This window comes from Kineococcus halophytocola (assembly GCF_041276425.1).
GTDB lineage: Bacteria > Actinomycetota > Actinomycetes > Actinomycetales > Kineococcaceae > Kineococcus > Kineococcus halophytocola.
This window is the reverse complement of sequence record NZ_JBGFTU010000009.1, coordinates 112422-170092: the sequence shown is the minus strand read 5'-3', so window position 1 is coordinate 170092 and position 57671 is coordinate 112422. Positions and strand designations below refer to the sequence as shown.

Below are 57671 nucleotides of genomic sequence, written 5' to 3'. Positions count from 1 at the left end.
CGAGCCCGTCATCCCCTGGACGACGACCTTGCTGTCGGAGTTGATGAAGATCGACATCGCTCAGGCCTTCCCCGCGGTGTTGGCGAGCTCGGCGGCCTTGTCGGCCGCACCGTCCATGGTGTCCACGACCGTGACGAGCGGGTGCGCGGCCTCGGCGAGGATGCGGCGTCCCTCCTCGACGTTGTTGCCGTCCAGGCGCACGACGAGCGGCTTGGTGGCCTCCTCGCCCAGGATGCCGAGCGCGGAGACGATGCCCTTGGCGACCTCGTCGCAGGCGGTGATGCCGCCGAAGACGTTGACGAACACGCTCTTGACCTGGGGGTCGTTGAGGATGACGTCGAGGCCGTTGGCCATGACCTGCGCCGACGCGCCGCCGCCGATGTCGAGGAAGTTCGCCGGCTTGGTGCCGCCGTGCTTCTCCCCCGCGTAGGCGACGACGTCGAGGGTCGACATGACCAGACCCGCGCCGTTGCCGATGATGCCGACCTCACCGTCGAGCTTGACGTAGTTGAGGTGCAGCTCCTTGGCCTTGGCCTCCAGCGGGTCCGCGGCCGCGGCGTCGGCGAGGTCGGCGTGCGCCGGGTGCCGGAAGTCGGCGTTCTCGTCGAGGGTCACCTTGCCGTCGAGGGCGACGACGTCACCGGACTCGGTGCGCACCAGCGGGTTCACCTCCACGAGGGTCGCGTCCTCGGCGGTGAACACCCCCCACAGCTTCACGAACACGTCGGCCACGGCCTCGCGCAGCTCGGGGGCGAACCCGGCCGCTTCGGCGATCTCGGCGGCCTTGGCGGCGTCGATCCCGGTCAGGGCGTCCACGGGGACGCGGGCCAGGGCCTCGGGCCGCTCGACGGCGAGCTGCTCGATCTCCACGCCGCCCTCGACGCTGGCCATCGCCAGGTAGGTGCGGTTGGAGCGGTCGAGCAGGACGGAGAAGTAGTACTCCTCGGCGATCTTGGCGCCCTGGGCAATCATCACCTGGTGGACGGTGTGGCCCTTGATGTCCATGCCCAGGATCTCGCCGGCGCGCTGCGCCGTCTCCTCCGGGGAGTGCGCGAGCTTGACGCCGCCGGCCTTGCCGCGGCCCCCCGTCTTGACCTGCGCCTTGACGACGACGGTCCCGCCACCCATGGCCTCGGCGGCCGCGCGGGCCTCCTCGGGGGTGGTCGCGACCCTGCCGTCCAGCACCGGTACGCCGTGCGCGGCGAACAGGTCGCGCGCCTGGTACTCGAAGAGGTCCACCAGTGTTCCTCGTCTTCCTCGTCCTCGGTCGGAAGTGCCTGTCCGCACCGCGACTGTCCGTGCCGGCTGCGGCACCAGTCCAACGGGCGTCCAGCACCCTAGTCCCGCTGCCGCGAGGACGTCCGGTCAGGTCGGGAGACGCCCGTCACACCCGCTCCGTCCCCGGCCACCGCCCGGCTCGCCGCCTCCACCGGGGCGGGTGAGGATGGGGCGACCATGGATGCGCACCGGGACGCCCACGCCGACACGACCCCCGACGAGACCACCCCCGAGACCACGCCCGAGGACCTCGAGCACGTCCTCGCCGCCGCCCGGGCCGCGGCCCGGCCGCTGGCCCGCAGCACCCCGGCCGCCCGGGCCGACGCCCTGGAGGCGGTGGCCGGGGCCCTGGAGGCGGCGCGCCCGGAGCTGGTGGCCCTGGCCGCCCACGAGACGCACCTGCCGCAGGCCCGGCTCGAGGGCGAGCTGACGCGGACGGTCTTCCAGGCCCGGTCGTTCGCGGCGGGACTGCGGGACGGGTCGCTGACCCCCACGCGCGTCGACCACGCCGACCCCGACTGGGGCACCGGCCCCCGCCCGGACCTGCGGCGCACCGTCGTCCCGATCGGGCCGGTGCTGGTATTCGCCGCCAGCAACTTCCCCTTCGCCTTCAGCGTCTTCGGCGGCGACTCGGTCTCGGCCCTGGCCGCGGGCTGCCCCGTGGTGGTCAAGGCCCACCCCGGCCACCCGCGGCTGTCGCTGACCACGGCGCAGCAGGTGACGGCCGCGCTGAGCGCGGTCGGGTTCCCCGACGGGGCCTTCGCGCTCATCGAGGGGGTCGAGGCGTCCCGGCGCGCGCTCACCGACCCCCGCATCCGCGCCGCCGGGTTCACCGGCTCGGTGCGCGGTGGCCGTGCGCTGTTCGACCTGGCGGTGTCCCGGCCGGACCCGATCTCCTTCCACGGCGAGCTCGGCAGCGTCAACCCCGTCGTCGTGACGCCGGCGGCGTGGGCCGAGCGCGGCGCGGCCGTCGCCGAGGGCTGGGTGGGGTCCCTCGTCCTGGGCGCGGGGCAGTTCTGCACCAACCCCGGGGTCGTCCTGGTCCCCGACGCCGAGGCCTTCACCGCCGCCGTGGACCTGCCCGCCCCCGGGCCGATGCTGAACCCGGGCATCGTCGAGGGGTTCGTCGCGGCGGCCTCCGACCTGGGGTCCCAGCCCGGGGTCCGCACCGCCGTCGAGGGCGAGGCCGGCCCCGACGGGGCCGCCGCACGGGTGTTCGCGGTGTCCGCCGCGGACGTCCTGGCGAACCCGCACCTGCTGGAGCTGGAGGCGTTCGGGCCGGCCGGTCTCGTCGCCGGCTACTCCTCCGAGGACGAGCTGCGCGCCGTCCTGGACGTGCTGCCGGGGCAGTTGACAGGCACCGTCCAGGCGGGGACGGACGACCCGCTGGCCGCCGAGGTGGGCGCGCTGCTGGCCGAGCACGTGGGCCGGGTCGTCTGGAACGACTGGCCCACCGGCGTGACCGTCTCGCCCGCCCAGCAGCACGGCGGCCCCTGGCCCGCCACGACGACACCCACGACGACCTCGGTGGGCACGGCCGCGATCACCCGGTGGCAGCGCCCGGTGGCGTTCCAGGGTTTCCCCGCCACCGCCCTGCCCGACGAGTTGAAGGACTGAACCCCGTGAGCGGACAGCAGCACGTCGTCGTCGTCGGTGCGACCGGCCACGTCGGCAGTTTCCTCGTCCCGCGCCTGGTGCGCGCGGGTCACCGCGTCACCGCCGTCAGCCGCGGGACCCGGGAGCCCTACCACGACGACCCCGCGTGGGAGCAGGTCGAACGGGTCGTCGCCGACCGCGAGGCCGAGGCCGCCGCCGGCACGTTCGGCGCCCGCGTCGCCGGCCTGCGCCCGGACGCCGTCGTGGACCTCGTCTGCTTCACCCTCGACCAGGCCCGCGAACTCGTCGAGGCGCTGCGCCCGACGGGAGCGTTCCACGCGCACTGCGGGACGATCTGGGTCCACGGCCCGGCGGCCGCCTCCCCGCTGCGCGAGGACGACCCGCGGGAACCGTTCGGGCCGTACGGCACGCAGAAGGCCGAGATCGAGGAGTTCCTGCACGCCGAGACGCGCTCGGGCGGGCTGCGCAGCACCGTCGTGCACCCCGGCCACATCAGCGGCCCCGGGTGGCCGGTCATCACCCCCCTCGGCAACCTCGACCCCGACGTCTGGGAGGCGTTGTCGAGCGGTCGGGAACTCCTCGTGCCGGGCCTGGGGCTGGAGACGGTGCACCACGTCCACGCCGACGACGTCGCTCAGCTCTTCGGGCTCGCGCTCGCCCGCCCCGACGTGGCGGCGGGCGAGAGCTTCCACGCCGTCTCCGACCGCGCCCTCACCGTCCGGGGTTTCGCCCGGGCGGCCGCGGCGTGGTGGGGCAAGGAGGCGAACCTGCGGTCGGTGACGTGGGCGGAGTTCCGCGCCGCCGCCGGCGAGCACGCCGAGGCGAGCTGGGACCACCTGTCCCGCAGCCACTCCGCGAGCACGCAGAAGGCGCGGGACCTCCTGGGCTACGCGCCGGGGACGTCGCTGGAGGCCGTGCGGGCGGCCGTGGAGGCGATGGGGTTGCTGCCGCGCGCGTGAGGGCCGCGGCCCGGACCGGGAACCACCCCCGGGCCCGGGAACTCCCGGGCCCGGGCGGTGCCGTACCGGCGAGGACTCAGGACCGGACCGGCACCGGAGCCAGTTCGAGCTCACCGAGGGTCTTCCCCCGCGCCTCGTTCCCGTGGACCCACCAGACGCCGCCGGCCGCCGCGCCGATCAGCCAGAACGCGGCGAGCAGGACGAACATCGACGTCACGGAGAACGCGACGGCGACCTCCGCCAGGAGCACCTGGCCCACGACGGCGCCCATGCGCCCGACGCCCACCGAGGCTCCGACCCCGGTCGCCCGCAGGTGGGTGGGGAACTGCTCGGAGAACGTCGGGTAGGCCGACACCCAGGCGCAGGTCGCGAAGAACGCCGCGACCGTGAAGGCCACGAGCACCAGCGGCCGGGAACCCGTCGACGCCGCCGCCGCGCACCCCAGCATGCTGAGGGAGGCTCCCGCGTAGGCGGCGACGACGGAGGGCCGGCGCCCGAGGAGGTCGAGCGACCAGGCGATGAGGACCCCGCCCGCCAGCGCCCCGACGTTGGCGACGAGGAAGTACCAGGGCAGGGCTGCGTCGGAGATGGGGACGGCTCCGGAGGCCGAGGAGAAGACGAACACGCTCATCGCCGTGAACAACCCGTAGTAGCCGGCGGCCTCGGAGAAGTCGAGGGCCATCCCGAAGAACAGCTTGCCCCGGTGGTGGGTCCACAGCTCACCCAGCGCGCCGCCGCCCCGCACCGGTGACGGCGGCAGGACGTACCCCTGCGGGCTCGCCTCGCCGGTGATCTCCTCGACCACCGCGTCCGCCTCCTCCAGGCGGCCCCGGGAGGCCAGCCAGCGCGGTGATTCGGGGACCAGTCGCCGGGCGAGCAGCCCGTAGGCCGCGCTGACCACCCCGAACAGCAGGGTGTAGCGCCAGCTCAGCCCGAAGGCCGAGATGACGAGGATGGAGACCAGCGAGGAGAGGATCCCGCCCAGCGCCCAGAAGGTCATGACCAGGCCGTTGCTCCGGCCGCGGTTCCTGGCCGGGGTGAACTCCGAGATGGCGGAGGTGATGGCGGAGTACTCACCGCCGACCCCGAGGGCGGTGATGAACCGGAAGACCATGAAGAACTCGTAGCTGGGGGCCGCGGAACTGGCCACCGCGGCCAGGGAGTAGACGAGCAGCGTCACGACGAACAGCCGCTTGCGTCCGACCTCGTCCGCCAGCCAGCCGAACCCCAGCGCCCCCAGGGCGATGCCGAGGAACCACACGACGTTGATGACGACGGCCTGCGCGGCCCCCAGGCCGAACTCGGCCTGGATCCCCGGGATGACCGATCCGATGATCTGCACCTCGAAGGCGTCGAGCATCCAGCCGATGCCGAGGGCGGTCGCGATGCGGGTGTGCGCGGGTTTCCAGCGCGAGTGGTCGAGTCGAGCAGCCATGGCGTGTCCTCAGGTCGCGGTCCACACGGCGTCGACGTCGCGCAGGACCCCCGGAGGTCGTCCTTACCCGTGCGTCGAGCACCAGGTCAGGTCGTCACCCGGGGCACCCCACGACGAGGAGGGTTGCCGTCCAGCGAGCCGGGGCTTCGCGCTGGAACTCGTGACCGGCACTGAACTTAGCCAGGGGTGTTTCCCGTGTCAACGGATCCTCGGTACCGCAAACCCCGCCGCACCCGTCGGCGGGGTTCCACCGCCCGTTCCCCGGCCGCGACGAGAGGACCACGGCCGGGGTGGGAAGCGCTGTCCCGCAGACGATCTGTCGTCAGCGGCGGGCGACCGCGGGGGAACTGGTGGGAGAACTCGTGGGGGAACTCGTCGGGGCGTCCTCGCCGCTCTCGACGCTGACCCGGGTCGCCGTGAACGAGGAGTCGGCGGCGCGGGTGACCTGGACGCTGACGTGGCCGCCGACGCGGAGGTCGCCCGCCACCACGACGGCGCCGTCCTGACGCAAGACCGTCGAGGGGGTCAGGGCCACGACGACGTCCTGGCCCCGCAGCGACTTGTCCCGGCCGCCGCGGACCGCGACGGTGAGGCGGCCGGCCGCGGGGTCGACGGCCGCGAGGGTCCCGGTGAGGACGAGTTTCGGCGCGCGCACCCGGCGGGTGAGCGTGGGACGGGCGGTGGGGTCGGTCCTCGGGCGCGCGGTGGCGGTGCCGGTGGGTGCGGCCGTGGGTGCACCGGTGGGTGCGACCGTGGCGGTCGCGGTCGGCCCGGGACCGGCGGGGCGGGCCGCGGACGCGCTGCCCGCGGTGGGCAGCGCGACCGCGGCGGCCAGGGCGAAGGTCGCGGCGAGGGTGGCGGCGAGGGTGGTCGTCCGGTGGTTCACACGAAGGGCTTCGGCGCCCCGGCCGCCCGGGCGGAGGGGTCCTCACCCGGGCGGCGGAGCGGACCTCAGACGCGGAACCCGGCGACGAGGTCGTTGAGCCGGCCCGCCGCCCGCGCGACCTCCTCGGCCGTGGCGGCCGTCTGCGAGGCGCTGTCGGTGGTCCGCCCGGCGGCGTGGGCGATGCCGGTGATGTTCGCCGCGATCTCCTGGGAGCCGGTGGAGACCTCGGTGACGTTGCGGACCATCTCGCTCGTGGTGGCCGACTGCTCCTCCACCGCGGCGGCGATGGTGGCCTGCAACCCGTCGATCTGGGCGATGACGTCGGCGATCTGGGCGATGACCCCGGTCGCCGCCCCCGCGTCGGCCTGGGTGGCGTTCACCTTCGTGACGATCTCCTCGGTCGCCCGGGCGGTCTGCTGGGCCAGTTCCTTGACCTCCCCGGCCACGACGGCGAACCCCTTGCCGGCGTCGCCGGCGCGGGCGGCCTCGATGGTGGCGTTGAGCGCGAGCAGGTTCGTCTGCTCGGCGATGGAGGTGATGAGCTTGACGACGTCGCCGATCTCGCGGCTGGAGGCGCCCAGGCGGGTGATCGTCGCCTCGGCGTCCTGGGCGGCGGTCACCGCGGTGGCGGCGGTCTGGGACGCGGTGGCGGTGGAGGTGGCGATCTCGCGGATGGCCGAGGTCATCTCCTCCCCCGCGGCGGCGACGGTCCCGATGTTCGCGCTGATCTCCTCGGTCGCCGCGGAGACGACCTGCGACTGCGAGGCGGACTCGGCCGCCCCGGCGGACAGGACGTCGGCGACGGAGGTGAGCTGCCGGGAGGAACCGGACAGGTCCGCGGCGTTGCGCGCGACCTCGCGCACGACCTCGGCCAGCTTGCCGGTGGAGGTGTTCAGGGCCGCGGCGAGCTGCCCCATCTCGTCCCGGGCGGAGTAGTCGACGCGCTGGTCGAGGCGGCCGTCGGCCAGCCCCTCCACGACGTGCAGCGTCAGGCTCAGCGGGCGGGAGATCGAGCGGGTGATCACCACGGTCGCCAGGGCGGCGACGGCGACGCTGACCACCCCCACGAGGACCAGGACGAGGACCGAGGAGCGGTAGGCCGCGGACCCGGTCGCGGCCAGCTCGTCGGCCGCGGCGTTCTCCGTCGTCAGCAGGGCGGTGGTGGCGTCCATGACCTGGGCGGCCGCCGGCGAGACCGTGGCCTCGCGGTAGGCCGAGAAGCTCGCCAGGTCACCCGCCATCGCGTGCTCGACGAGCTGGGCGCGCACCGACCGGTAGTTCGCGAGCGCCGTCGTGTAGGCGTCGCGCTCGGCGGCGGAGCTGTTCGGGTCGGTCGCCAGGTAGGCCGACCACGCGTCGTCGAGCGCCTGGTCGTCGGCGGTGAGCTTGTCCCGCTGGGCGGAACGCTTCTCCGGGGAGGCGACCGCGATGTTCTGCACGTCGGAGCGCACCTGCAGCAGGGCGGAGTTCGTCGCACCCGCCGCCCGCACCGAGGCGACGCCGGAGTGGCTCAGCTCCTGCAGGTCGTCCTGGGCCTGGCTCAGCCGCGCCAGGCCGATGACCGTGGACGCGACGAGCAGCAGGGTCACCAGCCCGAACCCGACGATCAACTTCGACGCGACCCGCAGGTTCCGCACGATGGACACGACGCAACACCCTCGCCTCTGCTCGACGTTCCAGGGGTGGACCCGAGGGCACCGTGCCCTCCCGTCCTCCATCGGCCGGTCGGGGGCCGACCCTGAGCCACGGCCCCGGGCCGCCGTCGGAGGGCCCGGCCGTCTGCGACCATGCGCCGGTGCCGGACGTTCCCGTCGAGACCCTGCTGGACGCCCCCGTGTGGGCCGCGCTGACCGGTGTGCACGCCGGTCTGGCCGTCGGTGCCGGTGCCGGCCGTCGCTACCCCGAGGACGTCTCGCCGTTCGGCGCCCTGGCCGACGCCGGGGACCGGGCCGCCTGGGCGGACCTCGCGGCGGCCACCGGGCCGGGCGCGGAGGTCGTCCTCCCGGCGTTGGCCGCCGCTCCCCCGCCGGGTTTCACCGTGGTCTCGGCCCTGCCCGGGGTGCAGCTCGTGGCGACCGGCGCGTTCGCCTCCCGCCCCGGCGGGGACGTCCCGGGCCTGGTCGAGCTCGGTGCCGACGACGTCGACGACGCGCTGGACCTCGTCGCCCGCACCCGGCCGGGGCCGTTCGCCCGGCGCACGCGGCTGATGGGCCGCTACCTGGGGGTCCGCGAGGACGGGCGGTTGCTGGCGATGGCCGGGGAGCGGTTGCGCCTGGGCGCGGCGACGGAGATCAGCGCCGTGTGCACCGACCCCTCCGCGCGGGGGCGGGGGCTGGCCACGACGCTCCTGCGGGCGGTCGCGCACGGGATCCGCGAGCGCGGCGAGCTGCCGTTCCTGCACGCCGCGGCGCACAACACGGGGGCGATCGGGCTCTACGAGCACCTGGGCTTCCGGCTGCGCCGCACCCTGGACTTCGTGACGGTGCGGACCCCCGATGCCCGAGACCTGACGGGTGACGCATCAGGACATCGGTGACAGTCGTAGAGCGGAGTCGGCATCGCTCGCCCGTCGTGGCAGCGCGCACTACGCGGGATGACCGTGAAGTCGGTGGCGTGGGACCAGCTGTCTGGCGATGCTCGATCTGTGGCCTACCGAGAAGACCTCGCCGTCTCGCCGAACGCGAAGGGGTGGAGCGACCTTCGTCCCTGGTCACAGGTGGAGCAGGCCACCACGACGGTGCTGGCCACGATGATCGCCCGGGATCCTGCGGGCTGCGGCTTCACCCTGGCCTACGTGCCCTACAGCCGGCTGGGTGAGGACCAGGGAGCCGACCTGTCCTGGGAGGTCAACTTCGGGCTTCCGCACTCCGGCGAAGACGCCTACGAGCTGGCCGGTCATCCCGCCGCAGTGATCGACGAGCTCACCAAGACCCTCTCCACTGCAGGTGAGGTCTCAGCCTCGAGTGAGGTGGATGACCTCGTCCAGGGGGCCTCCCGGTCGTGGCAAGGATGGTCGCAGCTGTTGGCGGACGCGGCCCGGCTGTGCTGCCACCTGCCCGATGAGGACGCGGGGATGGACGTGAGCGTCGGGTACTCCCCGGCCGAGCAGTCGGGGCCGTGGATTTGGACGGTGGCGATCCCGGTGCCGGGGACGGAGTACCCAGCCAGTGAGTGGGAAGGGAGCAGTCCCCTGGAGGTGCTGCGGGCAGCGCTAGAGGAGGCCGACAGCTGGCTGCAAGGCCTCCCGGCTGGGCACCTGCGCGTTCTTCTGGCGCAGGAGAGCAGTCAGCCGCTTACCTGACTGCTGCTCATCGGGCATGACCTGCCGCGCACAACGCGGGACGATCGAGCGGTTCGAGCTACTTGGGGGGCTGGAAGGCCCATCTCCAAAGCAGACCCACGATGACGACGGTGACCACGCCGCCCAGCACGCCGCGCTGCCACGCTGTCCAGCCTGCAAGGCTGAGGAACGCTGCCGTTGTGTTCCCGGCCAGCGTGGCAGCCAGGAGCGCCACCAACACTCGACTGACGGGACGACGACGTGGACCCGTGGGGTCGGCCTCGGGTGGCGTCATGCAGCCAGTATCTGACCGGCATCGACATGAACCGCGCCCACACGACTTTCGCCATGAGCGTGACGTCCGTGACCGTGACGTCGGGGCCGGCCCGGGTGGGCCGCGGCCTGGGTCCAGCGGTGCTGCTCGCATGGCCGGGTCCGCCCATCGACGCGCGCACCGCGTGCGGGTCGCCGGACGCAGGGGGGCCGCGCCGCGCGGTGGCCCGCTGAGGCAAGCCCAGCGGGCGCGGAAGACCGAGAGGTGTCACCACCACGAGCGCTGGACGTGTCACCGGTGTCTTGATGCAGAACTGTCACCGATGTCCTGATGCGTGGCAGCCCGAGCCCTGACCCCTGACGTCCGGCCGGGCGCCGGTGCGTGGCGTCAGAGGACCCCGGTGTGCTCCAGCACGATGTTCACGCCGATGCCGATGAGGACCAGGCCCCCCAGCACCTCGGCGGGCTTGCCGAGCCGGCTGCCCGCGCGGTGCCCGACCACGACGCCCACCGCCGTGATGAGGGCCGTCGTCACCCCGATCGCGAGCGCGGCCGGGACGATGGCGACGTCGAGGAAGGCGAAGCTGATGCCGACGGCGAGGGCGTCGATGCTCGTGGCCACCGCGAGCAGCAGCAGCTGGCGCAGCGGCACGCCGTCCCCGTCCTCGGCGTCGGCGTCGGCGTCGTCAGCGGCGTCGTCGGCGCTGCCGGTGAACGCCTCCCACAGCATCTTCCCGCCGATGAGGGCCAGCAGGCCGAACGCGACCCAGTGGTCGACGGCGGTGACGAACCCGCGGAACTGACGCCCCAGGGCCCAGCCGAGGACGGGCATGAGCGCCTGGGAGAGCCCGAAGGCCAGGGCGAGGGAGAGCGTGCCGCGGGCGGTGAGCCGGCGCAGGTGCAGACCCTTGCCGAGCGCGACGGCGAAGGCGTCGGCGGAGACGCCGACGGCGATGACGAACAGGGTCCACAGGGACACGGCGGGGCGGCCTTCCGGTCGGGAGCAGCGCCCAGGGAACCACGCTCGACCCGCCCGGGGGAACTCACGGTCACCCTCCGATCCGGCTGCAGGACAGCCGGATCGGAGCGTGCGGGCCACCGCAGGGGAGTCTTCGGCGCACCGGCGGCGCCGCACCGTCCCCGGTCCTACAGTGGCGGCATGGCCCGTTTCGTCGAGGTGCACCCGCAGGACCCGCAACCGCGGTCGGTCGCCCAGCTCGCGGCGATGCTGCGCGAGGACGCGCTCATTGCCTACCCGACGGACTCCTGCTACGCCCTGGGCTGCCGCCTCGACAGCCACACCGGCGCCGACCGCATCCGCCGCATCCGCCACCTCGACGAGCGGCACCACTTCACGCTCGTGTGCTCCGACTTCGCCCAGCTCGGGCAGTTCGTGCACCTGGACAACGTGCAGTTCCGGGCCGTGAAGGCGGCCACGCCCAACCCGTACACGTTCATCCTGCCCGCGACGAAGGAGGTGCCCCGACGTTTCGCGCATGCGAAGAAGAAGACCGTCGGGGTGCGCATCCCCGACCACCCCTTCGTCCGGGCGCTGCTGAGCGAGCTGGGGGAACCGCTGCTGTCGAGCACGCTGCTGCTGCCCGGCCACGACGAACCCCTCACCGACGGCTGGTCGGTGAAGGAGGAGCTGGACCACGTGGTCGAGGCCGTCGTGGACGCCGGGGAGTGCGGGACGGAACCGACGACGGTGGTCGACTGGTCGCAGGGGTACCCCGAGGTGGTGCGGGTCGGGGCCGGGGACCCCGCGCGCTTCGAGTGAGCGGCGCCGGGGTTGACGCGGCCGTGACCGGGTAGGGGCCGGACGACTCTGACGTCGAACTCGAGCAGGAGCACCCGTGTCCCAGCCCAGCCAGCAGCAGGAACCCCCCGGCACCACAGGCGCGATGCAGCCGGCCCCCGACCACGGGGAGACGTCCTACGTCGGCCACGGCAAGCTCGCGGGGAAGGCGGCGATCGTCACCGGCGCCGACTCCGGGATCGGTCGCGCGGTCGCCATCGCCTACGCCCGGGAGGGGGCCGACGTCGTCGTCAGCTACCTGTCCGAGCACGAGGACGCGCAGGAGACGGCCCGCTGGGTCGAGGAGGCCGGGCGGCGGGCGGTCCTCGTCGCCGGCGACATCTCCGGGGCCGAGCAGTGCCGCGCCGTGGTGGACACGTGCGTGCGCGAGTTCGGCAAGGTCGACGTCCTCGTCAGCAACGCCGCGTACCAGATGAGCCACGACACCCTCGAGGAGATCTCCGACGAGGAGTGGATGTTCACGGTCAACACCAACCTCAGCGCGTTCTTCTGGCTGACCAAAGCTGCCCTGCCGCACATGGGCCCGGGCTCGTCGATCATCGGTAGCAGCTCGGTGAACTCCGACAACCCCAAGCCGACGCTGGTCCCCTACTCGATGACCAAGGCGGGCATCGCGAACATGTGCGCCTCGATGGCGCAACTGCTCGGTGACCGCGGCATCCGCGTCAACAGCGTCGCCCCGGGGCCGGTGTGGACGCCGCTGATCCCGGCCACCCTGCCGGCCGAGCAGGTCGAGAGCTTCGGGCAGCAGGTGCCGCTGGCCCGTCCGGGCCAGCCGGCCGAACTCGCCCCCGTCTACGTCCTGCTCGCCTCCGACGACGGCAGCTACGTCTCGGGGGCGCGGGTCGCGGTGACGGGCGGCAACCCGATCCTGTGACCCCGCCGCGACGGCCGGCCGCACCGATCACACCACGCTGAGCCACTCCTCCAAGACGGCGCGTGATCGGTTGCGGCCATCCGTCCGACTCGGGCGATTCCAGCGAGCGGTGTCGGGAGAACCGTGGAAACCTTCGGGCGCACCGGGAACCGGAATCCCCGGTGCAGGCCCGCACAGATCCACGGGCCACGACGAACTGGAGGACATCGTGACCATCACCGGCATCATCACCGCCATCATCGTCGGGCTGATCATCGGCGCCCTCGCGCGTCTGGTACTGCCCGGGAAGCAGAACATCTCCATCATCCTGACGATCCTCATCGGCATCGTCGCGGCCTTCATCGGCACCGCCTTGGCGCGGGCGGTGGTGGACACCGACGGCTTCAGCTTCATCGAGCTGATCTTCCAGGTGGTCGTCGCCGTCGTCGGCGTCGGCATCGTCAGCGCCCTGCGCAGCGGCCGCGCCCGCTGACCCCGGCGTCGGGGGCGGCACCCGCCGCCCCCGACCAGGCCGTCTCACGTTCACCACCCCAGCGTGCCCGGCGCCCCCTTGAACGGCCCGGTCACCTCCGAACTGACCCACCCCCCGTAGAAGTCCCCCTCCTGCGCCCCGACCTCCTCGTCGTCGAGCAGGCAGCGCACCCCCGAGGGGTAGAACGCCAGGGCCCCGGCGAGCGCCGCGTACGCCGGCGTCGGGTCGCGGTAGGACCAGGCGGCGCGGGGCCGCAGCACCCGGCCGTCCCCGCCCACGAGGTCGACGTAGGACGCCTGCCCCTTCCACTCGCACCAGCTCCGCCCCGGCGCGGGCCGGACCGCACCGGGCAGCACCGCCTCGGCGGCCACGTAGTACGTCGGCGGGTGCGACGTCTCCAGCACGCGCCAGGCCCTCGTGGCCTGCTCGCCGGGCGGGACGTCGACGATCAGCCGGCCCTCGGGGTCGAGGACGCGCACGCGCCGTCGCGCGGGTTCGAGCCGCGGCGGGCGCGGGTAGTCCCAGCAGGATTCGCTCACGCAGGTCAGGGTCGTCCCGCGGGCGCGCCCGCGCGAGCCGGGCGCCAGGCTCCCAGGACCGCCTCGCTCAGCCGGTCCAGCGAGGGCGAGCCCACCTTCCACCGCTGCCAATGCAGGTCCACGTCCAGCCCGCCGCCGGGGTCGAGGTCGACGAGCCCGCCCCGCCGCCCGGCCACCTGCTCGGGCAGCAGCAGACACAGCCAGGTGTCCCGCAGGTCGACGTCGCGGTCGAAGACCACGAGCGGTGCGCGGGCCGGCGGTGGCGAAGGGCTGGTGGTGCACGGCCCCGAGCCGGGTGACCCGGCACCCCGGCACCGGCTCGGCCTCCGTCGTCACCGCGGCGACGACGCTGCCCGAGCGCGGCAGCTCGTGGGTCCGCTCCTGGCCCTCCCGGCGCAGGTCGCAGCAGAACTCCCCGGCCGGCGGCGGTCTCCAGGGCCCGCAGCCGCTGGCTGACGGCCGACGGCGTGACGTGCAGGGTCCGGGCGGCGGCCTCGAAGGAGCCCTCGGCGACCACGGCGGCCAGGGCCCGCAACTGCGCCAGGTCCCAGTCGACGCCCGTGCTCGTGAAGCGATGCTGATGCGGGGTCAGTTTCCTGAGCTGGAACCGCGTCACCCGGCTCCCTACCGTCGGGGGCGTGCTCACCCTCCTCACCGGGCTGGCCTTCGGGCTGTCCCTCATCGTCGCCATCGGCGCCCAGAACACCTTCGTCATCCAGCAGGGCGTGCGCGGGGAGCACGTGGGCGCCGTGGTCGCGGTCTGCATCGCCAGTGACGTCCTACTCATCGGCGTCGGGGTGGCGGGTGCGGGTGCGCTCGTGGCGGCGGCACCGGGCCTGCTGACCGTGCTGCGCCTGGCCGGGGCGGCCTTCCTCCTCGGCTACGGCGCGCTCGCGCTGCGGCGGGCTTGGCGCCCGGGGGCGCTGCGCGCCGACCCCTCCGGTGCCGCGGTTCCGCTGGCCTCGGTCGTCGCGACCGCGGCGGCGCTCACCTGGCTGAACCCGCACGTCTACCTCGACACCGTGGTCCTGCTCGGCTCGGTCGCGGCCGCCCACGGGGCCGACCGCTGGTGGTTCGGGGCGGGCGCGGCCCTGGGCAGCGTCGTGTGGTTCACCGTCCTGGGGCGCGGGGCGCGCCTGCTGCGGCCGGTCTTCGCCCGGCCCGGGGCGTGGCGGGTGCTCGACGGCCTCGTGGCGCTCGTCATGGTCGTGCTCGCCGTGCAGCTCGTGGTGCGACCCGTGGGAGGTGCCTGATCAGGCCGGCCGGCCGGTCCCGCGCAGCGCGCGCAGCGGCGCGGTCGGCAGACCCAGCGCGCGCAGGGCCAGGGACGCGGCGCCGAGCAGACCGTCCTCGGCGGGCAGCACGGTCCGGCCGGTCAGGGCCGCGCGCAGCCCCGGGGCGAGCGGGCCCTGCGCGCTGCGCCGCCACACCCCGCCCCCGACCACGAGCGGACCGGGTCCCTCGACGGCCCGCACGAGCACGGCCAGCTCCTCCTGCGCCGCGGCCACGATCGCCGTCGCCACCGAGTCGCCCGCGGCCGCGGCGGTGAAGCAGGCCGGGGCCAGCCGGGCCAGCCGCACGGGCTCCGCCGCGTGGACGAGGTCGACGATCTCCCCCAGCACGAACGCCCGGCCCTCCCGGGGACGGCGGTCGTCGCTCAGGCCGAACTCCGCCAGCAGCGCCGGGGTCAGGGCGGTGACCGCGCCGGTGCCGTCGAGGTCGTCGGTGACGGCGCGGGCGACCTCGCGGCCGATCCAGAACCCCGCCCCGGCGTCCCCCAGCAGCCAGCCGTTGCCACCGACGACCCGCTCCAGACCACCGCCGCGCACCCGCGCGGCGACCGACCCCGTGCCCGCCACGAGCGCCGCACCGGTGTCGGTGTCGGCGGCGGAGTGGAACATCGCCAGCAGGTCCGAGACCCGGCGGAACGGGGCACCGGGGTCCAGCCCGAGGTGGCCGATGAGGGTCTCCCGGGGGACGAGCCGGTCCGAGCCGGCGCTCGCCAGCACGGTGGAGCGCACGTCGGCGACGGCGGCCCCCGCCCCGGCGAGGGCCTGCGACACGGCCTCGCGCACCGAGACCAGGGCCGCCTCGACCCCCACGGCCGAGGGGTTCCCCGGCCCGGACGCGGCCCGGCCCAGCGGGTGGCCGGCCGGGTCCAGGACGAGCGCCCGGGTCGTGCTGCCGCCGGCGTCCAGGGCCAGCACCACCCCGGAGGGGACCGGCCTCACTTCAGCCCGCCGGCCGAGACCGCCCCCTGCAGGCGGCGCTGGAAGACCAGGTACACCACGAGGACGGGCACGACCGTCATCACCGAACCGGCGAACAACGCCCCGAAGTTGACGTCGTACCCCGCCTGGGACGCGAACGCCGCCAGGCCCTGGGTGAGGACGTAGTTGCTGCGGTCGGAGTTCAGGACCACCGGCAGCAGGAACTGGTTCCACAGGCCCACGAAGTTGAGGATGGCCACGGCCGCCATCCCCGGCCCGGCCATCGGCAGCATGACCTGGAAGAACGTCCGCCACTCGCTCGCCCCGTCGATCGCGGCGGCCTCGGCGATCTCCCCCGGGAGCTGCTCGAAGAAGCTGAGCAGGAAGAAGACGGTGAACGGGTAGGCGTAGGCGGCGTAGCTGAGGATCAGCCCCGGCAGGGTGTTGAGGACCCCGAGCTGCTGCAGGATGAAGAACAGCGGCACGACGGCGAGGAACACCGGGAACGTGAGCCCGGCCACGATGAGGTACCGCAGGACGGTCCGGCCGCGGAAGTCGAACCGGGCCAGCACGTAGGCCGACATCGCCCCCATGAGCATCGTCAGCATCAGCGCGCAGGCGACGACGACGACGGAGTTGACGAAGTAGGACCCGATGCCGGCCGTGTTCCAGGCGTCGACGTAGTTCTGGAACCGCCACTCCCGCGGCAGCGAGAACGGCGAGGCGAAGATCTCCCGGTTCGTCTTGAAGCTGGAGACGACCGTCCAGGCGAAGGGCAGCAGGACGAGCACCGCCCAGATCCCCAGGACGGTGTGCGAGCCGACCGCGACCGTCCGCTCCCCCGACGGCCCGCGCCGCTCGGGGCGGGCCGGGGCGCTGCGGGTGGGCTCGCTCGTCACGGCGCTCACGCGCGAGCCTCCTTCGCGCCGCGGCGGGCGAGCAGCTGGCCGATCCCGAGCACCAGCCCCGTGAAGACGAAGGTCAGCACCGCGAGCACCACGCCCATCGCGCAGGCCAGCCCGAACCGCCCCTGCGTGAACGCGGTCGAGAAGATCTGCTGGGTGATGACGAGCGTGGAGTTGCCCGGGCCCCCGTCGGGGTTCATCGCCGCCAGGAACACGAACGCGTCCAGGGCGAAGATGCCGAGGTAGACGTAGGCCGTGCGCAGCGACCCGGCGATGCCGGGGGCGGCGATGAACACCGCCGTCCGGAACCGGCCGGCCCCGTCGATGCGCGCCGCCTCGAAGATCTCCGCCGGGATGGCCCGGATCGAGGCGACGAACAGGACCATGTAGAAACCGACGAAGCTCCACACGATGACGACGATGACCGCCCACAGGGCCGTGGCCGGTTCCCCCAGCCAGGCGAAGTCCTGGAACCGGCCCAGGCCCAGACCGGTGAGGACGCCGTTGAGGAGCCCGGCGCTGGGGTCGTAGACGCGGCCGAAGATGATGCCGACGACGATGGCCGGCACGACGTAGGGGAAGAACGACACGACGCGGTAGAAGGACGAGCCCGACAGCCCGCGGACGGCGCCGGTCGAGGAGCCGCCGAAGGTCAGCAGGCAGGCCAGCGCGAAGCTCAGCACCAGCGTCACCGCCGGGACGACGACGAGCAGGCTCAGGCTGTTGCCGATGGCCTGGAGGAACAACCCGTCGCCCAGCAGCCGCCGGTAGTTCTCCAGCCCGATGAACTCCTGCGTCGCGGTGAACCCCGACCAGGAGGTGAGTGAGTACCAGGCCGCCTGGGTGAAGGGGTAGAGCACGAACACCAGGTAGAGCGCGAGCGGGACCCCGAGGAAGACGACCACGAGGCTGACCCGGTCGAACGTCCACCGCCTGCGGCTCGCCGCCGGGGGGCGCGCGGCCCCCCGGACGGCGGTGCGGCCGGGGGCACCGGGCAGCGCGCTCACGACACCTCGACCTTGGTGATGCCGCTGTCCTCCCGGGTCTGGTCGAACTGCTGCTGCAGACCGCTGGTGAGACCGGCGACGTCGAGCTGCCCGGACAGGAACCCGTTCCAGAGCACGTTGTTCTGGCTGGTGAACCCGTAGACGTCGTTGAAGTTGAACGTGTAGGTGTCCTCCCCGGCGGCGTCGAGCATGGCGATCTGGGAGGCCAGGGCGGTGGAGCCGAACGCGTCCTGCGGCACCGTGTCCCGCACGATCGTCGAGGACAGCTTGGTCCTGGCGAAGTTCGTCGCGGCCTCCTTGGAGAGCATGAGGCGCAGGACCTCCATGCCGCCGGCCGTGTTCGCGCCCCGGCTCGGCACGACGAACGGTTCCCCGGCGCTGGCGTGGAAGGCGGCGGCCGGCATGGCCGCGCCCGCGGTGACCGAGGGCGGCGGGGCGCAGGTCATCTGGAAGTCCGGGGCGGTCTGGGACTTCATCTCGTTCTCGATCCACGACCCCGAGGGGTAGAGGAGGGCCTCCTGGGCCTGGCTCCACTGCGCCTGCGCGGCGGTGAACTGGGTGCCGGCGCCGCCGGGCCGGAAGTACCCGGCCTGGACGGCCTCGGCCATCTTGCCCAGGACGGCCTGCACGGCCGGGTGGCTCCAGGCGTCCGCCTCCAGGTTTCCCATCGCGACGCGCACCTCGTCCCCGCCCTCCTTGACGGCGGAGTCGACGGCCAGCGTCAGGTAGTAGGACGCGGCCTCCTTGCCCCAGCAGAACAGGTACTTCCCCTGCTCCCTGGCCGCCGCGCCCAGGGCCAGCGCGTCGTCCCACGTGGCCGGCGCCGTCCAGCCGTTGGCGTCGAACAGCGTCTTGGAGTACCACAGGCCGTAGACGGTGAGGACGTAGTTCAACTGCACGAGGCGGCCGTCGTAGGTGCCGTCGTCGAGCATCCCCGGGTACAGGGTGTCGGCGATGACCTCCCCGTCGGTGTTCTTCGCCTCGGTCAGCGGGGTGAGGTCCTCCAGCTGGGCGGCGATGGTCGCCAGCCCGATGGCGTTGGCGCCGGAGTTGTCCACCAGGTCCGGCGGGTTGCCGCCGACGAAGCGCGGCTGCAGCTCCTGGGCGATCTGCGTGGAGGGCGAGACGGTCAGCGTCCCCCCGCCGTGCAGGTCGGCGTACTGCGCCGCCACGAAGGAGACGTAGTCGGTGCCGTAGCCGCCGTCGAAGATCACGGCGTCGACGGCGGCCCCCTCGGCCACGCCGAAGGGGTTCTGGTCGCTGACCTCCCCGGTGGGGCCGGACCCGCCGCCGGGCTCCTCACCCCCGCCGGAGGCGGCGCAGGCCGCGGTGGCGGCCGGCAGGAGGGTCCCGGCCAGGGCCAGTCCCAGGAAACGTCGACGCTGGAGGGGGGTGGACTCGCTCACGGTGGTTCCTTCCGGGGTGGGCTGGCGGACGGGGTGTGCTGGGGGGCTCAGGCGCTGCGGCGCAGGCGGTCGCCGTAGCGGGCCTCGATGCTCTTGTTCCGGTCGTGGCCGCCGGGGACGTTGGCCGAGACGTACAGCGGGGCCTCCTCGCCCCGCCCGGCCAGGGCCGTGACCGTGCCGATGGTCAGCAGCTGGGCGATGTAGGCGGACGTCAGGGACGAGACCGACCCGACGGCGACGTCGGACACGCCGGTCAGGGTCGCGTCGCCGTAGGGGGCGAGGTTGTCGATGACGACGTCGGCGATCTCGCACAGCCGCTTCCCGCTGGGGTGCTGGGACTCGACCGCCCGGGTGTGCTCCAGGCTCGTCACCGCCACGACCCGGTGGCCGTGCTCCCTGGCCAGCAGGGCCAGGCCGACGACGGACCCGTTGACGCCGGAGTTGGAGGCGATGACGAACACGTCGCGGGGGTCGCGGACGACGGTGTCGAACACGTCGCGGGCGATGTTCGGGTCCCGCTCCAGCGGGGGTTCGCCGGTGAGTTCGGCGATCTCGTGCCCGCCGAGGAGGGCGGCGTCGCGCAGGGCGACCTTGTTCGTGGGGATGAGGCCCCCGGCGCGGCCGGCGACCTCCATGGCGAAGGCCTCGGAGTGCCCGGTGCCGAACGCCTGGACGACCCCGCCGGCGGCGATGCAGTCCGCGAGCAGCCCCACGGCGTCGTCGAGACCCCCGGCGCGGGCCAGGGCCGAGAGCCGGTCGAGGCGGTCCTGCACCTCGTGGCCGAACCGGGCGACGTGGTCGGCGAAGGGGGGCACGGCATCTCTCCTTGAGTCGTCGATTCACCGCGTCATTGCTGGATGGTTGGATGTTTCACGCGGTGGTGCGGAACTGTCAAGGGTTCGCCGTGTTGCGTTCGTGTTGCGTTCTCGTTGCCCTCCGGGACATCCCGTCGACGCTCAGAACCGGGGCGTGAGACCCGGCGGGACCCCGGCGCGGTGTTAGCCTTCTCCGGCTGGATCAGTCATCCACTCTGACGGAGGAGTCCGGGATGAGCCTCGACACCCTCGACCCGGCGCAGCGCATCGAGGCGGTCCGGGCCGACCTGCCCCCCTCCCTGCGCAAGGTGGCCGACTTCGTGCTGACCTCGCCCGAGAGCGTCGAGGAGTGCTCGGCCACCGAACTGGCCCGCCGGGCCGGCACCTCGCAGGCCGCCGTGACGCGGTTCTGCCAGACCATCGGCCTCGACGGCTACCAGGGCCTCGTGCGCTGGATGGCCCGCGAGCAGGGTCGTCGGGCCGGCGGGGGGTCCGTGTGGGGCTCGGCCGAGATCGGCCCGGAGATCACCCCCGACGACGACCTCGAACGCGTCGCCGCCGTGGTGGCCGCCGCGGACGTCCGCAGCCTGCAGGACACCGCCCGGCGCCTGGACCTGGACGCCGTCGAACGCGCCGCGCAGGCCGTCGCCCGGGCCCACCGCGTCGACGTCTACGGCGTGGGCGGCAGCGCCGCGATGGCGGCCGAGACCGACGCGCGCCTGTTCGGCATCGGCGTCCCGGTGCGCAACTGGACGGAGGTGCACGCGGCCAGCACGTCCGCGGCGCTGCTCACCCCCGCCGACGTGGCCATCGCGATCTCGTTCTCCGGGGCCACCCGCGAGGTCGTCGACCCCACCGAGCTGGCCGCCCGCCGCGGCGCCACGACCGTCGCCGTGACCGGTGACCCGGCCTCGGCGCTGGCCCAGCTCGCCGACGTCGTGCTCACCGTCGCCCCCGGCGGAACGACCTACCGCGAGGGGCCGTTCGCGGCCCGGCACGCCCAGCTCCTCGTCGTGGACTGCCTCTACGTGCGGGTGGCCCAGCTCACGTTCACCCGCGCCAGCGCCGCCCGGGCGCTGACCGACCACATCCCCGCCCAGCACGCCGTCCGCCCGGCCCGGCGGCGGCCGCGGTGAGCCGGACCCCGCGCGGTGCGGACGGGCGGCGGTGGGCCGGACCGGCGACGATGCCTGCGTGAGGACCCCTGGAACGCCCCCCGAGACGACCCCCGCGACGACCCCCGAGACGACCCTCGTCTGCTTGCACGCCCTGGGGATGAGCGCGCGGTCCTTCGGGCCGCTGGCGCGCGAGCTCGCACCGGAGTTCGACCTGCTCGCCCTGGACCTGCCGGGCTTCGGCGGGGCGCCGCTGGACCCGGGGACGTCGGTGCCGGACATGACGGCGTGGGTGCGGGAGCAGGTCACCGGTCACCTGGACGGGCGGGGCCGTCGGGACGACCGGCGCTGGCTGCTGCTCGGGCACAGCATGGGCGGGAAGGTCGCGACCGTCCTGGCCGCGGGGCTGGACCCGGCCGAGCGCCCCGCCGGGGTCGTGCTGCTCGCCGCCTCGCCGCCGTCGCCGGAACCGATGGACGAGGAGCGCCGGCGCAGGATGCTCGGCTGGGCCGCCGACGGGCCCCTGGACGAGGCCGCGGCCGGGGAGTTCCTCGCGGCGAACACCGGCGGCCCGCTGGACCCCGCCCTGGACGCCCTGGCCCGGGAGGACCTGCACCGCACCGACCCGGCCGCGTGGCGGGCGTGGCTGGAGCACGGCAGCCGCGAGGACCTCTCGGCGCGGGTGGGCCGGCTCGACGTCCCCGCCCTCGTCGTGGCCGGGGGCGCCGACGGCGACCTCGGCCCGCAGGCCCAGCGCGAGCTCAACGGGGCCGTGTACCCCGCGGCGCGGTTCCGCACCCTCGACGGCGCCGGTCACCTGCTGCCGCTGGAACGCCCCGCCGAGGTGGCCGCGGCGATCCGTCAGAGCTTCTCGACGGGGGCGTAGCGCAGCAGCAACCGCTTGGTGCCCTCGGTGCGGAAGTCGACGTGGGCGACGGTCTTGTCCCCCTCGCCCTCGATCCGCACGACGGTGCCCAGGCCGAAGGAGTCGTGCGTGACCCGGTCCCCCGGGTTCAGCGCGACGACGGGCCGGCTGCCCGCCGACCGCACCCCCGGCCGCTGGGAGACGCGCGAGGCCGCCGACGGCGAGGTGGTGCCCTGGTACGTCGACTCCCCCCGTTTCCAGTCCAGCAGCGTGGCGGGCACCTCGTCGAGGAACCGCGACGGCGGGTACTGCTGCGGGGCGCCCCACGCGCTGCGCACCGCCGAGCGCGACAGGTACAGCCGCTCGCGGGCCCGGGTCAGGCCGACGTAGGCCAGCCGGCGTTCTTCGGCGAGCTGGTCGGGGTCGCCCAGGGACCGCTGGTGCGGGAACGTCCCGTCCTCCATCCCGGTGAGGAACACGACGGGGAACTCCAGGCCCTTGGCCGTGTGCAGCGTCATGAGCGTCACGACACCCTCGTCCTCGGCACCTGCCGGGATCTGGTCGGCGTCGGCGACGAGGGACACCCGTTCGAGGAAGTCCGACAACGTCCCCTCGGGGTTGTCCTCGGTGAACTCCTCGGCCACGGCGACCAGTTCGGAGAGGTTCTCCACGCGCGACTCGTCCTGCGGGTCGGCGCTGGCGCGCAGCTCGGCGAGGTACCCCGTCTGCTCCAGGACGGCCTCCAGGACGACGGCCGGGGAGGCCCCCGACTCGGCCAGGGTGCGCAGGTCGGCGATGAGCTGGGCGAAACCCTTGATGGCGTTGAGGGAGCGGGACACCAGCCCGACCGCCTCGTCGGCGCGGTCGAGGGCGGCGCCGAACCCGATGCGCTCGCGCTCGGCCAGGACGACGATGCTCGCCTCGGCCCGTTCGCCGATGCCGCGCTTGGGCGTGTTGAGCACCCGGCGCAGGTTGACGGTGTCGTCGGGGTTGTCCAGGACGCGCAGGTAGGCGACGGCGTCCTTGATCTCACGGCGCTCGTAGAAGCGCGTCCCGCCCACCACCTTGTAGGGCAGGCCGGTGCGGATGAACACCTCCTCCAGCGACCGGGACTGCGCGTTCGTCCGGTAGAACACCGCGACGTCCTTGTACGTCACGCCCTCGTGGTCGTGGAGGCGGTCGACCTCCTCGGCCACGAACGCGGCTTCGTCGTGCTCGTCGTCGGCGACGTAGCCGACGATCTGCTCCCCCGCCCCCGAGGCCGTCCACAGGTTCTTCGGCCGGCGGTCCTCGTTGACCTTGATGACCTCGTTGGCCGCGGTGAGGATGTTCTGCGTGGAGCGGTAGTTCTGCTCCAGCAGGATCGTCGTGGCGTCGGGGTAGTCCTGCTCGAACTCGACGATGTTGCGGATCGTCGCACCGCGGAAGGCGTAGATCGACTGGTCGGCGTCCCCCACGACCGTCAGCTCACCGCGCGGGACGTTGCCCTCGCCCGTGCCGACGAGCTCCTTCACCAGGACGTACTGGGCGTGGTTGGTGTCCTGGTACTCGTCGACCAGCACGTGCCGGAACCGGCGGCGGTAGTGCTCGGCCACGTCGGGGAACGCCTGCAGCAGGTGGACCGTGGAGCCGATGAGGTCGTCGAAGTCCATCGCGTTGGCCTGGCGCAGCCGCTGCTGGTACGTCCGGTAGGCGCGGGCGAGGATGCGCTCGGTCTCGGTGCCGTCGTCGGAGTGGGCGCGGTCGAAGAAGGTGTCCTCGTCGATCAGCTCGTTCTTGAGGTTGGAGACCATCGCCGACATCGCCCGGGGGGCGTGCTTCTTCGGGTCCAGCTCCAGCTCGCGGCCGACCATCGCCATGAGGCGCTGGGAGTCGGCGGAGTCGTAGATCGAGAACGAGGTGCGCATCCCGAGGTGCTGGGCCTCGCGCCGCAGGATGCGGACGCAGGCGGAGTGGAACGTCGAGACCCACATGCTGCGCGCGCCCATGCCGACGACGTCGCCGACGAGGGCGCCGACGCGCTCGCGCATCTCGGCGGCGGCCTTGTTGGTGAAGGTGATCGCGAGGACCTGCCCCGGCGTCGCCCGGCCCTCGGCCAGCAGGTGGGCGATGCGGTGGGTCAGCACGCGCGTCTTGCCCGACCCGGCCCCGGCGACGATGAGCAGCGGGGACCCGGCGTGCACGACGGCCTGGCGCTGCTGGGGGTTCAGCCCGGCGACGAGCGCCGCCGGGTCCAGCCCGGGGCGCCGAGACGCGGGGGCGCCGGCGAGCACGGCCGGGCCCGTGTCGCCCCGCCCACCGCCGGGACCGGAGGGGCCGCCGAAGGGGAGGTCGTCGAAGAGAGTGCTCATCGTGGGACAAGGGTAGGCCCGAGCGCCGACAGACCCGGGCCGCGGAGCCCCGCCCACCGGGGTCGCTCGTCGTGGGCGCGCAGCTCGCCGTCGCCGCGACGGCTGGGTCCCTCACACCACGAAGACGACCGCGGCGACCCCCCACGTCGCGCGCCAGGAGCGCAGCAGGACGTGCACCACGCCCATCGCGACCGCCACCGCCATCGCGTACAGCCCCGCTGCGCCGCCCTGCAGCAGGACGTGCACCGCCCCCCAGCTCACCGCGGCCGCCAGACCGCCCCACGGCACCGCAGGACGAGCGGTCCACGACTCCCCGGCGCGCTGCCCGAAGGCGATCAGCAAGGTCACCACCCCGGCCTCGGCGACGTAGTAACCGATCTGCCCCAGCGTCGAGACCCACCCGACCTGACCGAAGTCCTCCACGTACGAGCGGTGCTCACCGACGATCGACGCCTGACCCCCGCCGACCGCCCACCAGCGGACGGCGATGACCACCACGGCCAGCGCGACCACCAGCCCGGTGCGCAGCAGCCGGTGCCCCCTCCGGCCCCGAGCCGTCAGGGCCGGGTGACCAGCGCGGGCCAGCACGACGGTCCCGGTCACCCACCCGGCGACCGTCAGCACCTGGTGCACCGCCACGCCGCTCCACCGGTCCGCCCGCAGACCGACGAGCGCGGTGACCGCCACGACGACCAGTTCCCAGCCGACGAGGGCGAAGGCGTAGGACGCCAGGGTCGAGGACCGGCCTGCCGTGAAGTTCTCGGTCCGCTGCGGACCAGCAGTGATCACGGGGCCGAGGCTAGTGCCGGGCTCGCCGGACGGGCTCGGACGTGGCGCGGTGGCGCGGTGGCGCGGTGGCACGGAGGACCTGCACCACCCGGAGCGGTCGCGGGACGGCACCCCACCCCGGCGGGTGGTCCGATCCGGTCCCGAGTGGACCATCTCGGTCCACCCCGGTCTACAGTGGTCCCGTGCCCCGACTGACGAAGGAACAGATCGACGGGGAGATCCTCGACGCGGCGGCCGCGCTGTTCGCCCGGCACGGCCTGGAGCAGACGTCCGTGCAGCGCATCGCCGACGCCGTCGGGTACTCCAAGACCGGTCTGCTGCACCGCTTCCCGACCAAGGAGGCGATCGCCGAGGCGACGATCGCCCACACCGTCGAGCACTTCGGGGCCGTCGCGCTCGCCGTCGCGGGCACCGCGCCCGGCGCCGAGCGCGACCGGCGGGTCCTGACCGCGCTGGCGACGCTGGCCGCCGACCGCCCCGGGCTCGTGTCCTTCATGCTCACCTCGATCAGCCGGGGGGTCCTGGCCGGCGAGCGCCTCGACGTCATCGGCGAGGTGCTGTTCCGCGCCTTCGGGGCCGCGCTGCCCGTGCCCGGCGGCACCCCCACCCCGGAGGAGGTGACGCGGGCCGTCCGCATCACCAGCGCCGTCGGCGGCCTCGCCGTCGCCTCCCTGGCCTTCTGCGACGCCCCCGGCACCGACGTGCGCGCCCTGGCCGGCGACCTCGTGGCCGCCGCCCTCGGCGCGCTCGGTCACACCACCGACGACACGGAGAACTGAGATGGCCACCTTCCTGCACCGCCTCGGCCGGGGGGCCTTCCGGTTCCGCGGCCTCGTCATCGCGGTCTGGGTGCTGCTCCTGGCCTTCGGCGGCCTCGGCGCGGCCACGCTGTCCGGCACGACGATCAACTCCTTCGAGATCCCCGGCCAGGAGTCGACGACCGCCCTGCGGCTCATCGGCGAGGAGTTCGGGGACACCGCCGACGGCGCCTCGGCCCAGGTCGTCCTGCAGGTCCCGGCCGGGCAGCAGATCGTCGCCCCCGAGAACGCCGCGGCGGTCGCCGGTGTCGTCCAGGCCCTCAACGCCCTGCCGGGGGTGCAGGGGGCGAGCAACCCGCTGGACCCGCAGAACCCCGTCGTCTCCCCCGACCTGCGGGCCGCCTACAGCACCGTCTCCTACGGCGTGGCCCCGCCGGAGGTCACCGACGCCCAGCGCCAGGCCCTGCTGCGGGCCGTCGACGACGCCCGCGACGCCGGTCTGACCGCCGAGGTCACCGGCACCGCCACCCAGGAGGTCGCCGCGATCGGCGGGGCCGCCGAGGCGATCGGGGTCGTCGTGGCGCTCGTCGTGCTCGCCATCACCTACGGCTCCCTCGTGGCGGCCGGGATGAACCTGCTGACCGCGATCGTCGGCGTCGGCATCGGCGCCCTCGGCATCACCACCCTCACCGGCTTCGTCGACCTGCAGTCCACGACGCCGATCCTGGCGGTCATGCTCGGCCTGGCCGTCGGCATCGACTACGCCCTGTTCATCGTCACGCGGTTCCGGCACGAACTGCTCGACGGCCGCCCGGTGGCCGAGGCCGTCCCGCTGGCCGTCGGCACCGCCGGGTCGGCCGTGCTGACGGCCGGGACCACGGTCGTCATCGCCCTGGCCGGTCTGGCCGTGGCGGGCATCCCCTTCCTCACCGAGATGGGCGTCGCGGCCGCCGCGACCGTCGTCGTCGCCGTCCTCGTGGCGCTCACCCTCGTCCCGGCAGCCCTCGGCGTCATCGGCCTGCGCGCCCTGCCCCGGGCGGCCCGCCGGGCCCTGACCCACGAGAGCGGCAAGCACGCCGCCGTGCCGCCGGCCGAACCCGACCCCACCGGTCGCGGGTTCTTCGGCGGCTGGAGCCGGCTGGTCACCGGCCGGCGCTGGCTGAGCCTGGTGGCCGCCGTCGTCACCCTCGGGGCGGTGGCGATCCCGGTCACCTCGATGCAGACCTCCCTGGCCACGTCCTGGCCGGACGGCAGCACCCAGGAGAGGGCGCAGAACATCCTCGCCGAGCGCTTCGGCGCCGGGGTCAGCGGCCCGCTGCTCGTCCTCCTCCAGGGCCCCGGCGCCGTCGAGCGCGGCCAGGCGCTCAGCACCGAGCTCGGCGGACTCGACGGGGTCGCCCTGGCCGGCCCGCCCGCCCCCAGCCCCGACGGGCAGGCCGCCCTCGTGACGGTGGTCCCCACGACCGCTCCCGACGACGAGGCGACCACCGACCTCGTGCACCGGATGCGCGACCTCATCCGCGAGGACGGGTCGGACACCCCCGCCTACGTGACGGGCGAGACGGCCGTGAGCGTCGACGTCAACGCCACGCTGGCCGACGCGCTGCCGGTCTACCTCGTCCTCGTCGTCGGCCTGGCGTTCGTGCTGCTCGTCCTGGTGTTCCGCTCGATCCTCGTCCCCGTGGTGGGGGTGCTCGGGTTCCTGCTGACGATCGGCGCCTCGCTGGGGGCCACGACGGCGGTGTTCCAGTGGGGCTGGCTGAAGGACCTCGTGCACGCCGACACGACCGGGCCGCTGCTGAGCCTGGCGCCGATCATCGTCGTCGGGATCCTGTTCGGCCTGGCGATGGACTACCAGGTGTTCCTCGTCTCGCGGATGCACGAGGCGCACGCCCACGGCGCCGAGCCGCTGACGGCCGTGCGCACCGGCTTCCGGCAGGCGGCGCCCGTCGTCGTGGCCGCCGCAGCGATCATGTTCTCCGTGTTCGCCGGGTTCGTCCCCGAGGGCGACGCGACGATCAAGCCGATCGCCTTCGCCCTGGCCGTCGGGATCCTCGCCGACGCCGTGGTCGTCCGGATGATCGCGGTCCCCGCGGCCCTGTCGCTGCTGGGGCACCGGGCCTGGTGGCTGCCGCGGTGGCTGCGGTGGCTGCCCGCGCTGGACGTCGAGGGCACGGCCCTGGAGCGGCGCGACGGGGGCCAGCGACCCGTCGCACCCGCCCCGACGTCCTGACCCCACCTCCCCGGGAACCGCGCCGGGGGGCCGGTCAGGTGGGGAGGGGGAAGGTCCAGCCGTCGGCGGAGTCGACGCTGCCCGCCACCCCGGGGGCCACTCTCCCGCCCCACACGAGGAGGTGGTCCCCCACGACACCGACGGCCCGGCCCGCGACCTGCGGCCCGGGCACGGCGGGCAGCTGGGCCCACCGCCGGTGCGGGTCGAGGACCACCACACGGTCCTCGACGACCACCACCACGTCCTGCCCGTGGAGCGCGACCGCGGTGGGAGCCGGGACCGGCCCGGGCAGGGACCCGACCTCCTCGACCCGGCCGTCGACCTCGGACAGCGTCGCCACCGTCAGCGCGCCGGAGCCCGAGCTCACCCCGAGGACGCGGCGGCCGTCCCACAGCAGCTCACCGAACCGCGTCCAGTGCCCCGGTGTCTGCGCACCGGAGGGGTCGATCGGCCACTCGGCGACCTGGTGCCAGCCGTCCCCGGGTGACCAGGTCACCACCCGCCGGCAGACCCGCTGGTCCGAGCACCCCGGTCCGATGGCCCTGACGACGGCGAGGAGCCGGTCGCCGGCCCACACGCTCACCAGTTCCTGCTGGTAGGCGCCGGGGAAGGGCCACGGGTCGACGGTCCACGCACCGGTGTCCGCGTCGAAGGACGCCACGGCCACCGGCTTGCGCTCCTGCTGCGCGGCAGTGCCGGCGAGCCACCCGGCGACCACGAAGGTGCGCCCGACCCAGCGACCGTCGTCCCCCGTCGTGATCGGCACCCTCGTCGGGGCGCCCGACCGGTCCAGGCCCACCGGCCCCAGGAACGGCTCGAGCGCGGGACCGGTCGCGTAGGTGTCCACGACCCCCGCCAGGGCCGGCAGGGGCGTCCACGTCCCGGTCGCCGCGGACCAGGCCGCGGCGTCCGGGCGCGGGACCGGAGCCGGCCCGCCGCAGCTCCCGCCCCCTGCACCGTCGTCGCAGGCGTCCCTCACGCGGGGGAAGACGTAGCCCCCGGCGACGACGAACCTCCCGTCGCGGACCGTGCTCGCGGCGCTGCCCCGGGGCGCGAGGGGTGCCGGCGCCATCGGCGCCCAGGCCCCGGTCACGACGGGGACGTCCCACGCCGGCTCCGACGGGTCTGGCGCCTGCCCGGCGCTCCGGCACCCTGCGAGCCCGAGGACCAAGACGGCCACCAGCTCCACCGCCCGCACCGACCCTCGCCACGTCACCCGGGGTGGACGCCGGCCGTCACCGGCCGGTTCCGCGGCCCGCGCCCGATCGGTGGGGAGCTCCAGGAATGCCGCCCGGGTGCCGATGGTTGTGAGGACTGGTCGCCCCGGTACGTGTCCCCGGGCCTCAACTCCAGCCGCTGCGAGCGGCCACTCGCCGAGAGGCGACGCTCGGGGCGACCAGCCTCCTCCCCCCGGTCCGATCAGGACGAACGGCGCCGCGACACGGTGAGCAGCAACCCGCCGGCGAGCACCAGCGCGGCCCCGGCGGCCAGCCACGGCGCGACCTCGGCCCCGGTGTTGGCCAGCGAACCCGACGGCGCGGCGGCCCCGGCCGTCCGCGACGGGCGCTGCGTCGGGGTCCGCGACGGCGGCACGACCACCGGAGCGGTCTGCGTGGGCGCGACGGGCGGCGCGGTCGGGGCCGGCGGTGCGGTCGGGACCGGCGTCGGCACGGGCGTCACGGCCGCGGCGGGGGCGTACCGCAGGTCGGTGTCCGGGGCGAGGCCCTGGTTCTGCGGCAGCCCGAGGTAGGCGGTGAACGCCTCCAGGTCGGTCTTGCCGAGTTCGGTGCGGTCGGTCCCCTCGGCCAGCGTGGTGAAGTTGTCCCCACCGGAGGCCAGGAAGCTGTTCACCGTCACGCGGTAGGGCGCGGCGGGGTCGATCTCGGCGCCGTCGAGGGTCACCGAGCGGATCCGCTGCCCGGCGGGGGCGGCCTCGTCGTAGGTGAAGAACAGGCCCTCCGACAACCCCAGCGCGAGGAACGGACGGGAGGAACCCGCCGGCTGCCACTGCTCCTCCAGGACCTGCCGGACCTGGGCCCCGGTCAGGGTCATCGTCACCACGGAGTTCGCGAACGGCTGCACGGCAGCGGCTTCGGCGTACGTCACGACGCCGTCGCCCTCGGACCCGGACTCCGCGTAGAGCAGGTCGTCGCGGATGCCGCCGGGGTTCTCCAGGGCGATCTGCGCGCCGGCACCCTCGGTCTGCTGCAACTGCGCGTCGGCGATGAGGTTGCCCAGCGGCGACTGCCTGCCGCGGTCGTCGTCGCCGCCGGAGAACGCGCGGGTGATGTCGGCGGTGATGGACCCCACCGGCTGCCGGCCGCGCTCCTGAGCGAACGCGACGGCGTCGGCGACGATGCGCTGGACCTGCGCGTTCGGGGTGAAACCCTCCACCGCCAGGACCTGGTGGCCGGTGGCGACGACCTCGCGGGTCGTGGTGTCGACGTCCAGGACGAGGTCGTCGACGGCGGTGGAGTAGCTCTCCGCCGACAGCACCGGCCGCGGCGTGGAACGGCCCTCGACGGGGAACTGGCAGTCGTAGCGCAGGTGGGTGTGCCCGGACAGGATCGCGTCGATCTGAGGACTGGAGTCGCGCACGATGCGCCCGAACGCGCCCTCGGTCTGCACGGTGGCGCAGTCGGTCCCGGTGGACCCCTCGTGCGCGAGCAGCACGATGACGTCGGCCTCGTCGTTGGCGGGGTCGCCGTCGGACAGCTGCGCCGCCACCGAGTTCACCGCCGCGACGGGGTCGGTGAACCGCAGGCCCTCGATGCCGGCCGGGGCCACCAGGCTCGACGTCTGCTGGGTCACGACCCCGATGAACCCCACGCGGATGCCGCCGACGTCGGTCGTCGCGAACGAGGGCATCGCGGGCGTGCCGTCGGCCCGCACGACGTTCGCCCCGAGGTGGGGGAACGCCGCCAGGGGGTCGGCCCCGTCCGCCCCCGGCTCGCCCTGCACGCCGACGCGGTCGACGAGATCGGCGTACCCGCGGTCGAACTCGTGGTTGCCGACGGCCGAGACGGCCACGCCCATCGCGTTCAGCGCCGCGATCGTCGGGGCGTCCTGCTGGATGAACGAGGTGAACGTGGAGGCGCCGATGTTGTCGCCCGCGGAGACGACGACGGTGTTCGGGTTCTTCGCGCGCATCGCGTCGAACACCCCCGCCATCTGCGCGGCGCCGCCGACCGGGTCACCGTCGTCGGTCTCGTCGGGGGCCTCCAGCCGGCCGTGGAAGTCGTTGAAGGCCCCGATCTGGATCCGGGTCGTCCCGGGGGCCGCCGGCGGCAGGACGTCCGGTACCTGCCCGGGGGTCGCCGCGGGGGTTGCCGTAGGAGTCGCGGCCGGCGTGGTGGCCGCTGAGGCGGGGGCCGCCAGCAGGGGTGCCGCGAGGGCCGCCGTGGCGGCGCCGGAGCACAGGAAGCGGAGGAGGGGACGACCAGGGCGCATGGGCTCGCTTCCGGGGAAGGGCGGGAACGAGCCGGATCCTGCCACTCACAGGTGATCCTGGGGAAGCCCTCAGCGCTCGCGGGCGAGCTGCAGGCCGCGGTGCGCGACCCCGACGAGCCCGACCTGCGCGGCCTGGTCCAGCGGCACCCACCGGGCCAGGTCGGTGCTGCCGCCGACGTCCAGGACCACCGGGTCCAGGACCTCCAGCGGTTCGGCGCGCACGAGGATCCGCACGGCGTGGAAGTCCTCCAGGACCCCGCGCGGGGAGCGGCCGGTGAAGTGCTCGGCGCCGATCTCGGCCAGGGCGGTGACCCGCACGGCCATGCCCGTCTCCTCGTGGACCTCCCGCACGACGGCGGTCAGCGGGTGCTCGCCGTGGTCGACGCCGCCCCCGGGCAGGGTCCAGCGGCCCGGGCTCGGAGTCGCCGAGCTGAGCCGGGTCAGCAGGAGGGACCCGTCCGCGACGACGACGGCGTAGCAGGCGAGCCGCTGCCGCACGACCGGTTCGGCGTCGTCGGTGACCGGGGACAACCGCACCCGCTCGGCGGGGTCGAGGGCGACGAGGTCGTCGGCGACCAGCGGCCAGTCGCCACCGACCGGGACCCACCGGCCCCGGCCGCCGGGTCCGGACCCCTCGGGCAGGGTGGCGGCCAGGACGAGGTGGACGGTGTGCAGGTCCAGGCCGTCGTGGGTGCGGCGGCCGTCGTGCACGGCCAGCAGCTCCCCGAGCCCGACCTGCGGGCCGAGCACGCGCCGGGCCGCGGCCAGCGGCGTCTCACCGTGCGCGAGCAGCGCCCACGGCAGGGCGTCGTCGAGGACCAGGAGCCGCCCCTCGCGGACGGCGGCGACGTGGACGGCGACCCGTTGCAGGGGGCTCACGCGACGGGCGCGTGGAGCTGGGCCTGCACCGCGTGCGTGTTCTTGCGCTCGGCGTAGAAGGACAGGAACGGGACCGTCCCCGCCAGCGCCGTCAGCAGCATCCGCTTCCAGGGCCAGCGGACGCGGTTGCCCAGGTCGAAGGTGGTGATGAGCAGGATGACGTAGAGCCACCCGTGCGCGACGCCGACGACGCGGGTGACGCCGTCCCCGCCGCCGAACGCCCCGAGGTACTCCTGGGGCATCCCGACGCAGACGAGCACGACCAGCCCGATGCCGGTCAGCCAGGCCATGACGCGGTAGCGCGTCAACGCCGCCCGGACCTTCGCCTGCGACCGCAGCCCGCCGGCCGTTCCCGCGCTCACCGGGCACCACTCATGTCTCGTCCTCCTGCGCCGTGCACCGGCCCGTCCGCCGGCGTCCCGGGGTCATCCTCCCCCGCCGCGCGCCGCTCATCGCGCACGGCCCGGAACCACAGGACCACGGCGAACAGGGCGAACACCCACCACTGGCCCGCGTAGGCGAGGTTGCGCCAGTCCAGGCGGCGGGTGGCCTGCCCGGGATCGTCCGGCGGCACGGCACGCAGGCCGGCGGCGGGGGCGGTGTCGGTGACGTAGGCGTTGGCCACCGGGTAGTCGACGCGGTTGATGAGGTCGGCCGCGCTGACGACCCAGGTCTGCCCCGCGGGCAGGGCCGCCGTGGAGGGGGCCAGGTCGGAGGCCTCCGGCGGCTGCACGACCCCCCGGAGGTCGACCGTGCCCGTCGGCAGGGCGGGGGCGAGGGTGCCCTCGGGCACCCAGCCGCGCACGACGGGCACCCCGCTGCCGTCGGCCAGCACGACGACGCCCAGGGCCCAGGACCCCACGACCCCGTCGAGGGCGCGGCCGGGCACGAGGAGGTCGACGTCCGGGTCGAACGTGCCGGTCACCTCGACCCGGTGCCCGACCTCGTCGGCGGACAGGACGGCCGCCGCGCCCGAGGCGCCGGCGTCGACGATCTCGCTGACGGGGGCGACCGGTTGGCGCGCAGGGGGTTCGGTGATGACGACGTTGCCGCGCTGCCACTGCCACACGCCGAGGCCGCCGCACGCGAGCACGACGAGGAGGGCCACGACGGTCAGGACGGCGACGCGGCCCTTCGGCACGCCCGGGCGCTCGGAGTCCACGCGCCCCAGGCTACGTGGCGGACCGCGCAGCCCCGTCAGCTCGTGCGGTCGAACTGCTCACGTCGTACCTCGGCAGTAGCGGTGCGGCGTGCTAGCCGGTAGCGCTTTCCGCGCGGCGGCCGGTCGGCCCGAATCCCCGCACCGGTCCACCGGCTGTCGACCCCGCACCACGGCGCGGCGACCACCAGCACGACGAGCAGGCCGAGGACGACGAGGGCGTTCATCGCCGGCTCCGCCCGCGGGCCTGGCCGCTACCACTCGACGGGTAGGTAGCGCTATTGTCTAGTCTCATGGACCACGGTAGCAGTGTGCAGCGCGTCACCACCAGCCTGCGCGAGCTCGCCGCGACGCTGCCGGCGGGCGCCAAGCTGCCCAGCAGCCGCCGCCTCGTGGCCGACCTCGCGGTCGGGCCCGTGACCGTGCAGCGGGCCATCGACACCCTCGTCGCCGACGGCACCGTCGTCACCCGCCCGGGGGCGGGCACCTTCGTCGCGCGCTCGCAGCGCACGGCGACCGTGGACACCGACTGGCAGCGCGTCGCCCTCGGCGCCTCCCCCGTCCAGACCGAGGGGGTGCTGGCCGCCCTCACCGTCCCCTCTCACGACGTCCTGGACATGGCGCGCGGGTACCTCGACCTGTCGCTGCAGCCGTCCTCGCGGCTGGCCTCGGCCATGGCCCGCGCCGCGCGCCGCCCGGAGGCGTGGACGGTGCCGCCGCCCGCGGGCGTCCCGGAGCTGCGGACGTGGTTCGCCCAGCAGCTCGGCGCCGACCGCGACGACGTGTTCATCACCCCCGGCGGCCAGGGCGCGCTGTCCACGGTGCTGCGCTCCATCGTGCCCGCGGGCAGCCCCGTGCTCGTCGCCGTCCCCGGGTACCCGGGCGTGATCTCGTTGCTGCGCAGCGCCGGTCTCGTGCCGGTCCCGGTCCCCACCGACGCCGACGGGGTGCGCCCGGAACTGCTCGAACGCGCCTTCGAGCAGTCCGGCGCGCGCCTGCTGTACCTGCAACCCACCTACGCCAACCCCGACGGCTCGGTGCTCGCCCCCGACCGCCGTCGCCCCGTGCTGGAGATCGCCGCCCGGGCCGGGGCGTTCGTCGTCGAGGACGACTTCGCCCGCTGGCTCGGCCACGGACCGACGGCCTCGCCCTCGCTCCTGCGCGACGACACCGACGGCCGGGTCATCACGGTGAACTCCCTCAGCAAGGTGTCCGGGCCGAGCCTGCGGGTGGGCTGCGTCGTCGCGCGAGGCCCTGTCGCGCAGCGCATCGCGGGGCTGAGCTTCGTCGACCATCTCATCGTGGCCCGGCCGTTGCAGGAGGCGGCCGTGGAACTGGTCACCGGCGCCGGCTGGACCGCGCACCTGCGCGGGCTGTCCGCCGCCCTCGGTTCCCGGCTCGACACCCTGTCCACGGCCCTGGCCCGGGACCTGCCCGAGTGCAGCTGGCCGCGGCCCCGCGGGGGGTTCTCGCTGTGGCTGCGCCTGCCCCGCGGGGTGGACGACCTCGAGGTCGCCCGCCGCACCCGCGAACGGGGGCTGGCCGTCGGGCCGGGACGGCACTACGTCGTCGCCGAGGAGGACGGCGCGCACCTGCGGCTGTGCTACGCCGCGATCACCGAGCAGCAGATCCCCGCCGCGGTGAAGGTGCTCGCCGCCTCGCTGTGAGGCGACGAGAGACCAGGACGAGGACGCCGGCGCAGGAGGAGAACACCGGTGGGCCCCGACCGCGCCGTCAGCTCCGCCACCCTGCGCCTCCCGGCGCGTCGGCGCGCCGCCGACGTGGGTGCACCTGCCGGGTGGCCGAATCCTGGTCGCCCGGGTGCGGGGGTCACGGTTCCCCGCCGGCAGGCAGCACGGTCGGTCACAGGCCTTCGCCCGGCCGTTCACGACGTCCGGGGAACGGAGAGCGTGACAGAGCGGCTGTCCGACACCGCCAGACGTCAGGTGAGCGTCGGCCAGTCGCTGGTGAGGTACGCCTCCACTGCGCGGTGCCTGAAGGAGTAGGGCTTGCCGCGACCGATGATCCCGCGCACGGTGTCGAGCCGCTGGGAGGTGGGGCCGGCGGCCGCCGCGGCCGGGAAGCCGGCCAGGTCGGCGATGCGTGTGAGCGTCCGGTCGGTGGGGGGCAGCTGAGCCATCGCCTCGAGGAAGTCGCGCTCGCGGTGCGGCAGTCGTCCGAGGATCCGCTCGACGTGGGCAGCCGCTTCCCGCTGGGCGACCTCCCAACCCGCCGTGACCTGGTCGGCGGTGATGAGAGCGTCGTCGCCGGCGTACCAGGCCTGTTGTCCGGCGACCTGGAAGAGGAACGGTTCTCCCCGACAGAGGTCGACGAGCGCGGCGACGGCTTCCTGGGTCATCCGGATGCTCGCGACACCGCCTCGGTCGTCAGCGATCACCCAACCGGGGGTGACGAACTCCTGCAGAGCGAGCGTGAGGTCGTCGTCGTCGATCGCCTCCAAGACGGTCATCGCGAACCGGCGGGCGAAGGTGGCTCCCTTGTGCGCTCCAGCGCGATCTTCGAACTCCGGCAGCCCGGTGAGGTAGACCGCGATCGGGAGGGAGGCTTCGATCCGCACGTCACCGGGAGCAGTGACGATGAGTCGATGGGTGATCGCGTCTCCGAGGGCGATGAGGAGCTGTGACAGAGCTCGCTCGTCCGTGATGTTCTGCACCTCGTCGATGTGGATCAAGCAGACGGCCTCCTCCTTCATGGCCGCGCGACCGATCTCGATGAGCAGGTCGGTCAGCACGACGTGGGGATCCGGCCCATCGCCTTCGCGGAGGGCCAGGGAGACACCGCTGGCGGCGATCGACTCGACACGACCGAGCAGGTCTTTGAGGCGCTTCTCCCGACGAGCGGGCAGACCGGCGACGTGAGCGAGGGTGAGGAGTGCGTCGGCGACGAGCTTGAGGGGGTCGGATCCGAGGGGGACCCGGACCTGGGAGGTCACCCAGTCACCGCATGCAGCGGCTTCCGTCGCGATCTTGCGCACGAGGGCGGACTTCCCGAGCCCTGGTTCGCCGAGGATGGTTCGTCCACGCTCGGGCAAGCCGCGGGCGAGACGAGGTCGCACGACGTTGCGCCAGTCGCTGAGTTGCACCGTGCGGCCGGCCCACACCGCAGGCACGATGTCGGACCCGGGGTTGAAGGGGTTGTTCACCGCAGAACGCACGTTGATAAATTTATCACGCACGGGTTCCGGTCGGGGAGGGAGAAGCGCACCCCACGCGGTCGGCTCTAGCGTCGGCGGTGACCGGTCGCCACGGTGACGGCCGGCACGACGACGAGGAGGCCACGGTGGCGGGACGAGAGGGAACCGGGGAGGACCAGCGGCTGTCCGCGGTGGAGCGGGCGGCGGTGAAGGCCCGGGCCGCGGAGGTGCGCGCCGAGGCCCGGCGCGCCCGGAGGGAGGGCAAGGCCGCCGCCGACACCGCGGACGTCCTGGCGAAGATCGCGTCGATGCCCGACGGCGACCGCGAGCTGGCCGGCCGCGCCCACCGGGTCGTCGCGGACGCGGCCCCGCACCTGACGCCCAAGCTGTACTACGGCCAGCCCGGCTGGGCCGGAGCCGACGGGAAGGTCGTGTGCTTCTTCCGCAGCGGGCAGCAGGACAAGCTGCGGTACTGCACCGTCGGGTTCAGCCCGCAAGCCGTCCTGGACGAGGCCACGGGCCTGTGGCCGACGTCCTACGCGCTGACGCAGGACGCGACCGAGGAGGCGTGGGCGCAGCTCGCCGCGCTCGTCGCCCGGGCCGCGCCCGCCCCGGACGGGACCGACGCGGCGTCCTGACGCCGGCACCCCTGAGGAGAACGCTCGACCGGCATGTCCCACCCCTCAGCAGCCGGGGACGGGCGCGGTGAGCGGGTCGGGGGCACGGCGGGCGCGCCCCGCGGCGGTGACGACGGCGAACCCCTCCCGGACCCAGTACTCGTACCCGCCGATGAGCTCGCGGACGTGCGTGTACCCCAGCCTCGCCAGCGTCAGCGCGGCGCGTGTGGCGCCGTTGCAGCCCGGCCCCCAGCAGTGCACGACGACGGGCGCGGCCCGGTCCGGGCACACCTCGGCCGCACGGTCGCGGACCTGCGGCCCCGGCAGGTGGACGGCGCCGGGCAGGTGCCCCTGGGCCCACGCCGCGTCGGCGCGGACGTCGAGGACGAGCGGGCCGCGTCCCGCGGCACGGTCGGCGGCCAGGTCGGCGGGGTCGGTCTGGAAGGTCAGGTGGGCCGCGAAGAAGTCGACGGCGGACAGGGGGTTCGACACCCCTCCAGGGAAGCGGGCTCAGCCCCGCCGGACCAGGCACGATGCACGGCGAGGACGCCCACCGGCCGGGGATGCGGCGGTAGTTTCCCGGTCGTGACGACGAATCCACGGCCGGTCCTCGACGCGACCGACCGGGCCCTCCTGGAGCACCTGCAGCGCGACGGCCGCACGAGCGTGGCGGACCTGGGCCGCGCGGTGAACCTGTCCGCGAGCGCCACCGCCGAGCGCCTGCGCCGCCTGACCGACTCCGGTGTCGTCACCGGGTTCACCGCCGTCGTGGACCCGGAGGCGCTGGGCTACACCGTGACGGCGTTCGTCCGGCTGGCCTACCCGACGGGGAACTACAAGCCGTTCCACGACCTGCTCGACACGACACCGGAGGTCGTGGAGGCCCACCACGTCACCGGCGACGACTGCTTCGTCCTCAAGGTGCTCGCCCGCTCGATGCGCGACCTGGAACGGATCACGGGGCGGCTCGCGACGCTCGGGGCGATCACCACGAGCGTCGTGTACTCCAGCCCGTTGCCGGGCCGGCACCTCCGGCCGGCGTGACCGGCCGGAGGGTCGTGCGGTGGATCAGCGGGAGGTCACTCCCACTCGATGGTCCCCGGCGGCTTGCTCGTGACGTCGAGCACGACCCGGTTGACCTCGGGCACCTCGTTGGTGATCCGGGTGGAGATGCGGGCCAGCACGTCGTAGGGCAGGCGCGTCCAGTCGGCCGTCATGGCGTCCTCGGAGGAGACCGGCCGCAGCACGACGGGGTGGCCGTAGGTGCGGCCGTCGCCCTGCACGCCCACGCTGCGCACGTCGGCGAGCAGGACGACCGGGCACTGCCAGATGTCGCGGTCCAGGCCCGCGGCGGTGAGCTCGGCGCGCGCGATGGCGTCCGCCGCGCGCAGCACCTCCAGGCGCTGCGGCGTGACGGCGCCGACGATGCGGATGGCCAGACCCGGGCCCGGGAAGGGCTGGCGGTGGACCATCGCCTCGGGCAGGCCGAGCTGCACGCCGACGGCGCGGACCTCGTCCTTGAACAGGGCGCGCAGGGGTTCGACGAGCTCGAAGGCGAGGTCGTCGGGCAGCCCGCCGACGTTGTGGTGGCTCTTGATCGTCGCCGCGCCCGTGCCGCCGCCGGACTCCACGACGTCGGGGTACAGCGTCCCCTGGACGAGGAACCTCACCTCACCCGAACCGGGCTCCTCCGCCACGACGTCGCGGGCGGCCTGCTCGAAGACGCGGATGAACTCCCGGCCGATGATCTTGCGCTTCTGCTCGGGGTCGCTGACGCCGTCGAGGGCGTCGGCGAACCGCTGCACCGCGTCGACGACGTGCAGCTTGACGCCCGTGGCGGCGACGAAGTCCTTCTCGACCTGCTCGGCCTCACCGGCGCGCAGCAGGCCGTGGTCGACGAACACGCACGTGAGCTGGTCGCCCACCGCGCGCTGCACCAGGGCGCCGGCGACGGCGGAGTCGACGCCACCGGACAGGGCGCAGATGACCTTGCCGTCCCCGACCTGGGCGCGGATGCGCGCGACCTGCTCCTCGATGACGTTGCCCGTCGTCCAGTCCGGGGCGATGCGGGCTCCGGAGCGCAGGAAGTTCACCAGGACGTCCTGGCCGTGCGCGGAGTGCTTGACCTCCGGGTGCCACTGCACGCCGTAGAGGCGGCGTTCGTCGTCCTCGAACGCGGCGACCGGGGTGTCCGGGGTCGAGGCCGTGACGCGGAACCCGGCCGGGGCGGCGGACACGCTGTCCCCGTGGGACATCCACACCGACTGCTCGGCGGGCTGGTCGCGCAGCAACGTGGAGGAGGCGGAGTCGAGCAGGGCCGCGGCGGTGCCGCCGTACTCGCGCCGGCCGGTCTGCGCGACCTCGCCGCCGAGGGCCTTGGCCATCGCCTGGAACCCGTAGCAGATGCCGAGGACGGGCACGCCGGCCTCGAACAGCGCGGGGTCGACCTGCGGGGCACCGTCGGCGTACACGCTGGAGGGGCCACCGGACAGGATCACCGCGGCCGGGTCCTTGGCGAGCATGTCCGCCACGCTCGTCGAGCTCGGCACGATCTCGGAGAAGACGTCGGCCTCGCGGACCCGGCGCGCGATGAGCTGCGCGTACTGGGCCCCGTAGTCGACGACGAGGACCGGGCGGTGGGCGCGCTCGGCGTCCACCTCGGCGGGGGCATCGGCGGGAGGGGTGGTCTGGCCTTCGGGCGCGTCCGGCGTCACGGCCCAAGGGTAGCCGTCGGCGCCGCGCCCCCCGAAAACCGCGTGGAACCGGAACCGGGAAGCGATTACCGTCAGTCGGTGTGCGCTCCCTCCCCCTGAGCGACCCCGGCACCCCCGACGTCTCCTCCCCCACCCGGTTCCTGCTGCGCACGGCGGCGCAGCAGTGGCGGCCGATGGTGGCGGGCTCGGCGATCGGCACCGTGTGGTTGCTGTCCCAGGCCGTCCTGCCCGCCGCCATCGGGCGGGCCGTCGACGCCGGGCTCGTCGGACCCGACGGGCAGGGGGACGCCGCCGCCCTGACCCGCTGGTCCCTGCTCGTGCTCGCCCTGGCCGTCGTCACCGCGTGGGCCGCGATCGTGCGCCACCGGTACGGCGTGACGAACTGGCTCACCGCCTGCTTCCGCACGCTGCAGCAGGTCGGGCGGCACACCGCCGGGGCCGGCACCGCGGTCACCGCCAAGCTGCCCCAGGGCGAGGTGCTGGCCTCCATCGCCTCCGACGGCCCGCGCCTGGCCGACGCCTTCGACGTCACCCAGCGCGCCGTCGCCTCGGTCGCCGCGGTCGCCGTCGTCGCCGTGCTCGTGCTGCGCACCTCGGTGCCCATCGGCCTCGTCATCCTCGTCGGGGTGCCCGTCGTCATGGCGCTGCTGCTGCTCGTCCTGCGTCCGCTGCAGGAGCGGCAACGTCTGCACCGCAAGCTGTCCGGGGAGCTGACCTCGATCGGCACCGACACCGTGCGCGGGCTGCGCATCCTGCGCGGCATCGGCGGGGAGGAGGTCTTCCTCGGCCGGTACCGGGACAAGAGCCAGCAGGTGCGCGCGGCCGGGGTGCGGGTGGCGACGTGGGAGTCGGCGCTGGAGGCGCTGCAGATCCTCGTCCCCGGCCTCCTCGTCGCCTCCCTCGTGTGGGCCGGGGCCCGGGCCACCGCCCGCGGCGACGTCACCGCCGGGGAGCTCGTCGCGCTCTACGGCTACGCCGCGTTCCTCACCTCCCCCCTGCGGATGCTCGTGGAGGCCGCCGACAAGTACGTCCGCGCCCTCGTCGCCGCGCGGCGGCTCATCACCCTGCTGGAGGTGCCGCCCGCCGTCGCCGACCGCCCCGGGACCCCGGCGACGACCCCGGGGGGCACGCTGGCCGACCCCGACTCCGGGGTCAGCGCCGCCGCGGGGCAGCTCACGGCGCTCGTGTGCGACCCGCCCGAGGACGCCGCCGTGCTGGCCCGCCGGCTGGCCCGCTTCGACGACGACACCCGCGCCACCTTCGGCGGGGTCGGGCTGCGGGACCTGCCCGTGGCCGAGGTCCGCGCCCGCGTCCTGCTCGCCGAGGACGACGCCCAGCTGTTCAGCGGGACGATCCGCGAGCAGGTCGACCCCGAGCACGTGCACGACGACGCCGAGGTCCTCGACGCCCTGGAGGTCGCCGACGCCCACGACGTCCTCGACCTCGTCGACGGCGGCCTGGCCGGCACCGTCACCGAACGCGGGCGGTCGCTGTCCGGTGGGCAGCGCCAGCGCCTGGCCCTGGCCCGGGTCCTGGCCCGCGACCCCGAGGCGCTCGTGCTCGTGGAGCCCACCAGCGCCGTCGACGCCCACACCGAGGCCCGCATCGCCGACCGGCTGCGGCGGGCCCGCGCGGGCCGCACGACGGTCGTCGCGACCGCCAGCCCGCTCGTCCTGCCCCGGGTGGACCACGTCTGCTGGGTGCGCGACGGGCACGTCGTGGCCACCGGCACCCACGCCGACCTGCTGGCCACCGACCCCGGCTACCGCGTGTTCGTCACCCGCGACGCCGCCGCGCCCACCGAGGTGCCCGCACCCCGCACCCCCCGACCGCACGTCGAAGGACCACCCGTGAGGACCGACCGATGAGGACCACGCTCCCCGTCGCCGACCGCGAGCACGTCCTGCGCGACGTGCGGCGGCTGCTGCGCCAGCACCGCGACCCCGGCCTGCGGATGCTCGCGCTGCACGCGCTGGCCGCCGTCGCGGGCCTGGCCGGCCCGTTCCTGCTGGGCCGCCTCGTCGACGACGTCGTCGCCGCCGTCCGCGAGGGCACCGCGTTCGAGGTCGTCGCCGGCCGCATCGACGTGGCCGTCGCGGTCCTCGTGGCCGCGGTCGTGGCCCAGGCCGTCCTCGCCCGCCTGGCCCGCAAGCGGTCCCTCGTCCTGGCCGAGGGCGTCTTCGCCCAGCTGCGCGAGGAGTTCCTCACCCGCGCCACCGCGCTGCCGCTGTCGGTGGTCGAGCAGGCCGGCACCGGCGACCTCGTCTCGCGCACGACGAACGACGTCGACGCCCTGAGCTACACCGTGCGGTACGGGGCCCCGGCGATCCTCGTCGCCTTCGTGACGTCGGTGCTGACCGTCGTGGCGGCGGTGTTCTCCGGGCCCCTGGTCGCCCTGGCGATCCTCGCCGGGTTCCCGGGGTTGTTCCTCGCCACCCGCTGGTACCTGCGCCGGGCCCCGCAGGGGTACGCCGCCGAACGCGCCGAGTGGGGCCGGATCTCCACCACGCTGGGCGAGAACGTCGAGAACGTCCGCACCGTGGAGGCCCTCGGCCTGGCCGGGCACCGGGTGCGCCTGGTCGACGACGTCATCGGCGCGACCGTGCGCCGCGAGCGGTACACGTTGTCCCTGCGGACCGTGTGGTTCCCCAGCATCGAGATGTCCTACCTCGTGCCCGTCGTCGTCGCGCTGCTGTGGGGCGGGTTCCTCGTCCGCCACGACCTGCAGACCATCGGGCAGGTCACGACCGTCGTCCTGTACCTGCGCCAGCTCGTCGGCCCCGTCAACGAACTGCTCGCCTGGTGGGACGAGCTGCAGGTCGGGCAGGCCAGCTTCGCGCGCGTCGTGGGGTTGTCCGCGGTCGAACCCGACCGCACGCCACTGCCCGCCGAGCCGGCCTCCGACGTCGTCCACGCCGACGCCGTCGGTTTCGCCTACACCCCCGGACGCCCCGTGCTGCACGGGGTCTCCCTCGAACTGGAACCCGGGGAACGGCTCGCCGTCGTCGGGCCGACGGGGGCGGGCAAGTCGACGCTGGGCCGGCTCATCGCCGGGATCAACGCCCCCACCGACGGCAGCGTGCAGGTCGGTGGCGCCGAGGTCACCGGGCTGCCGCTGGACGAGCTGCGCTCCCGGATCGCGCTCGTCACCCAGGAGCGGCACGTGTTCGCCGCCTCGCTGCGCGACAACGTGGCCCTGGCCGCGCCGGGGTCCTCCGAGGAGCAGGTGCTCGAGGCGCTGGCGGCCGTCGACGCCCGCGACTGGGTCCTGGCCCTGCCCGAGGGGCTGGACACGGCCGTCGGGGAGAACGGGCTGACGCTGTCGGCGGCGCAGGCCCAGCAGGTCGCGCTCGCCCGGCTCGTGCTCGCCGACCCGCACACCCTCGTCCTGGACGAGGCGACGTCGCTGCTGGACCCGAACGCGGCACGGCACCTGGAACGGTCCCTGGCCGCGGTGCTGGAGGGCCGCACGACGGTCGCGATCGCGCACCGCCTGCACACCGCGCACGACGCCGACCGCATCGCCGTCGTCGAGGGCGGGCGGATCACCGAACTGGGGACGCACGCCGAACTCGTCCACGCGGGCGGTTCCTACGGGCGGCTGTGGCGGAGCTGGCACGGGGAGGGTTAGCCTGGCGGGGTTCACTCCCAGGGTCCTGGTGCGCTTGTGGTGGGGAGGCGCACCCACGACGCTGGAGCCTACCCGTGAGCACCACCACCTCCCCCGTTCCTCCCGCGCCCTCCGGCCTGCGCTCGCGCTACGCGCGGCTGCCGCAGATCGCCGGCCCGGCGTACCTGCCCGTCAGCGCCCTGGGGCGCCTGCCCATCACGATGGTGCCCCTGGCGGTGCTCGCCCTCGTGACGGCCTCCAGCGGGTCGGTGGCCGTCGGCGGCCTGGCCAGCGCCTCCGCCGCGGTCGGTGAGGCGCTCGGCGTCCCCGTCGTGGGCTGGTTCGCCGACCGGCGCGGGCAGCGGGCCGTCCTGCTCACCGTCGTCGGCCTGCACCTGCTGGCCGTGGCCGGGTTGTTCACCGCCCTGGGCACCGCCGGGGCCCCCGTCGTGCTCGCCGCCGCCGCGGGGGTCGGTCTGACCCTGCCGTCGGTCGGCGGGTTCTCCCGCGCCCGTTGGCTGCGGATGACCCGGGACCGGGAGGACCTGTCCACCGCGTTCGCCGCCGAGGGCACCATCGACGAGGCCGCCTACATCCTGGGTCCGGCCCTCGTCGGCGCGGTCGGCGTCCTGGGGAGCCCGGCCGCCGCGCTGCTGACGTCCGCGGCGCTGACGTCGGTGTTCGTCACCGCCTTCGCCTGCCACCGCAGCCACCGGCACACCGCCCCCGTGGCCCGGGACACCACCGGCCCGCGGACGCGGGTGCCGTGGGTGGTGGCCGTCCCCGTCCTGGCGATGGTCTGCATGGGCACCACCTTCGGCGCGACGCAGACCGGCGTCACCGCGGCGGCCGAACGGATCGGCTCCCCCTCGCTGGGGTCCCTCGTCTACGCCGTGTCCGCGATCGGGTCCACCGTCACCACCGTCTGCCTCGTCCTGCTGCCCGACCGGTTCGGGCTGCGGGCCCGGTGGACGCTGTGCGGGCTGGGGCTGCTCGCCGGGGCCGGCCTGATGGCCGCCACGGCCACCCACCTGGGGGCGCTGACGGGCGCCGTCCTCGTCATGGGGTTGTTCATCGGGCCCGCGCTGGTGACGGTCAACACCGTCGCGGCCCGGCTCGTCCCGGCCGAGCGCGGCGCGTTCCTCATGGCCCTGCTGAACTCCGGCATCGTCCTGGGCGTCGCGGCCGGGGCCTCCCTCGGCGGGGCCATCGCCGAGCACGCCGGCCCCGCCGCGGGGTTCGCCGTCGTCGCGGTGGCCGGCGGGCTGCTCGCGGTGACCGCCGCGGCGGCCCCGCTCGAGCGGTGAGCCTCAGACGCTGAGCTCGGCCGGGTCGACGCCCGTCCACTCGACCGACCGGGCCCACAGCCACGCCGCGTCGGAGGTGTCGTAGGCGCGCGGGGCGGCGGGGACCAGGACGGGGAACCCCCGCCACCCCTGCCGCCCGCCCGGACCGACGTACTCCCCGCCCGCGAGGTCGGGGTCGGTCGCGGCGCGCAGCAGCGGCCAGGCCCCCAGGGCGGCGGACTGCCCCACGGCCCGGCCCAGCACCTGACCCAGCGCCTCCCCGACGCGGTTCCCCCCGAGCGGGGTCATCTTCCACAGGTTCGTCTCGGACAGCCCGGGGTGCGCGGCCACCGACACCAGCGGGGCCCCGACGGCGCTCGCGCGACGCTGCAGCTCGAAGGCGAACAGCAGGTTCGACAGCTTCGAGCGCCCGTAGGCCGCCCACTTCCGGTAGCTGCGCTCGCTCTGGTAGTTCTCCCGGTCCAGCCGGCCGAACGTGTGGGCAACGCTGGCCACGCTCACGACGCGACCCCCGCCCCCGGCCAGCAGCGCCGGCAGCAGCAGCCCCGTGAAGGCGAAGTGCCCCAGGTGGTTCGTGCCGACCTGCAGCTCGAACCCGTCCGCGGTGCGGCCGAACGGCGGCACCATGACCCCAGCGTTGTTGACGAGGACGTCGATGCCGGACCGGCGGTGCAGCACGTCGGAGGCGGCCCGCCGCACGCTGGCGAGGTCGGCCACGTCGAGGGGGACGAGCTCGACCTGCGGGTCGACCCCGGAGTCGCGCACCTCGGCCCGCAGCTGCGCGAGCGCGGCCCGGCCCCGCTCGGCGTTGCGGCACGCGAGCAGGACGTCGGCCCCGCGGCGGGCGAACTCCGTCGCCACGTGGAATCCCAGCCCGGAGTTCGCCCCGGTCACCAGGACGGTGCGCCCCTCCTGCCGGCCCATCGCGTCGGGCGTCCAGGGGGTGCTGTCCAGGTGGTCCACGGGTCTCCTCGGGCGGGGGTGCGGGGGCGGCGTCAGGCGGGCTGGTACGGCGAGACGACGACCTCGATGCGCTGGAACTCCTTCAGGTCGGAGTACCCCGTCGTGGCCATCGACCGGCGCAGCGCGCCCATGAGGTTCGTCGTGCCGTCGGCCACCCGGCCGGGCCCGTTGAGGATCTCCGCCAGCGGGGCCGTCGTGCCGACGCGGACCCGCTCACCGCGCGGCAGGACCGAGTGGTGGGCCTCCGGGCCCCAGTGCCAGCCGCGGCCGGGGGCCTCGGTGGCGCGGGCCAGGGCCGCACCGAGCATGACGGCGTCGGCCCCGCAGGCGACGGCCTTGACGATGTCCCCGGACGTCCCGACACCGCCGTCGGCGATGACGTGGACGTACCGGCCGCCGGACTCGTCCATGTAGTCGCGGCGGGCCGCGGCGACGTCGGCCACGGCCGAGGCCATCGGCGCGTGGATGCCCAGCGCGGTGCGCGTCGTGTGCGCCGCTCCCCCGCCGAACCCGACGAGGACGCCCGCGGCGCCGGTGCGCATGAGGTGCAGCGCCGCGGTGTAGCCCGCCGCCCCGCCCACGACGACCGGGACGTCGAGCTCGTAGATGAACCGCTTGAGGTTCAGGGGTTCGGTCGTGCCCGAGACGTGCTCGGCCGAGACCGTGGTGCCGCGGATGACGAACAGGTCCACCCCGGCGTCGACGACGACCTTCCAGAACTCCTGCGTGCGCTGCGGGGACAGGGCCCCGGCCACCGTCACACCGGCGGCGCGGACCTCGGCGAGGCGGCTCGTGATGAGCTCGGCCTTGACCGGCTCGGCGTAGATCTCCTGCATCCGCGGGATCGCCACGGCCGGGTCCAGGCCCGCGATCTCGGCCAGGAGGGGTTCGGGGTCGGCGTACCGCGTCCACAACCCCTCCAGGTCCAGGACGCCGAGCCCGCCGAGCCGGCCCAGCGCGACGGCCGTGGCGGGCGAGGCGACGGAGTCCATCGGCGCGCTCATCACGGGGATGTCGAAGTGGTAGGCGTCGATCTGCCACGTCGTGGAGACGTCCTCGGGGTCGCGCGTGCGACGGCTCGGGACGACGGCGATGTCGTCGAAGCTGTAGGCGCGTCGCCCCCGCTTGCCGCGGCCGATCTCGATCTCAGACACGGCAGCAGGCTACCCGCCCCGGGCCGCGCGCCCGTCCGCGCGCGGCCCGCCCCGCGGTGGTGCTCAGCGGCTGGTGCTCAGCGGCCGCTGTAGTTCGGCGCCTCCACCGTCATCTGGATGTCGTGCGGGTGCGACTCCTTCAGGCCCGCCGGCGTGATGCGGACGAACGTGCCGTTCGCCTGCAGCTGCGGCACCGTGCGGGCACCGGCGTAGAACATCGACTGCCGCAGCCCGCCGACGAGTTGGTGGGCCACCGCGCCCAGGGGGCCGCGGTAGGGCACCTGGCCCTCGATGCCCTCGGGCACGAAGCGGTCGTCGGTGGCGACGTCGTTCTGGAAGTAGCGGTCCTTGGAGAACGACCGCCCGCCCTGACGGGTCTGCTGGGCCCCGAGGGAGCCCATGCCGCGGTAGCTCTTGAACTGCTTGCCGTTGATGAAGACCAGGTCGCCCGGGCTCTCGTCGCACCCGGCCAGCAGCGAGCCGAGCATCACGGTGTCGGCGCCGGCCACGAGGGCCTTGGCGATGTCGCCGGAGTACTGCAGCCCGCCGTCACCGATGACCGGCACCCCCGCGGGCCCGGCGGCCTTGGCCGCCTCGTGGATCGCGGTGACCTGCGGGACGCCGACCCCGGCGACGACGCGGGTCGTGCAGATCGAGCCCGGGCCCACGCCGACCTTGATGCCGTCCACGCCCGCGTCCACCAGCGCCTGGGCGGCCGCGCGCGTGGCGACGTTGCCGCCGACGACGTCCACGTGCGCGGCGGCCGGGTCCTTCTTCAACCGGGAGATCATCTCCAGCACCGCGCGGGAGTGGCCGTGGGCCATGTCGACGACGAGCACGTCGACCCCCGCCTCGACCAGGCCCATCGCGCGCTTCCAGGCGTCCTCGAAGATGCCGACGGCCGCGGCCACGCGCAGCCGGCCGTTCTCGTCCTTCGTCGCCAGCGGGTACTGCTCGGACTTGACGTAGTCCTTGACGGTGATGAGGCCGGTGAGGCGGCCGCGGCCGTCGACGATCGGCAGCTTCTCGATCTTGTGCTGGCGCAGCAGCTGCATCGCGTCGTCGGCCGAGACCCCGACGGGGGCGGTGACCAGGGGCGCCTTCGTCATGACGTCGCGCACGGGCCGGGTGAAGTCGGACTCGAAGCGCAGGTCGCGGTTGGTGACGATCCCGACGAGGGTGCCGTCGGGGTCCACGACGGGGACGCCGGAGATCCGGTACCGCCCGCACAGGGCGTCGACGTCGGCCAGCGTGGCCTCCGGCGTCGTCGTCACCGGCTGGGTGACCATGCCGGACTCCGAGCGCTTCACGAGGTCGACCTGGGCGGCCTGCTCCTCGGCGGACAGGTTGCGGTGCAGCACCCCCAGACCACCCTGGCGGGCCATCGCGATGGCCATCCGCGACTCGGTGACGGTGTCCATCGCCGAGCTCAGCAGCGGGATCGCCAGGTGGACGCGCTTGGACACCCGGGTCGAGGTGTCGACCTCGGAGGGGATCACGTCGGACTCACCGGGCAGCAGCAGGACGTCGTCGTAGGTCAGGCCCACGAAGCCGAAGGGGTCGTGTGCGGACGTCTGTCCGTCGGGGATCTGCGCGCTCACCCCCCGGAGTCTACGAGCCGGAGGGGACCTCGGGGTCCGTGCCGCCGGGGGCGGGTGCCGTCTCCTGCGGGCCCGGCACGACCTCCGGCAGCGGCGTCGGGCCGGTGCCCGGGGACGGGTCGGCGACCACCGGCAGGGTGGGCGTGACCACGACGGGGTCGGAGGGGACCGGGTCGGTGCCCCCGCCGACCGCCGGGGCCTCCGGGGCGTTCCCGGGGGCGCTCCCGGTGGGGGCGTCGGTGGGCCCACCCGTGGCGCTGCCGGTGGGCGCGCCGGTGGGCACGTCGGTGGGCACGTCGGTGGGCACGTCGGTGGGCACGGCCGGCCCCGCACCGTCGGTGGGAGCGGCCGGGTCCGTCGGGGTCCCCGTCGGTGCCTCCGTGCCGGGCGCCGGGTCGGTGGGCGTCCCCGTCGGCCCGCCGGTGGGCGTCCCCGGCCGCGGCGTCGCCGGCGGCCCGGACGGTGCGGTCGGGCTCGGGGGGGCACCGGTCCCGCCCCCGGGGGGCAGGGTCGGCACGACGACCGACGGGGCCGGGGGGCTCGCCGGTGCCGTCGGGCGGGCCGGGGCGCCACCAGTGCCCGGAGCCGTCCCCGGTGCGGGAGCGGTCGGCGCGGCGGTCGGCGCGGCGGTCGGCGTCGAGGGCGTCGAGGGCGTGGTGCCCGTCGTGCGCCCCGGCTGCAGCGGCACGCGCCAGGTCCCGGTCGGGGACGCGGTCGGCGTCACGGTGGCGACGTCGACCAGCGAGGTCCCGGTCGGGGACGGGGCGGGCGCGGTCGTCGGCGAACCCGACGGGGACGAACCCGCCACGCTGTCGAGCGCGTCGTCCTCCAGGTCGGCCAGGACCTCCTGCACCTGGGCGACGACACCCGGGTCGACGCGGGTGTCGACGCGGGTGTCGTCGATCTGGCGCTGCAGGTACTCCAGCCGGGCCCTGGCCCCCTCGCTGTCCCCGGCGAGCGCATCGGCGCGGGCCTGGACGATCTCGCGCTGGACGCGCTCGGTCGGGGTCCCGGCGAAGACGCTGAAGACGGTGTCGGGGAACCAGCCCGGCAACTGCGCGGCGATCGAGGCCGAGACCGACCCGTCGGCCCCGCCCAGGGGACCGGCGCTGGTGGCGGCGGCGGCGGCGGTCCCCCCCAGCAGGGTCAGCACGGCCGCCGCGGCGACCGTGCCCCGTCCCAGGCGCTGCAGCGTGCGGCGCCGGGCGAGCAGGACGCGCGGGCCGGGCACCCCGTCCTGCCCGTCCCCGGGCTCGACGGTGGACCCGGCGGTGGGCTCGGTGGTGGACCCGGTGGTGGACCCGGTGGTCAGGTCCGGCAGCGGGACCGGCCGGACCCCGGCGGTCTCGGGGTCGGCGTGCAGGGCGTAGGAGTCCAGCAGGCGGGCGACCGCGTCGGCGAGGTCGCCCTCGGTGCTCTCGTGCCGGCCCAGCCGGTCGAGCAGGGCGTCGGTGGCCAGCAGGTCGGGCACGGAGAAGGAGTCGTCGTCCACGCCCGCCCCTCCCCGCTCGTCCTCGTACCCGTCCCGCACCCCGCGCAGGTGGCCCCGACCCCGGCCCGTGGGCCCGCCGGTCGTGTCCCCGCTCACGGCGCCACCTGCAGGGAAGCGTCCTCGAGGGCGGTCTTGCGCAGCTTCTGCATGGCGCGGTGCTGGGCGACGCGCACGGCCCCGGCCGTCATGTCCAGGGCGCGGCCCGTCTCCTCGGCCGACATGCCCGCCCCCACCCGCAGCGTGATGATCTCGCGCAGCTTCGGCGGCAGCGTGTCGAGCAGCCGCCCGACCGTCTCGGCGTCGAAGGCGTCGAGGGCGAGCTGCTCGGGGCCCGGCTCGGCGGTGGCGGCGTCGGGGACGTCGTCGGTCGGGACGGGGGCGCGGTAGGAGGCGCGCTGGGCGTCGGCGACCTTGTTGGCCGCGATCCGGTACACGAACGCCTCGAACGGGCGTCCGGTGTCCTTGTAGCGGGGCAGGGCCGTCAACACGGCGATGCAGACCTCCTGTGCCGCGTCTTCGGCGGCGTGATCAGCTCCGGGCAGGCGCCCGAGCTTGGCCCGGCAGTAACGGTGGACGAGGCGGCGAACCGCTGCCAGGAGGTCGGCGACGGCGCCCTGTTCCCCCGACAGGGCACGTGCCGCCAGTGCCTGGAGCCCCCCGGCTTCCGTCCTGTCCATCGCTGCGGGCCGACCGGGCGTTACACCCTGCGTCCCCGCCGCCGGGTGCCGGGTGCCGGCCACCCCCTCCTCCTGCTCGTCGTCGGTCGCGTCGTCGGTCGCGTCGTCGGTCGCGGCGTCGGTCGCGGCGTCGGTCGCCTCGCCGTCGGTCACGTCCTGGTCGTCCTGGTCGTCCACCCCATCGACCGCGAGGTCCGGGACCTGACCGTCGAGCCGACCGTCGAGCCGACCGTCGAGCCGGCCCGCCGGTTCGACGCGCAGGTCGTCCACGGCGGCGGTGCCGGGACGGCCGTCGCCGTCGTGCGGGGACCGTTCGAGGCGGGGGGTGTCGGGCGCGACGACGGCGCCGACGTCACGACCGACCTCGGCGCGTCGGGCGTCTGCGTCGGACCGGCCGCCGCTCGCGTCGACGGACTCGTCGCCCCCCGGGCTCACCCGCCTACCGTACGAGACCCCAGCGGAATCCCACAGCCACCGCCTGAGCACGGTCCGCAGCCTCGAGCTTGCGGAACAGCCGGCGCGCGTGCGTCTTGACCGTGTCCTCCGACAGGAACAGCTCTCGTCCGATCTCGGCGTTGCTGCGCCCGCGGCTCATGCCCACGAGCACCTGCTGCTCACGTTCGGTCAGCACCGGCGCGCGGCCGGTCAGGACCGCGCGGGTGCGACCGCCCCCCCGGCGGCGGCTGACGTCCTGCAGCGCCTGGAGCACGGCCGTGGCCAGCTCCTCGCGGGAGACGTCCTTGACCAGGTAGCCGCGCGCGCCCGCGGCGACGGCCCGGGCCACCCCGTCGCCGTCCTCGGCCATCGTGGCCATGAGGACGTTGGCCTCCGGGTGCCGCGCCAGCAGCCGGCGGGCGGCCTCGACGCCACCGATGCCGGGCATGCGCACGTCCATGATCACCAGCGAGGGCCGCTCCACGGGCCAGCGCTGGAGAGCCTCTTCGCCCGAGCTCGCCCCCACGACGCGGGTCACGCCCGGGACGGCCGCCACCATGCGTCGCATGGCTTCGCGGGCCAGCGGAAGGTCATCGCAGACCAGTACCGTAGCCACCACTGAACCTCTTCCCTGTGCGGGTGGAGCGGGGCCGTCCGTGGCCTCGCTGCGACGCACGTGCAGTGCGCCACGAAGAGAGTTGTCGGCAGGCCCCGGGCCCGACCTGAGCGACGAGATCGGCCAGGAGCTGGACCGCGGGCGGGAAGTCGTGCTAAGGGGCTCTAGAAGACCCGGGGGCTCCGCCGTCGGCGCGGCGGGTCGGGCGTCCCCCCGGTCAGGCCGAGACGGCCCCGGCGCAGGCGGCGACGGCCTCGCTCAGCCCGGTGACCGGCACGAGGTCGCGGACGGGCCCCTGCGCCTCCTGCCGGGCCCGCTGCAGGTCCGCCACCAGCTCCGTCCCGCCCAGCACGACCACCAGCGGCGCCGGGCGCACCCGCAGCAGGTCCGCCAGGCCGGGCAGCACGTCCTCGCGGGAGGTGGCGTCGGGGACGACGAGCAGGACGGCGGGCGGGCGCACGCGGCGGGCGGCGGAGGCGAGCATCCGGGCCGGCACGCCGTCCCCGACGCTGCGCGCCCCGGTGCCCAGCTCGGCCAGGGCGGCCGCGGCCGCCAGCAGGACGGGGGTGCGGTCCCGGTCGTCGGCCGTGCCGGCCCCGGCGAGCAGGACGGCCCGCTCACCGTCGGCCGTGGGCAGCGCCGACAGGGCGCGGGCGACGGCGGCGTGCATCGCCGCGTCGCGGGCCGCCGAGGCCGGGCCGAGCACCTCGTCCCAGGCCCGCGCCACCCCCCGGGCCCGGACCTCGTCGGTGAAGCGGTCCGACAGGCTCGCGACCGCCCAGTCGTCCTCGTCCAGGGCCGGGCCCCCGGCACGACCGCGCGGGCGCACGGCCGCCGGACGGCTCTCGGCGTCCTCGGACTCGTCGGACTCCTCCGGGCGGCCGGCGACCGCGACCTCCGGCACCACCGGGGCCTCCGGGGCCTCCGCCGGGGGCACCAGCCCGGACGTCGGGCCGGCGATGGCGACCGCGTCGGTGACGGCGGCCTCGATGACTGCGCTGGGGATCGTCGAGACGCTCGCCAGGGCGAACCCGCCGTCGGCGACCGCCGTGGTCGCCGCGAGCTGGGCGGCCTCGGCGGGCGCCACCCCCTCCAGCGTCAGGCGCCGCATCACCACGAGCCGGGCCAGGTCGGAGGAGGAGTAGCGCCGGTGCGCACCCGCGGTGTGCTCCGAGGGCCCCAGGCCGTAGCGCCGGTCCCACGTCCGCAGCGTCGCCGGCGCCACGCCGAGACGGCGCGCGACGGCCGCCACGGTGAGGGTCATGCGCGGTGCGGGTGGCGCGGAGGCACCCCGACCGGCGGGGTCGACGGCGGAGGACATGGCACGAGTTTGTCGCGGGGCCCCTCCAGGCGCCACTCGCCTCACCGCGCCAACCCTGTTCACCGTTGTTCACACCGTGGTCACGACGCGGTCGGCGTTGTCCGGGTGGCGGGCCGCCCGGATCTCTGCATGTTGTTCACACCTGGTTCACGAGGTTGTTCACCCGTCCGGCGGGCCCGGCGGACGGCCCGGGGACCGCCTCCTGACCCGATCGCGGGCGACTTCGGACGAGGGGCTTGAACAACTTCTGACTCGGTTGTAGTTTCAGGGGCAGTCAGCACGTCCCCTCCAGCGAGGAGCGCACCACCATGGCCGAGATCTCCCGTCTCCCCGGACCCGTCGCCGACGTCTGGGAGTGGCAGCTCGACGGCTCCTGCCGCGAAGCCGACCCGAACCTGTTCTTCCACCCCGAGGGCGAGCGCGGCCCCGCCCGCCGCAACCGCGACGCCGCCGCGCAGGCCATCTGCGCCGGCTGCCCCGTCCTGGAGATGTGCCGCAAGCACGCCCTGAAGGTCCGCGAGCCCTACGGCGTGTGGGGCGGCATGACCGAGGACGACCGCGAAGCCGTCTACGCGACCGAGCGTCGTCGCGGGATGCGCGTCGCCGGCTGACACCCCGCTCCACCCCGTGCGCGGTGTGGTGCGGCGCGCGGACCGGCAGTGCCCAGGAACGACGAAGGGCCCGGCCCCCCTCGGGGGAGCCGGGCCCTTCGTCGTTCCTCAGGAGGGGTCAGTGGCCGTGGCCGTGACCGTGACCCGCGGCGGCGGGCTCCTCCTCCTTCTTGTCCACGACCAGGGTGTCGGTGGTCAGGACCATCGACGCGATCGAGGCGGCGTTGCGCAGCGCCGAGCGCGTCACCTTCACCGGGTCCAGGACCCCGCCGGCCAGCAGGTCGACGTACTCGCCCGTGGCGGCGTTCAGGCCGTTGCCCGGCTCCAGCGAACGGACCTTCTCGACCACGACGTAGCCCTCGAGGCCCGCGTTCTCGGCGATCCAGCGCAGCGGCTCGGAGGCCGCCTTGCGGACGAGGGCGACACCGGTCGCCTCGTCGCCGGTCGTGCCCAGACCGTCCTCGAGCACGGAGACGGCGTGCACCAGGGCCGAGCCGCCGCCGGCGACGATGCCCTCCTCGATCGCGGCGCGCGTCGCGGAGACGGCGTCCTCGATGCGGTGCTTCTTCTCCTTGAGCTCGACCTCGGTGTGCGCGCCGACCTTGATGACGACGACACCACCGGACAGCTTGGCCAGGCGCTCCTGGAGCTTCTCGCGGTCCCAGTCGGAGTCGGTGCGCTCGACCTCGGCCTTGATCTGGGCGACGCGACCGGCGATGTCGTCGGCCGAGCCGGCGCCGTCGACGATCGTCGTGTCGTCCTTGGTGACCGTGATGCGGCGGGCGGTGCCCAGCGCGTCGAGGTCGACCTGGTCGAGCTTGAGGCCGACCTCCTCGGCCACGACCTGCGCGCCGGTGAGGGTGGCGATGTCCTGCAGGATCGCCTTGCGGCGGTCCCCGAAGCCGGGGGCCTTCACCGCGACGGCGTTGAAGGTGCCGCGGATCTTGTTGACGACCAGCGTCGACAGCGCCTCGCCGTCGACGTCCTCGGCGATGATCAGCAGCGGCTTGGAGGTCTTGAGGACCTTCTCCAGCAGCGGCAGCAGGTCCTGGACCGTGGAGATCTTGCCCTGGTGGACCAGGACGTACGCGTCCTCGAGGACCGCTTCCTGGCGCTCGGCGTCGGTGACGAAGTACGGCGAGATGTAGCCCTTGTCGAACTGCATCCCCTCGGTGAAGTCCAGCTCGAGGGCGGTCGTGGAGGACTCCTCGACCGTGATGACGCCGTCCTTGCCGACCTTGTCGAACGCGTCGGCGAGCAGGTCGCCGACGGTCGCGTCCTGGGCCGAGATCGTCGCGACGTGGGCGATGTCGCCCTTGCCGTCGACGTCGCGCGCCAGCGACAGGAGCTTGTCGTTGACGGCCTCCACGGCCTTGTCGATGCCGCGCTTGAGGCCGGCCGGGGCCGCGCCGGCCGCGACGTTGCGCAGGCCTTCCTTGACGAGGGCCTGGGCCAGGACGGTCGCGGTGGTGGTGCCGTCACCGGCGATGTCGTTCGTCTTGGTGGCGACCTCCTTGGCGAGCTGGGCGCCGAGGTTCTCGTACGGGTCCTCGAGCTCGACCTCGCGGGCGATGGTGACGCCGTCGTTCGTGATCGTCGGCGCACCCCACTTCTTGTCGATGACGACGTTGCGGCCCTTGGGGCCGAGGGTCACCTTGACGGCGTTGGCGAGGGCGTCGACGCCGCGCTCGAGGGACTTGCGAGCGGTGTCGTCGAACGAGAGCTGCTTGGCCATGTGCGTTTTCCTTCCGGGTCGATCGGGTCGATCAGGTCGTCGGCGGGTGAACGAGGGACGCCCCGGGCACCCGGAGAACGGGTGCCCGGGGCGTCAGGACCTCGTGCCGCTTACTTGGCGACCTTGGCGAGGACGTCGCGCGCCGAGAGGATCAGCAGCTCGTCGCCGCCGTACTTCACCTCGGTGCCGCCGTACTTGGAGTAGATGACCTTGTCACCGACGGCCACGTCGACCGGGACGCGGTTGCCGTTGTCGTCCACGCGGCCCGGGCCCACGGCCAGGACCTCGCCCTCCTGGGGCTTCTCCTTGGCGGTGTCCGGGATGACGAGACCGGAAGCGGTCGTCTGCTCCGCGTCGAGCGGCTTGACGACGATGCGGTCCTCGAGCGGAGTGATGGAGACCGACACTGGTGCGGCCCTCCCCTTCTGCTTCAGCGAACTGGCGTACGGGACGGTCGGAACGGTGGGGAGCGGACGACCGTCGTCGCGGGTGCCGGGCGGCCGCTGCCCCGTTGGCACTCCCCACCGGGGAGTGCCACCGACGCTGCGCGAGACGCTAGCACTCAGCCCCGACGAGTGCCAGACGCAGGGGGCTTCTGGGAGCATCGACCGGGTGAACACCGCCGACGTCGACGCCCTGCTCTCCCCGGCGGGCCGCGCTCTGCTCACCGAGCTGGCCGGCACCACCGACGCCGACCCGGTCGCCCTCGCCGCCCGGCTGCGGCGCGCGGGCCACGACCCGGCGCTCGCGGCCCTGGCCACGACCCAGTCCCGGTTGCGGGCGAGGGCCGCGGCCAAGTTCGGCGAGCGGGCGGCCGGGCTGCTGTTCACCGCCACCGGGGCCGAGCAGGCGACCCGCGCGGTGGTGGCCCGCGAGCACGCGCGCCGCTTCGCCGCGGCCGGGGTGCAGCGCGTCGCCGACCTCGGCTGCGGGGTCGGCGCCGACTCCCTGGCCTTCCTCGACGCCGGGCTCGCCGTCCTGCCCGTGGACGCCGACCCCGTCACCGCGGCCGTCGCGGAGCACAACCTCGGCGTCCCGGTCCGCTGCGAGGACGTCACCGCCGGGGTGGTCGACGAGCTCGGCCCCGGCGACAGCGCGTGGTTCGACCCGGCCCGGCGCACCTCCGGCGGGCGGCGCGTCTTCGACCCCGAGGCCACCTCCCCTCCCCTGTCCTTCGTGCTGGGCACCGCCGCGCGCGTCCCGGCGACCGGCGCCAAGCTCGCCCCGGGCCTGCCGCACGAGCTCGTGCCCGCCGGCGCGGAGGCGCAGTGGACCTCGGTCGACGGCGAGGTCGTCGAGTGCGCCCTGTGGTGCGGGCCGCTGGCCGTGCCGGGCACCGGGCGCAGCGCCCGCGTCGTGCGCGGGGACGCGCACGGGGTCACCGCCCACGAGCTCGACGACACCGACCTGCCCGTGGCCGAGGTCGGTGCGGTGGGCGGGTACCTGCACGAACCCGACGGGGCCGTCATCCGCGCCGGGCTCGTCGGACGGGTCGCGGCCGACCTCGGCGGCCGGCTCGTGGACGAGACCATCGCCTACGTCACGACCGACGCGGCCGTCTCCTCCCCGCTCGTGCGCTCCTTCCGCGTCCTGGACGTGCTGCCGTTCGGGCTCAAGGGCCTGCGGGCGCACCTGCGCTCCCTGGACGTGGGCCCGCTGACGGTGAAGAAGCGCGGGACGGCCGTCGACCCCGACCAGTTGCGCAAGCAGTTGGGGCTCAAGGGGTCCCGGCCCGCGACGATCGTGCTGACGCGCGTGGCGGCCAGGCAGAGCGTGCTGGTGGTGGACCCGCTCAGCTGATCCTCGCGCGCAGGACGAGCGCGTCGACGTCCTCGGGCTGGTAGTACCGGGCGCGCCGGGCGATCTGCTCGAACCCCTCGCTGCGGTAGAGGTGCTGGGCCGGCGCGTTGTCGGCGCGCACCTCCAGCAGCAGGTGCGTCGCGCCCGCCGCCACGGCCCGGGCGCGCAGTTCCCGCAGCAGGGCCCGGCCCGTCCCGCGGCCCTGCTGGTCGCGGGCCACGCCGACGGTCTGCACGTCCGCGTCGGCACCGGCGACGACGATGCCGCCGTACCCGACGACCCGCCCGTCCTCCTCCGCCACCAGGAAGCACCGGTTCGGCTGGGCCAGCTCGCCCCAGAACGCCTCCACGCTCCACGCCCCGCGGCCGAACAGCTCGGTCTCCAGGGCGTGGACGTCGTCGACGTCCCACCAGCGCATCTCCCGCAGCACCGGCCCGGTCGGGTCCAGCGCCAGGTCCAGCGCCAGGCACACCCGCGGCCACGTGCC

General features: G+C 74.6%; 53 protein-coding genes, 1 pseudogene and 1 riboswitch (2 of these 55 cut by a window edge). Of the genes and pseudogenes, 20 read left to right on the top strand and 34 right to left on the bottom strand.

Going from position 1 to position 57671, the window contains the following annotated elements:
• Positions 1 to 57, bottom strand: partial view of a succinate--CoA ligase subunit alpha gene (gene sucD / locus AB2L27_RS09985; RefSeq protein ID WP_370441310.1) — the beginning only. The gene continues 843 nt to the left of window position 1, outside the view; the window shows 57 of its 900 coding nt (coding positions 1-57); its start codon is at positions 55 to 57; its stop codon lies beyond the left edge, outside the window.
• A 3-nt stretch (positions 58 to 60) separates the two neighbouring features.
• The gene (sucC, locus tag AB2L27_RS09980; RefSeq protein ID WP_370441309.1) at positions 61 to 1239 is read right to left on the bottom strand and encodes an ADP-forming succinate--CoA ligase subunit beta; all 1179 of its coding nucleotides are present in this window, start codon (positions 1237 to 1239) and stop codon (positions 61 to 63) included.
• Positions 1240 to 1455: 216 nt separating this feature from the next.
• Between sucC and AB2L27_RS09975 the strand changes: the two genes are divergently transcribed.
• Positions 1456 to 2895 (top strand): aldehyde dehydrogenase (NADP(+)), encoded by a 1440-nt coding sequence (locus tag AB2L27_RS09975; protein WP_370441308.1) that lies wholly within the window; start codon positions 1456 to 1458, stop codon positions 2893 to 2895.
• 5 nt (positions 2896 to 2900) lie between these two features.
• On the top strand, positions 2901 to 3854 hold the full coding sequence (locus AB2L27_RS09970; RefSeq protein ID WP_370441307.1) for an NAD-dependent epimerase/dehydratase family protein: 954 nt from the start codon (positions 2901 to 2903) through the stop codon (positions 3852 to 3854).
• Positions 3855 to 3930: 76 nt separating this feature from the next.
• Here the strand turns inward: AB2L27_RS09970 and AB2L27_RS09965 are convergent, their stop codons facing one another.
• The 3 genes from AB2L27_RS09965 to AB2L27_RS09955 form a co-directional block, all read right to left on the bottom strand.
• Positions 3931 to 5289, bottom strand: coding sequence for an MFS transporter (locus tag AB2L27_RS09965; RefSeq protein WP_370441306.1), 1359 nt, complete (start codon positions 5287 to 5289; stop codon positions 3931 to 3933).
• 54 nt (positions 5290 to 5343) lie between these two features.
• A riboswitch (SAM riboswitch) is annotated at positions 5344 to 5455 on the bottom strand.
• Positions 5456 to 5611: 156 nt separating this feature from the next.
• Entirely contained in the window at positions 5612 to 6175 is a 564-nt protein-coding gene (locus AB2L27_RS09960) for a hypothetical protein (protein WP_370441305.1), read from the bottom strand.
• Positions 6176 to 6240: 65 nt separating this feature from the next.
• The gene (locus tag AB2L27_RS09955; RefSeq protein ID WP_370441304.1) at positions 6241 to 7821 is read right to left on the bottom strand and encodes a methyl-accepting chemotaxis protein; all 1581 of its coding nucleotides are present in this window, start codon (positions 7819 to 7821) and stop codon (positions 6241 to 6243) included.
• Positions 7822 to 7970: 149 nt separating this feature from the next.
• On the opposite strand from AB2L27_RS09955, the gene AB2L27_RS09950 reads away from it, so the two are divergent.
• Positions 7971 to 8711, top strand: a complete 741-nt coding sequence (locus AB2L27_RS09950; protein WP_370441303.1) for a GNAT family N-acetyltransferase — start codon at positions 7971 to 7973, stop codon at positions 8709 to 8711.
• A gap of 72 nt (positions 8712 to 8783) precedes the next feature.
• A complete protein-coding gene (locus AB2L27_RS09945; RefSeq protein ID WP_370441302.1) occupies positions 8784 to 9476 on the top strand; it encodes a hypothetical protein in 693 nt (230 codons plus the stop codon).
• 640 nt (positions 9477 to 10116) lie between these two features.
• Here AB2L27_RS09945 and AB2L27_RS09940 read toward each other — a convergent pair.
• On the bottom strand, positions 10117 to 10707 hold the full coding sequence (locus AB2L27_RS09940) for a manganese efflux pump MntP (protein WP_370441301.1): 591 nt from the start codon (positions 10705 to 10707) through the stop codon (positions 10117 to 10119).
• A 180-nt stretch (positions 10708 to 10887) separates the two neighbouring features.
• Here AB2L27_RS09940 and AB2L27_RS09935 point away from each other — a divergent pair, with 180 nt between their 5' ends.
• From AB2L27_RS09935 to AB2L27_RS09925, 3 genes are all read left to right on the top strand, one after another.
• Positions 10888 to 11508 carry an L-threonylcarbamoyladenylate synthase gene (locus AB2L27_RS09935; protein ID WP_370441300.1) on the top strand — a complete coding sequence of 207 codons (621 nt, stop codon included), beginning with the start codon at positions 10888 to 10890 and terminating at the stop codon, positions 11506 to 11508.
• 76 nt (positions 11509 to 11584) lie between these two features.
• On the top strand, positions 11585 to 12424 hold the full coding sequence (locus AB2L27_RS09930; RefSeq protein ID WP_370441299.1) for an SDR family oxidoreductase: 840 nt from the start codon (positions 11585 to 11587) through the stop codon (positions 12422 to 12424).
• Positions 12425 to 12632: 208 nt separating this feature from the next.
• Positions 12633 to 12896, top strand: coding sequence for a GlsB/YeaQ/YmgE family stress response membrane protein (locus tag AB2L27_RS09925; protein ID WP_370441298.1), 264 nt, complete (start codon positions 12633 to 12635; stop codon positions 12894 to 12896).
• Positions 12897 to 12946: 50 nt separating this feature from the next.
• Here the strand turns inward: AB2L27_RS09925 and AB2L27_RS09920 are convergent, their stop codons facing one another.
• Entirely contained in the window at positions 12947 to 13435 is a 489-nt protein-coding gene (locus tag AB2L27_RS09920) for a DUF427 domain-containing protein (RefSeq protein ID WP_370441297.1), read from the bottom strand.
• A 5-nt stretch (positions 13436 to 13440) separates the two neighbouring features.
• Positions 13441 to 14027 (bottom strand): annotated as a pseudogene (locus tag AB2L27_RS09915) (LysR family transcriptional regulator).
• Positions 14028 to 14073: 46 nt separating this feature from the next.
• On the opposite strand from AB2L27_RS09915, the gene AB2L27_RS09910 reads away from it, so the two are divergent.
• On the top strand, positions 14074 to 14688 hold the full coding sequence (locus AB2L27_RS09910; RefSeq protein WP_370441296.1) for a LysE/ArgO family amino acid transporter: 615 nt from the start codon (positions 14074 to 14076) through the stop codon (positions 14686 to 14688).
• Here the strand turns inward: AB2L27_RS09910 and AB2L27_RS09905 are convergent, their stop codons facing one another.
• From AB2L27_RS09905 to AB2L27_RS09885, 5 genes are read right to left on the bottom strand one after another with little or no spacing between them, the layout of a single operon-like run.
• A complete protein-coding gene (locus AB2L27_RS09905; RefSeq protein WP_370441295.1) occupies positions 14689 to 15666 on the bottom strand; it encodes an N-acetylglucosamine kinase in 978 nt (325 codons plus the stop codon).
• Positions 15663 to 16544: a carbohydrate ABC transporter permease gene (locus AB2L27_RS09900; protein WP_370441326.1), complete on the bottom strand. Its 882-nt coding sequence runs from the start codon at positions 16542 to 16544 to the stop codon at positions 15663 to 15665. Before AB2L27_RS09900 ends, AB2L27_RS09905 begins: the two co-directional genes overlap by 4 nt.
• 5 nt (positions 16545 to 16549) lie before the next feature.
• Positions 16550 to 17557: a carbohydrate ABC transporter permease gene (locus AB2L27_RS09895; protein ID WP_370441294.1), complete on the bottom strand. Its 1008-nt coding sequence runs from the start codon at positions 17555 to 17557 to the stop codon at positions 16550 to 16552.
• Positions 17554 to 18963 (bottom strand): N-acetylglucosamine/diacetylchitobiose ABC transporter substrate-binding protein, encoded by a 1410-nt coding sequence (gene ngcE, locus AB2L27_RS09890; RefSeq protein WP_370441293.1) that lies wholly within the window; start codon positions 18961 to 18963, stop codon positions 17554 to 17556. The genes AB2L27_RS09895 and ngcE overlap by 4 nt, the downstream gene beginning before the upstream one ends.
• Positions 18964 to 19010: 47 nt before the next feature.
• Positions 19011 to 19778 (bottom strand): sugar isomerase domain-containing protein, encoded by a 768-nt coding sequence (locus AB2L27_RS09885; RefSeq protein ID WP_370441292.1) that lies wholly within the window; start codon positions 19776 to 19778, stop codon positions 19011 to 19013.
• 233 nt (positions 19779 to 20011) lie between these two features.
• Here AB2L27_RS09885 and AB2L27_RS09880 point away from each other — a divergent pair, with 233 nt between their 5' ends.
• Both AB2L27_RS09880 and AB2L27_RS09875 read left to right on the top strand, forming a co-directional pair.
• Complete coding sequence (locus AB2L27_RS09880) at positions 20012 to 20914, top strand: MurR/RpiR family transcriptional regulator (protein ID WP_370441291.1); 903 nt, start codon at positions 20012 to 20014, stop codon at positions 20912 to 20914.
• A 58-nt stretch (positions 20915 to 20972) separates the two neighbouring features.
• Positions 20973 to 21779, top strand: coding sequence for an alpha/beta fold hydrolase (locus tag AB2L27_RS09875; RefSeq protein WP_370441290.1), 807 nt, complete (start codon positions 20973 to 20975; stop codon positions 21777 to 21779).
• Here AB2L27_RS09875 and pcrA read toward each other — a convergent pair.
• Positions 21755 to 24109: a DNA helicase PcrA gene (pcrA, locus tag AB2L27_RS09870; protein ID WP_370441289.1), complete on the bottom strand. Its 2355-nt coding sequence runs from the start codon at positions 24107 to 24109 to the stop codon at positions 21755 to 21757. The genes AB2L27_RS09875 and pcrA overlap by 25 nt on opposite strands.
• Before the next feature lie 111 nt (positions 24110 to 24220).
• Positions 24221 to 24898: a hypothetical protein gene (locus tag AB2L27_RS09865; RefSeq protein ID WP_370441288.1), complete on the bottom strand. Its 678-nt coding sequence runs from the start codon at positions 24896 to 24898 to the stop codon at positions 24221 to 24223.
• A 182-nt stretch (positions 24899 to 25080) separates the two neighbouring features.
• Here AB2L27_RS09865 and AB2L27_RS09860 point away from each other — a divergent pair, with 182 nt between their 5' ends.
• Positions 25081 to 25677: a TetR/AcrR family transcriptional regulator gene (locus tag AB2L27_RS09860; protein ID WP_370441287.1), complete on the top strand. Its 597-nt coding sequence runs from the start codon at positions 25081 to 25083 to the stop codon at positions 25675 to 25677.
• A 1-nt stretch (position 25678) separates the two neighbouring features.
• The gene (locus AB2L27_RS09855; RefSeq protein WP_370441286.1) at positions 25679 to 27889 is read left to right on the top strand and encodes an MMPL family transporter; all 2211 of its coding nucleotides are present in this window, start codon (positions 25679 to 25681) and stop codon (positions 27887 to 27889) included.
• 34 nt (positions 27890 to 27923) lie between these two features.
• Here AB2L27_RS09855 and AB2L27_RS09850 read toward each other — a convergent pair whose 3' ends face one another.
• The 6 genes from AB2L27_RS09850 to AB2L27_RS09825 all read right to left on the bottom strand — a co-directional run bounded on the left by AB2L27_RS09850 (position 27924) and on the right by AB2L27_RS09825 (position 33604).
• Entirely contained in the window at positions 27924 to 28982 is a 1059-nt protein-coding gene (locus AB2L27_RS09850) for a hypothetical protein (protein ID WP_370441285.1), read from the bottom strand.
• Between the two features lie 326 nt (positions 28983 to 29308).
• A complete protein-coding gene (locus tag AB2L27_RS09845) occupies positions 29309 to 31339 on the bottom strand; it encodes a bifunctional metallophosphatase/5'-nucleotidase (RefSeq protein WP_370441284.1) in 2031 nt (676 codons plus the stop codon).
• A 69-nt stretch (positions 31340 to 31408) separates the two neighbouring features.
• The gene (locus AB2L27_RS09840; RefSeq protein ID WP_370441283.1) at positions 31409 to 32218 is read right to left on the bottom strand and encodes an NUDIX domain-containing protein; all 810 of its coding nucleotides are present in this window, start codon (positions 32216 to 32218) and stop codon (positions 31409 to 31411) included.
• Positions 32215 to 32580 carry a DUF3817 domain-containing protein gene (locus AB2L27_RS09835; protein WP_370441282.1) on the bottom strand — a complete coding sequence of 122 codons (366 nt, stop codon included), beginning with the start codon at positions 32578 to 32580 and terminating at the stop codon, positions 32215 to 32217. The genes AB2L27_RS09840 and AB2L27_RS09835 overlap by 4 nt, the downstream gene beginning before the upstream one ends.
• Positions 32577 to 33380 carry an SURF1 family protein gene (locus AB2L27_RS09830; protein ID WP_370441281.1) on the bottom strand — a complete coding sequence of 268 codons (804 nt, stop codon included), beginning with the start codon at positions 33378 to 33380 and terminating at the stop codon, positions 32577 to 32579. Before AB2L27_RS09830 ends, AB2L27_RS09835 begins: the two co-directional genes overlap by 4 nt.
• Positions 33381 to 33415: 35 nt before the next feature.
• Complete coding sequence (locus AB2L27_RS09825) at positions 33416 to 33604, bottom strand: hypothetical protein (protein ID WP_370441280.1); 189 nt, start codon at positions 33602 to 33604, stop codon at positions 33416 to 33418.
• A 66-nt stretch (positions 33605 to 33670) separates the two neighbouring features.
• Between AB2L27_RS09825 and AB2L27_RS09820 the strand changes: the two genes are divergently transcribed.
• Positions 33671 to 35044 (top strand): aminotransferase-like domain-containing protein, encoded by a 1374-nt coding sequence (locus AB2L27_RS09820; protein ID WP_370441279.1) that lies wholly within the window; start codon positions 33671 to 33673, stop codon positions 35042 to 35044.
• 275 nt (positions 35045 to 35319) lie between these two features.
• Here AB2L27_RS09820 and AB2L27_RS09815 read toward each other — a convergent pair whose 3' ends face one another.
• Positions 35320 to 36552: an ATP-binding protein gene (locus tag AB2L27_RS09815; protein WP_370441278.1), complete on the bottom strand. Its 1233-nt coding sequence runs from the start codon at positions 36550 to 36552 to the stop codon at positions 35320 to 35322.
• A gap of 125 nt (positions 36553 to 36677) precedes the next feature.
• On the opposite strand from AB2L27_RS09815, the gene AB2L27_RS09810 reads away from it, so the two are divergent.
• Positions 36678 to 37169: a DUF1801 domain-containing protein gene (locus AB2L27_RS09810; RefSeq protein WP_370441325.1), complete on the top strand. Its 492-nt coding sequence runs from the start codon at positions 36678 to 36680 to the stop codon at positions 37167 to 37169.
• Positions 37170 to 37214: 45 nt separating this feature from the next.
• On the opposite strand, the gene AB2L27_RS09805 is transcribed toward AB2L27_RS09810, so the two are convergent.
• The gene (locus tag AB2L27_RS09805; RefSeq protein WP_370441277.1) at positions 37215 to 37640 is read right to left on the bottom strand and encodes a rhodanese-like domain-containing protein; all 426 of its coding nucleotides are present in this window, start codon (positions 37638 to 37640) and stop codon (positions 37215 to 37217) included.
• A gap of 93 nt (positions 37641 to 37733) precedes the next feature.
• On the opposite strand from AB2L27_RS09805, the gene AB2L27_RS09800 reads away from it, so the two are divergent.
• Entirely contained in the window at positions 37734 to 38192 is a 459-nt protein-coding gene (locus AB2L27_RS09800) for an Lrp/AsnC family transcriptional regulator (RefSeq protein WP_370441276.1), read from the top strand.
• Positions 38193 to 38227: 35 nt separating this feature from the next.
• Here AB2L27_RS09800 and guaA read toward each other — a convergent pair whose 3' ends face one another.
• The gene (gene guaA / locus AB2L27_RS09795; RefSeq protein WP_370441324.1) at positions 38228 to 39805 is read right to left on the bottom strand and encodes a glutamine-hydrolyzing GMP synthase; all 1578 of its coding nucleotides are present in this window, start codon (positions 39803 to 39805) and stop codon (positions 38228 to 38230) included.
• 137 nt (positions 39806 to 39942) lie between these two features.
• On the opposite strand from guaA, the gene AB2L27_RS09790 reads away from it, so the two are divergent.
• From AB2L27_RS09790 to AB2L27_RS09780, 3 genes are all read left to right on the top strand, one after another.
• A complete protein-coding gene (locus tag AB2L27_RS09790) occupies positions 39943 to 41730 on the top strand; it encodes an ABC transporter ATP-binding protein (protein WP_370441275.1) in 1788 nt (595 codons plus the stop codon).
• Positions 41727 to 43493, top strand: a complete 1767-nt coding sequence (locus AB2L27_RS09785) for an ABC transporter ATP-binding protein (protein WP_370441274.1) — start codon at positions 41727 to 41729, stop codon at positions 43491 to 43493. The genes AB2L27_RS09790 and AB2L27_RS09785 overlap by 4 nt, the downstream gene beginning before the upstream one ends.
• A 74-nt stretch (positions 43494 to 43567) precedes the next feature.
• The gene (locus AB2L27_RS09780) at positions 43568 to 44779 is read left to right on the top strand and encodes an MFS transporter (RefSeq protein ID WP_370441273.1); all 1212 of its coding nucleotides are present in this window, start codon (positions 43568 to 43570) and stop codon (positions 44777 to 44779) included.
• 3 nt (positions 44780 to 44782) lie between these two features.
• On the opposite strand, the gene AB2L27_RS09775 is transcribed toward AB2L27_RS09780, so the two are convergent.
• The 7 genes from AB2L27_RS09775 to AB2L27_RS09745 form a co-directional block, all read right to left on the bottom strand.
• Positions 44783 to 45742 (bottom strand): oxidoreductase, encoded by a 960-nt coding sequence (locus AB2L27_RS09775; protein ID WP_370441272.1) that lies wholly within the window; start codon positions 45740 to 45742, stop codon positions 44783 to 44785.
• A gap of 32 nt (positions 45743 to 45774) precedes the next feature.
• Positions 45775 to 46896 carry a GuaB3 family IMP dehydrogenase-related protein gene (locus AB2L27_RS09770; RefSeq protein WP_370441271.1) on the bottom strand — a complete coding sequence of 374 codons (1122 nt, stop codon included), beginning with the start codon at positions 46894 to 46896 and terminating at the stop codon, positions 45775 to 45777.
• A 77-nt stretch (positions 46897 to 46973) separates the two neighbouring features.
• The gene (gene guaB, locus AB2L27_RS09765; RefSeq protein ID WP_370441270.1) at positions 46974 to 48497 is read right to left on the bottom strand and encodes an IMP dehydrogenase; all 1524 of its coding nucleotides are present in this window, start codon (positions 48495 to 48497) and stop codon (positions 46974 to 46976) included.
• A 10-nt stretch (positions 48498 to 48507) separates the two neighbouring features.
• Complete coding sequence (locus AB2L27_RS09760; protein WP_370441269.1) at positions 48508 to 50085, bottom strand: hypothetical protein; 1578 nt, start codon at positions 50083 to 50085, stop codon at positions 48508 to 48510.
• Positions 50082 to 51101 (bottom strand): RNA polymerase sigma factor ShbA, encoded by a 1020-nt coding sequence (shbA, locus tag AB2L27_RS09755; RefSeq protein WP_370441268.1) that lies wholly within the window; start codon positions 51099 to 51101, stop codon positions 50082 to 50084. Before shbA ends, AB2L27_RS09760 begins: the two co-directional genes overlap by 4 nt.
• A 4-nt stretch (positions 51102 to 51105) precedes the next feature.
• Positions 51106 to 51717, bottom strand: a complete 612-nt coding sequence (locus AB2L27_RS09750; protein WP_366170466.1) for a response regulator transcription factor — start codon at positions 51715 to 51717, stop codon at positions 51106 to 51108.
• Positions 51718 to 51934: 217 nt separating this feature from the next.
• Positions 51935 to 52981: a MerR family transcriptional regulator gene (locus tag AB2L27_RS09745; protein WP_370441323.1), complete on the bottom strand. Its 1047-nt coding sequence runs from the start codon at positions 52979 to 52981 to the stop codon at positions 51935 to 51937.
• Positions 52982 to 53346: 365 nt separating this feature from the next.
• On the opposite strand from AB2L27_RS09745, the gene AB2L27_RS09740 reads away from it, so the two are divergent.
• Positions 53347 to 53649: a WhiB family transcriptional regulator gene (locus tag AB2L27_RS09740; RefSeq protein WP_370441267.1), complete on the top strand. Its 303-nt coding sequence runs from the start codon at positions 53347 to 53349 to the stop codon at positions 53647 to 53649.
• 118 nt (positions 53650 to 53767) lie between these two features.
• Here AB2L27_RS09740 and groL read toward each other — a convergent pair whose 3' ends face one another.
• Both groL and groES read right to left on the bottom strand, forming a co-directional pair.
• Positions 53768 to 55384, bottom strand: a complete 1617-nt coding sequence (gene groL / locus AB2L27_RS09735; protein ID WP_370441266.1) for a chaperonin GroEL — start codon at positions 55382 to 55384, stop codon at positions 53768 to 53770.
• A 110-nt stretch (positions 55385 to 55494) separates the two neighbouring features.
• Positions 55495 to 55791 (bottom strand): co-chaperone GroES, encoded by a 297-nt coding sequence (gene groES, locus AB2L27_RS09730; protein WP_012084928.1) that lies wholly within the window; start codon positions 55789 to 55791, stop codon positions 55495 to 55497.
• Positions 55792 to 55996: 205 nt separating this feature from the next.
• Between groES and AB2L27_RS09725 the strand changes: the two genes are divergently transcribed.
• On the top strand, positions 55997 to 57184 hold the full coding sequence (locus AB2L27_RS09725; RefSeq protein ID WP_370441265.1) for a THUMP-like domain-containing protein: 1188 nt from the start codon (positions 55997 to 55999) through the stop codon (positions 57182 to 57184).
• Here AB2L27_RS09725 and rimI read toward each other — a convergent pair.
• Positions 57177 to 57671: the 3' portion of a ribosomal protein S18-alanine N-acetyltransferase gene (rimI, locus tag AB2L27_RS09720; protein ID WP_370441264.1), read on the bottom strand. It continues 492 nt past the right edge of the window; the window shows 495 of its 987 coding nt (coding positions 493-987); the start codon falls outside the window, past its right edge; it ends in the stop codon at positions 57177 to 57179. The genes AB2L27_RS09725 and rimI overlap by 8 nt on opposite strands.

Excerpts from the sequence above, each read along its gene's own strand:
- AB2L27_RS09975 (WP_370441308.1), top strand. The coding sequence starts at position 1,456 with ATGGATGCGCACCGGGACGCCCACGCCGACACGACCCCCGACGAGACC.
- AB2L27_RS09740 (WP_370441267.1), top strand. The coding sequence starts at position 53,347 with ATGGCCGAGATCTCCCGTCTCCCCGGACCCGTCGCCGACGTCTGGGAG.
- AB2L27_RS09785 (WP_370441274.1), top strand. The coding sequence starts at position 41,727 with ATGAGGACCACGCTCCCCGTCGCCGACCGCGAGCACGTCCTGCGCGAC.
- pcrA (WP_370441289.1), bottom strand. The coding sequence starts at position 24,109 with ATGAGCACTCTCTTCGACGACCTCCCCTTCGGCGGCCCCTCCGGTCCC.
- AB2L27_RS09745 (WP_370441323.1), bottom strand. The coding sequence starts at position 52,981 with ATGACCCTCACCGTGGCGGCCGTCGCGCGCCGTCTCGGCGTGGCGCCG.
- AB2L27_RS09935 (WP_370441300.1), top strand. The coding sequence starts at position 10,888 with ATGGCCCGTTTCGTCGAGGTGCACCCGCAGGACCCGCAACCGCGGTCG.
- AB2L27_RS09820 (WP_370441279.1), top strand. The coding sequence starts at position 33,671 with ATGGACCACGGTAGCAGTGTGCAGCGCGTCACCACCAGCCTGCGCGAG.
- AB2L27_RS09855 (WP_370441286.1), top strand. The coding sequence starts at position 25,679 with ATGGCCACCTTCCTGCACCGCCTCGGCCGGGGGGCCTTCCGGTTCCGC.
- groL (WP_370441266.1), bottom strand. The coding sequence starts at position 55,384 with ATGGCCAAGCAGCTCTCGTTCGACGACACCGCTCGCAAGTCCCTCGAG.
- AB2L27_RS09965 (WP_370441306.1), bottom strand. The coding sequence starts at position 5,289 with ATGGCTGCTCGACTCGACCACTCGCGCTGGAAACCCGCGCACACCCGC.
- AB2L27_RS09845 (WP_370441284.1), bottom strand. The coding sequence starts at position 31,339 with ATGCGCCCTGGTCGTCCCCTCCTCCGCTTCCTGTGCTCCGGCGCCGCC.
- AB2L27_RS09880 (WP_370441291.1), top strand. The coding sequence starts at position 20,012 with ATGAGCCTCGACACCCTCGACCCGGCGCAGCGCATCGAGGCGGTCCGG.
- AB2L27_RS09825 (WP_370441280.1), bottom strand. The coding sequence starts at position 33,604 with ATGAACGCCCTCGTCGTCCTCGGCCTGCTCGTCGTGCTGGTGGTCGCC.